The organism is Lysobacter xanthus, from assembly GCF_047159895.1.
The window spans coordinates 1-55,195 of record NZ_BAAGAB020000010.1; the positions used below are offsets into that span (position 1 = coordinate 1).

Genomic DNA, 55,195 nt, shown 5'->3' on the forward strand with positions numbered 1-55,195 from the left:
GTGCAGGCCCTGCTCGCGCGCAGCCGCCGCCATCCGGGCGTGCGCGTCGGGCTGTCGCCGCGCGCCGGGCTCGCCCTGCTGCGGGCGTCGCGCGCCCATGCGCTGCTGCTGGGGCGCGGCCATGTCGTGCCGGAGGACGTGCAGGCGCTGTTCTGCCACGTCGCCGCCCACCGTCTCGTCGTGGACGCCGACGCCGGCAGCGATGCCGCGGTGGCGCGCGCGATCCTGCATTCGGTGCCGGTCGACTGATGGCACCGCCGCGTCGCCTCCGTCAGCGTCTGCTCGCGCTGGCGCGGCCGCGCGAGCCCGAAACGCTGCCGGTGCGCTTCGACCGGCGACGCATCTACATCCTGCCGACGCGTTTCGGCCTGTTCTTCGGCGTGCTGCTGGGCACGATGTCGCTCGGCGCGCTCAACTACAACAACAATCCCGCGCTGCTGATGGCGTTCCTGCTGGCGGGCGCGGCGATCGCCAGCCTCGTCTCGTCGCAGCTGCAGCTGAGCGGGCTCTCGATCGTCGCCGTCGATGCCGAGCCCGTTCCCGCCGGCACCACGTTGCACGTTCGCGTCCACGCGCGCACGCAGGACCGCCGCCCGCGCCTCGGACTCGTGGTGGACTGCGACGACGCGGCGCCTGCGCAACTCGTCGTGCGCGACGGGAACGGCGAAGCCATCGTCGAGATTGCGACGCATCGCCGCGGTTGGCTCGACGTGCCGCGACTGCGGCTGTCGACGACCTGGCCGCTGGGCATCGCACGCGCCTGGTCGTATGCCTGGCCCGAATCGCCGCTGCTGGTGTACCCGGCGCCGGAGACGCAGGCGCCCCCGTTGCCGGTCGGCAGCGGCGACCCCGCGACGCGGCGCCTGCACGCCGCCGGCGACGACGTCCACCACCTGCGCAACTACCGCGCGGGCGATGCGCAGCGGGCGATCGCGTGGAAGCCCTCCGCACGCCGCGGCACGCTGCTGGTGCGTGAGTTCGAGCAGCCGCAGGGCGCGGACATCGACCTCGACTGGCGCGGGCTCGGGGTGCTCGCGCATGAAGCTCGCATCGCCCGGCTCGCGCGTTGGGTGGAGGACGCCGAACGCGACGGACGCCGATATCGACTCCGCCTGCCGGCGCAGCCCGCGCTCGGTCCGGACCGCGGCCCCGCGCATCGACATGCCTGCCTGCGCGCGCTTGCGCTGATGCCGCATGGCTGAGGCATTGCGCGAGCCGCTGGACCCGCCGAGCCGCCGCTGGACGCTGCTGGTCGCGGGCCTGTGCCTCGCGCCCCTGTTGCTGCAGCTGCCCGGCCCGACGTCGATCGCGATCCTGGTGACCGCGATCGTCATCGCGGCACTCACGTGGCGCAGCCCGTTGTCGAACACGGTGCGCGGGCTGCTCGCCATCGCGATCGTCGCCGCGGTGCTCGCACAGTTCGGCTTCCGGTTCGGGCGAGATACGGGCTGCGCGCTGCTCGGCGCGATGCTCGCGATCAAGCCGGCGGAGACGGTGACGCTGCGGGACGGCCGAAGCCTCGTCGGCTTCGGGCTGTTCGCGCCGTTCTCGACGTTCCTGCTCGACCAGGGCCCGTGGACGCTGGCGCTCGGCCTCACGGCCGCGGTGCTGGCGCTCGGCGCCCTGCAACGCCTCGCCGCGCTCGAAGGCGGCGTCTCGATCGCCGATGCCTGGGCCCCGATGCGGCAGGCACTGCGCCTGCTCGCCTTCGGGCTGCCCCTCGCGCTCGCGATCTTCTGGCTGTTCCCGCGCATTCCATCGCCGCTGTGGGGCGTGCCCGGCCGCGCCTCGACGCGTCCGGGGCTGTCCGACCGCATGTCGCCGGGCGATTGGGTGGACCTGCTCGCCGACGACAGCGTCGCCGCACGCGTGCGCTTCACCGGTACGACACCGCCGAAGACCGCGATGTACTGGCGCGGACCGGTGCTGTGGGATTTCGACGGCCGCACCTGGCGGCGCGGCAGTGACCTCGACCTCTGGTCCGCACCGCCTCCGAAACCTTCGTCGACGCAATGGAACTACACGCTGGAGATCGAGCCGACCGACCGCACCCAGCTGGTCGCGCTCGACGTGCCGGTCACCGTACCCGCCGGCGCACGGATGCTCGTCGATGCGACGCTGCGCGCGGACCGACCGCTCGCCTCGCTGACGCGCTGGAGTCTCACCTCGTCGACCGCCCTGCCGCCGGCGAGGCTGCCCGAAACGCTTCGACGTCGCGCGCTGGCGCTCCCGCCCGGCCGCGACCCGCGCACCGTCGCGCTCGGCCGCCAGCTGCGTTCGCGCATGCGCGACGACCGCGCGATCGTCCGCTACGCGCTCGACTGGATCCGTCGCGACTTCGCGTATTCCATCTCCGCGCCGCCCCTCGAGGGTGACCGGATGGACAGCTTTCTGTTCGGCACGCGCACCGGCTACTGCGAGCACTTTGCAGGGGCATTCACGGTGCTGATGCGCGCGGCGGGCATTCCGACGCGCGTCGTGACCGGCTATGCCGGCGGCACGTGGAACCGTCTGGGCGGTTACTGGATGCTGCGTCGGATGGACGCGCATGCCTGGACCGAAGTCTGGCTCGACGGTCGGGGCTGGGTGCGCGTCGACCCGACCGCCGCGGTCGCACCGGAGCGCATCTACGACACGCTCGAGGACCGGATCGACGACGGCGGCTTCATCGACACGCTGCAGGGGCCGCGCGGCCTCGCCCAGGTCGGCGACTGGATGCGCCAGAACTGGAACGACCTCGTCCTCGGCTTCAATTCCGATCGCCAGGAGCGGATGTTCCGACCCCTCGGGCTCGACCGCATGACGCCCTCGCAGCTCGCCGCCGCGTTCGGCGTCGCGGCCTCGCTCGCCCTCGCGCTGATGGTGTGGCTGAGCCTGCGCGCACCGCGCGAGCGCGACCCGGTGCTTCGGGCCTGGCAGGCGCTCGGCGCCCGTTATGCGCGGCGGGGTCTGGGTCCCGCGCTGCATGAACCGGCGACGACGTGGGCTGAACGGATCACGAAGGAACGCGCGGGGACGGGCGGCGAACTGCGCGAACTGGCCGCCCGCTTCACGCTCGCACGCTACGCTGCGGGTAACGCGGACGAGCCGTCCGCGCGGCGGCTGGCCCGGGACATCCGGCGCCATCGCCTCCCGTAACGTCACGCGCTGGACGCGCCGGTCCGGAGATCGCCGATGAACCTACGAAAGCCCCTCCTGCTCGGTGTCGTCGCCGTCGCGCTGACGGCCTGCGCCACCGCCCCCCAGCCCCTGCAGGGCCAGTTCACCGCGCTTACGCCCCGCCAGGCGGTCGAACGCGACGCCACCGGCAGCCTCGTGCGCTGGGGCGGCCGCATCGTCGACGTCGAGCCGATGCCGAACCGCACCTGCTTCCACATGATCTCGACCCGCCTCGACGTCTCCGGGCGCCCCTACTGGGCGAGCGACGACGTCGGTGGACGCTTCATCGCCTGCCGCACCGGCTTCTACGACCCGGCCGTGTTCGAGAAGAATCGCGAAGTGACCTTCACCGGCCGCATCGAGGGTTACGACTCGCGCCGCATCGGCCAGTACGACTACCGCCTGCCGCGGCTGGTCGCCGACGTGGTCTACCTGTGGCCCGTGCGCGAGCGCGTCGACGTGATCGAGCGCCCGTCGCCGTGGCCGTGGTGGGGCTGGTGGTGATCGGCTAGCCGAAGCAATGCGAAAACGCCCGGGAATCCCGGGCGTTTTTCGTTGCGGGACAGTGCGCCTCAGCGTGCACCGAATCCGCCGAGCGGCGCACCGGCGAGCAGGTGCAGGTGCACTTGGAAGACGGTCTGCCCGCCGTGCGCATTGCAGTTCATCACCACGCGGTAGCCGTCGTCGGCGAAGCCCTGCTCGCGTGCGTAGCGCGCGGCGGCGAGCATCAGCCCGCCGAGGAGCGCCGCATGCTCGGGCCGCGCGGCGTCGAGCGTCGCGATCGGCGTCTTCGGCACGAACAGCACGTGCACCGGCGCGGACGGCGCGATGTCGCGGAAGGCGAGGAGGTGCTCATCCTCGTAGACGATCTCGGCCGGGATTTCGCGGCGGATGATCTTCCCGAAGATGGTGGTGTCGACGGCATCGTTCATTCGGGGATCTCGCTGCGGGTGCCGAACGCGTGCGAGAGCGTGCCGCGGTCGACGTATTCGAGTTCGCCGCCCAGCGGCACGCCGTAGGCGAGGCGGCTCGGGGTGACGGTCTGCTGGCGGGCGAGCTGCGCGAGGTAGTGCGCGGTCGCTTCGCCTTCGACGGTGGGATTGGTGGCGATGATCAGCTCACGCACCTCGCCCTCCGCGAGCCGGGCGCTCAGGCGATCGAGGCCGAGCTCGCGCGGACCGATGCCGTCCAGCGGCGAAAGCCGGCCCTGCAGGATGTAGTACAGGCCGCGATAGCCGGTCGCCTGTTCGATCGCGAGGCGATCGGCCGGGGTCTCGACCACGCACAACAGGTCCGCATCGCGCGATGCGCTCCCGCAGACGTCGCAGACCTCGTTCTCGCTGAAGTCGCGGCACCGCGCGCAGTGGCCGATGCGGTCGACCGCCTCGGCCAGCACCTGCGCGAGGTGTTGCCCGCCGGCGCGCTCGCGCTCCAGCACGTGGTAGGCCATGCGCTGCGCCGACTTGGTGCCGACGCCCGGCAGGACGCGGAAGGCCTCGATCAGTTGTTCGAGCAGCGTGCTCATCGCGCGGTTCCCGTGGCGCCTGCCCGCGAGCTCGACACAGCGGCCATGCAGGCGACGTGCATGCCGGTCAGAACATCCCCGGCAGCTTCATGCCGGGCGGAAGCGGCATGCCGGCGGTCGCGGCGGACATGCGCTGCTGCGATTCCGCGTTGACCTTGTTCACCGCATCGTTGAACGCCGCGGCGATCAGGTCCTCGGCCATCTCGGGATCGCTGACCACGCTCGGGTCGATGCGCACCTTGCGGCACTCCATGCGCCCGGTGAGCGTCACGCTCACCATCCCGGCGCCCGCGTTGCCGGTGACTTCGATCTTCGCCAGGTCTTCCTGCGCCTTCTGCAGGTTCTCCTGCATCTTCTGCGCCTGCTGCATCAGGTTGCCGATGTTTCCACGCATGGTTCGTGCTCCAAGGACGAAAGAACGTGCGCGTCAGCTGTCGAGCGGACGCACGGATTCGGGGACGATGCGCCCTCCGGCGGCGACGAGGCGCTGCACGTCGGGATGCGATTCGAACGCGCTCGACGCCGCGGTCTGCCGCGCATCGCGCTGGCGCTCGACCTGCGCGCGCAGCGACTGCACCTCGCCACTCGCCACCTCGAACAGCACGCGCGGCGTGGTGCCGAAGCGCGGCGCCAGCGCTTCGACGAGCGTCTTCAGCACGGCCGGCGTGCGCAGCATCTCGTCGGACTCGTCGAGCGACAGGCGCAGGGTGTCGCCGGTGCAGCCGAGGTAACCCGCGACGGACGCGAGCTGCTTCGCCGCGCCGCCCAGCGAACCGTCGACCCAGGCATGCCAGTCGTCGGGGCCGTCGAACGCGGGTGACGACGCGGATGCGGGCGACGGCGCGTCGGCAGCGGCAGCGGCAGCCACCGGGGCAACGTCGGCGGGCGAGTTGGACGCGGCAACGTGCTCCGGCGCCGCCTGCGTCCACGGGGGCGCGGCTTGCGGCTGTGCCGCCACAGTCGCCACCGGCGGCGCGGGCGGACGCTGCGCGGGCGAGGGGTCCGAGGCCGCATCACGCGACAGGGCCGCACGCGCGGCCGCGGCGGCATCGCCACGCGGCGCCGCGGTGGCGCGTACCGGCGCGGCGGCGGACGGCGCGCTCGCACGTTCTCCGCCCGAGGGCCGGAACGCGAGCATCCGCAGCATCACCATCTCGAAGCCCGCGCGCGGACTCGGCGCCAGCGGCAGGTCGCGTCGGCCGTGCAGCGCCATCTGGTACCAGAGCTGCACCAGTTCGGGCGCGAGCGCGGCGGCGAGCGACGTCGGATCCAGGCCGTCCACCTCACCTGCGGCATCCGGCACCAGCTGGCGCAGTTGCACGCGATGCAGCCCGCCGGCCACGGCTTCCAGCACGTCGTCCCAGTCCGGCGAGAATTCGGCGAGCTGCTCGATCTCGGCCATCAGCGCCGCACCGTCCCCGGCGGACAGCGCGTCCAGCAGCGCGCCCACGCGGCTGTGGTCGACGGTGCCGAGCATCGCGGCCACGCCATCGTCCGAAAGCTGCGACCCGGTGTACGCGATCGCCTGGTCGAGCAGCGACAGGCCGTCGCGCAACGAGCCGTCGGCGGCGCGTGCCAGCTGGCGGATCGCGCCCTCCTCGACCGGGATCTGCTCGGCCTCGAGGATCTTCCGCATCTGGCCGCGGATCTGCTCCTCGTCGAGGCGCTTCAAGTTGAACTGCAGGCAGCGCGACAGCACGGTCACCGGCAGCTTCTGCGGATCGGTCGTCGCCAGCAGGAATTTCACGTGCCCCGGCGGTTCCTCGAGCGTCTTCAGCAGCGCATTGAAGGCCGGCTTCGACAGCATGTGCACTTCGTCGATCAGGTAGACCTTCACCCGGCCGCGGCTGGGCATGTACTGCGCGTTATCGATCACCTCGCGCACGTCGTCCACGCCGGTGTTGCTCGCCGCGTCGATCTCGAGCAGGTCGATGAAGCGGCCGGCGTCGATGTCGCGGCAGGAATTGCACTCGCCACAGGGGTCCGCCGACGTGCCGCGCTCGCAGTTCATCGACTTCGCGAAGATGCGCGCGATGGTGGTCTTGCCGACGCCGCGGGTGCCGGTGAACAGGAAGGCGTGGTGCACGCGTCCACTGTCCAGCGCGTTGGTCAACGCCCGCACCACGTGCTCCTGGCCGACCAGTTCGGCGAAGCGCTTCGGGCGCCATTTGCGGGCGAGGACGAGGTAGGACATGCGGATCCGGCGGGGGCCGCCGGCGTCTCCGGCGAGGTGCGGCGATTGTGCCAGAGGCCCGTCGCAGCCCGTGCGCGCCTTGTGGCTGCGGGCCGCCGCGGCGTAGAATCGGCGCCCCTGACGACGGCCGGATGCCGGAACCAGGCCAGGTGCGGAGAGGTGTCCGAGTGGTTGAAGGAGCACGCCTGGAAAGTGTGTAAGCGTCTAAACCGCGCTTCGGGGGTTCGAATCCCCCTCTCTCCGCCATATCACCGCCGCTTCCGCGGCGTGCTCCACGCAAGTCTCTATGGTGGCCCCGTCGGCCCCTCGCGACGCTAGGTCGAAAACCCCGCCAGGGCCGGAAGGCAGCAACGGTATCGACTGATGCGGGTGCCGAGGCCAGCCGGCGGGGTCATCGCCCTTTCGGGCGTCCGCTTCACGGGCGAAGCCCCGCCTCAGTCGGAATACAGCGCCGAGAAGGCGTCGAAGTCCGACACGTCGAGCATGCCGGCGATGAAGTGGTGCGGCACGCTCAGGCGTACGTCCACGCTGTCGTCGTCGTCCTGCTGCATGTCGAGGACCAGCTCGAAGAAGGCGCCATCGGGATCGGCCTTGCGGCATTCGACATAAGCGCCGAACGGGGCGCCGACGCGCAGCCACGGCGTGAGCAGCGTCGCGAGTTCGAGACGGCCCGGCTCGGTCAGGAACACGCGGATGCGGTGTCGACGCTTGGACATGAGGGCTCTCCGGTTCGGATGGCGGGCAGCCTAGGCCGCCGCGCGTGGTCGGAGCGCGACGGCTCAGCCGTTCCAGGGCTCGGCGCGGTGCGCGGTCGGCGGCGCGAGCCCGACCGCTTCGCCCGGATGCCCGATGCGATACCCACGCGCCGCGAGCGCTTCGCCGTCGGCGACGCTCGCATAGTGGTAGAGCACGCAGCGATCGAGCAGGTCACGCGGGTATTCGCGCTCCAGGTCGTCGATGCCGGTGTGCGACGGATTGCCGTGCAATCCGCAGTCGTGCAGCACGAGTTCGGCGGCGTCCGCATACCGCGCCAGCGTCTCCGGGATGGGCCGGGTATCGCCGGTCCAGACGAGGCTGCCGCGCAGGCGCAGGCCGAAGGCGGTGTCCGGCCAATGGTGGCGCGCGGGGAACACCTCGAGGCGAAGGCCGTCGTGCCAGAACGCATCGCCGACGGGCACCAGCCGAAACGCGTCCCAGAAATTCGCGCCGCCCTCGGCGAGCACGTTCGGATAACTCGCCACGCGCTGGTGCAGCACCGGCACGAGCGGCGCCGGCACGTAGACGACCACCTGTCCGCGCCGCGCTGGATCGAAATACGCATCGACGAACAGGCGCTCGAAACCCCCGACGTGGTCGAGGTGCGCATGCGTCACGAACAGCGCGCGCGGCGATTGCCCGTACTGCGCCTGGTAGGCAGTGAGTCCCTCGGCGCCGCAGTCGATGGTGAGCCACGGCGCGCCGTCGCGCTCGATCGTCGCCATCGCGGAGCCGAGTGCGACCGCGGACGCGCTGCCGACCCCGTGCAGCCGCAGCGTCCAGGCGCTCATGCCGCGCCCCACGCCGCGTCGTACGCCTCGTGCAGGCGCATGAAATCCTCCTCGACCTCGCCGATGTCGCGCACGCCGCGCCGCTTCAGAAGCGAGCGGTGCAGCCGCGCGAGGTTGCGGTGGCGCCAGCCACTGCCGATCGTGCGGAACAGCCCGCGATCGAGGTCGATCACCCAGCCACGGCCGTCGCGGTCGAACAGCAGGTTGTCCGCATTGAGGTCCGCGTGGTCGAGGCCGGCGCGATGCATGCGTGCGACCAGCCGGCCGGCGTCTTCCCAGGGCGCGGCACCCTCGATCGCGAGCGCGGCCAGCGTCTCGACGTTGCGCAGGCGCTCGACGAGGATCGCCGCCCGGTAGCGGAAGCCCCGCCGGACGTAGAACGCCGCGAGCGGTGTCGGCACCGGAACGCCGCGGCGCGCGGCTTCGCGGGTGAGCGCGAACTCGGCGACGCTGCGCACGCGGGATTCGCCCTGCCAGAGATAGTCGTTGCGGCTGACGCGGGCGACGAGGCCGCCCCGACGGTAGTGGCGCAGCACGCAGGCGCCGAACGGCGCATCGACGAACCAGGCCGCGCCGCGGCCCCCGGTTTCCACGGGCCGGGCCCGCTCGCCCCAGGCGATCGCGGAGAACCAGTCGGGCGTCGCTTGTCCGGTACGCTCGCGGTCGAACACAATCGCGCCGCGGCCCTCGGGGCCGTCGAACTCGATCCGTGCGTCGTCGGCATGCGCGGTCGCCATGACCGGAGTCTAGCAGCGCATGTCACGAGCCCTTCCGCTTCCCGCCGGCGCGCATGTCGGGCTGATGCGCCTGTCCGCGCTCGGCGACGTCACCCACGTGCTGCCGCTCGTGCACAGCCTTCAGGCCGGCATCCCCGGGGTGCGCATCAGCTGGATCATCGGACGCGGCGAGCACCGTCTGCTCGAGGGCCTGCCGGGCGTCGAGTTCATCGAATACGACAAGAAGAGCGGACTGGCCGGGATGCGCGAGCTGCGCCGCCGCTTCGGCCGCCCGCTCGATGCGCTGCTGCAGTTGCAGGTGGCGGCGCGCGCGAACCTCCTCTCGGCCTTCGTACCGGCGCATCGGCGCATCGGCTACGACCGCAGCCGGTCGAAGGACCTGCACGGCCTGTTCGTCCGCGAGCGCATCGCCGACCGCCCGGGGCAGCACGTGCTCGACGCGATCGGCAGCTTCTGCGAGCCGATCGGACTGCAACGCGCCCCCGTGCGGTGGGACCTGCCGGTGCCGCAGGACGCCTACGACTGGGCGGCCGCCCAGTGGGACGACGACGGTCGCCGCGTACTGGCGATCTCGCCCTGCTCGAGCCACGTGCTGCGGAACTGGCGCAGCGAGCGGTACGCCGCGCTCGCCGACCATGCGATCGCGCGCGGATGGCGCGTCGTGCTGTGCGGCGGGCGCAGCGCGCTGGAACGGGACACGGGCGACGCGATCCTCGCCGCGATGCAGGGGCCGGCCCTGGACCTGATCGGCCGCGATACCCTCAAGCAACTGCCCGCCCTGCTCGCGCGCGCCGACCTGCTGGTCACGCCGGACGCCGGGCCGATGCACATCGCGAACGCGATGGGCACGAAGGTCTTGGGACTGCACGCGGCCAGCAACCCGGTCCGCAGCGGTCCGTACAGCGACCTGCGCTACTGCGTGGACCGCTACGACGATGCCGCACGTCGCTACCGCGGCAGGCCCGCGGCGGAACTCAAGTGGGGAACGAAGATCGAGGCCGACGGCGTCATGGATCTCGTCACCGTCGACGACGCCACCGCCGCGTTCGAGCGCTTCGTCGCCGAGGCCGGTTGAGGCCGGTCAGACGCCCGGCTGGCGGTAATCCTGGTACGACTTCTCCTCGACATAGGACGAGCCCAGGGCGAGGTTGATGTCCTTCTTGATGCGCGCGCGCTCGTCGTTCTCGAAGTAGACGGCGCGGGCGAGCCGGATGAACTCGGCGTCGAATTCCTGCCGCTTCTCCTTGATGCGGATGTCGTCCTCGATCTCCCACAGCCGCTCGTTCACGGCCTTGAGGTCGGCACGCAGGCGGACGATGTCGTGCCCGGCGGCCGGATGCGCCATCCAGGTCTTCTCGAGGGCCCACAGTTCCTTGCGGACGTTGGCCAGCTTGGCCTCGTCCTTCATGCGCTCGGACTTGATCTGCAGGATCGCGATCTTGTCCAGCAGCTCGCCGAACGACACGGGCACCAGGATCTCGGACATGGGCAGCCTCGCAAACGGGGACGCGAAGTGTAACGCCGCCACCGCCCCGCCCTTGTCGCCCGCCCCGCCCGCGCCGTATGATGCGCGGCCCGCCGGTACGCCGTCGGGGCCACGGAGAGGTGGCAGAGTGGTTGAATGTACCTGACTCGAAATCAGGCGTACGTTTATAGCGTACCGAGGGTTCGAATCCCTCCCTCTCCGCCAGACAGATGAAGAAAGGCTCCCGAAAGGGGGCCTTTTTTCTTGTGGTGGTCGAGTCGGTCGGTGCCGCGCCTCGCCGGGTTCGACAAACGGCAGGACAGCCGTTCTGGACGGCCGAAGGCCGCGCGCGCCCAGCGCGGGTGTCGGCAATGGATCGCCCGGATCTATCCCGACCGCCGCACGTCCCTGGCGCCAGCGTAAAGCGGGCCGTCGTCGGCGAAGGCCGAACATGCAGTGGCCCGATGCCTCGGTCGATGCAGAGGCGAACGGCGACATCCGGCCCCGTCCGTCCCCGCCGGCGCTCCCATCCGTGCCCGCCCCGCATCACGCCGATCGGTCCAGCCGGCCCGGCGACGAGCGCACGCGGCCTCATATAAGTGTTTTCCCACCTTGCCCTCGGCCCCGACCCCGCCGATGATTCGACGGGCCAGTCGGCCGGCGTGCGAGCACATGATCGAATACGGACATCTCACCCACGCAGGACTGCGTCGCGAGCTCAACGAGGACACCTATTACGCCGATGGCGAGCTGGGCCTGTGGCTCGTCGCCGACGGCATGGGGGGCCACGAGTACGGCGAAGTGGCGAGCGCGCTGGCGCGGGACACGATCGTGCGGGAAGTGCGCGACGGCACCCCGCTCGCGCAGGCGATCCGCATCGCCGACGAGGAGATCATGGCGACCTCGCGTCGGCGCAACGACGCGCTGCCGATGGGCACGACCGTCGTGGCGGCGCGCATCCGCGGCGAGCGCTTCGAAGTCGCCTGGGTCGGCGACAGCCGCGTCTACCTCTGGCGCGAAGGCCAGCTGCTGCAGCTCTCGCAGGACCACAGCTACGTGCAGGAGCTGATCGCCAACGGCACGCTCACGCAGGAGCAGGCGCGCAGCCATCCGCACCGCAACGTCGTCACGCAGGCGCTCGGCGTCACCGACCCGCGCAGCCTCAACGTCGAGACGATGACGGGCGAACTGCGCACCGGCATGCAGCTGCTGCTGTGCAGCGACGGCCTGACCGAGGAAGTCGACGATCGCGCGATCGCGCGGATCCTTGCCCGGCTCGACTGCAGCGCGCAGGAATGCGCGGAGACGCTCGTCGCCGCGGCGCTCGACGGCGGCGGCTCGGACAACATCACCGTCGTGCTGGTGCGTCGGACCTAGGCCATTCGAGAAGCGCGCGCTGCCGGAACCGAAGGCCGCAATCCCGCAACCGCAGGGCGCGAACGGCGGCAGACTTCCCCAGTCGTCGCACGCCGCGAACCCCCCAACCAGCGCGCCGCGAGGTCCTGTCTTTTTGGCGCATCGCGACGGATCGGTCCGCGCCTGAGCGAGCGCACACGGCAGACCGCATTTCCGTGCCGACCGACTCGCGGCCGACAGCGCCTCAGGCCGGCGCGAGCGCCTCGTCGCCGCCGGCGTTCTCGGCAAAGCGATCCCACACCGCATTGCCCGCCTTGTTCCGCAGCAACGCAAGGCGCGCTTCGTGCGCCGCGAGTTCCTCGACGGTGGGCTGCACGCGCGGGCGTGGGCGGCTCAGGTCGATCTCGAACGGCAGCGCATCGCTGTTGGAATCGGCCGAGGCGTCGGCGAAGCCGAGGTCGGTCTGCCCCGACGTCAGGCCGATGTAGACCTCCGCGAGCAGCTGGGCGTCGAGCAGCGCGCCGTGCAGCTGGCGCGACGAGTTGTCGACGCCGAGGCGACGGCACAGCGCATCGAGCGAATTGCGCTGGCCCGGGTAGCGCTTGCGCGCGAGTCGCAGCGTGTCCTCGACGCGGCAGCGCGCGGACAGGCACCCGTAGTGCGCGCCGCACAGTCGCAGCTCGTTGTCGAGGAAGCCGACGTCGAAGTCCGCGTTGTGGATGACCAGTTCCGCACCCTCGATGAAGGCGAGGAACTCGTCCACCACTTCGGCGAAGCGCGGCTTGTCCGACAGGAAATCCAGCGTCAGGCCGGTGACTTCGGCCGCGCCCGGTTCGAAATCGCAGTCGGGATTGAGGTAGCGGTGGAAGGTGCGTCCCGTGGGACGGCGCTCGACGAATTCCACGCAGCCGATCTCGACGACACGGCAGCCGCGCTCCCAGCTCAGGCCGGTGGTTTCGGTATCGAGGATGACCTGGCGCATCGGGAAGTCCGGACGTCGAAGTGCACAGGTTAGCGAGCGCGCGTCGCACCGGCGTGTGCGCACGGTGCGAGCCGGTCACGCTTCGGCGTCATGCACCGAGCGTCGCGCCTTCGCGCGCGGCCACCGCGGCGGCGCGCGCGAGTCCGTCGACGCGCTCGTTGTCGGGATGGCCGTTGTGGCCCTTGACCCAGTGCCAGGCGACCGTGTGCCGATGCGTCGCGGCATGCAGGCGCTCCCACAGGTCGCGGTTCTTCACCGGATCGCCGCCGGCGGTCTTCCAGTTGCGGCGCACCCAGCCGGGCATCCATTCGGTGATGCCCTGGCGCACGTATTGGGAGTCGGTGAAGAGGTCGACCGTGCAGGGCTCGGTCAGCGTCTCGAGCGCCTGGATGGCCGCCATGAGCTCCATCCGGTTGTTGGTGGTGGCCGGATCCCCGCCCGCCAGCTCGCGTTCCCGGCCCTTGTAGCGCAGCAGCGCGCCCCAGCCGCCAGGTCCGGGATTGCCGAGGCAGGCGCCGTCGGTGTGGATCTCGACCGCCTTGGCCGTCTTAATCGGGATTTCACGCATGGCCCATTGTGCCCGGGACCGGGGGCCGACCGCTCGTCGGATCGCGTCGATACGCCGGCGGATGGGCTGGCGCCCAGTGGCATCAGGGGTTTAGCGGGCATTGTTCGAGGTCTTCGGCCGGTGAGGGACGTTCGTCACGGTCACCGAGGGTTGACGCGGCCGACCCCGGCCGGCAAGGTCCGCCCGGTCATCGGTCGCCCCACCCCAGCCGTTCAGCGTATTCAGGAGGCATCGCGCTGAGGTGGCACTCACCGAACGGAGGTAATTGCCATGCGACTGCAGTGCCTGCCTGCGCGCGTCGACAACTACATCTGGGTTCTCCGCAATGACCAGGGCCGAGCGCTGGTGGTCGACCCGGGCGAAGCCGCCCCGGTCCTGGAGGCCGCGAACGCCGAGACGTTCGAGCCCGCCGCGCTTCTGCTGACGCACCACCACGCCGACCACGTCGCAGGAAGCGCGTCGCTCCTCGAGCGCTGGCCCGGCACGCCCGTCTACGGGCCGGACGACGATCGCGTCGACCTGCCCCTCCACCGCGCCGCCGACGGCGATACCTACACCGTCGAGGGCTGGACCATCCGCGTGCTCCATGTGCCCGGGCACACGCGCACGCACATCGCTTTCGTCGTGGAGTCGGCCGGGGAATCCCCGGTGCTGTTCTGCGGCGACACCCTCTTCAGCCTGGGCTGCGGGCGCCTCTTCGAAGGCGACGCCGTCCAGATGGAGAACTCGTTGGGGAGGCTCGCAGCGCTCCCACCCGACACCCGGGTCTGCTGCGGGCACGAGTACACGCTGGCCAATGCCGCATTCGCGGCGGTGGTCGATCCCGACAACGCGGCGCTCCGGCGCCGCATGAAGGAGGCCAAGACCATGCGAGACGCTCGACAGCCCACGCTCCCGTCCACGATCGGAAGCGAACTCGACTGCAATCCGTTCCTGCGTTGCGACCAGCCCGCCGTCATCGACGCCGCGACGCGCCACCTCGGCCGTACGCCGCACGGACCGGCGGAAACCCTCGCCACGCTCCGTGCGTGGAAGGACGGGTTCGCGGCATGAATATTCTTATTAGTAAGACGAGCGCTGCGGCGCTCGCGGTGTCGCTCGGCCTCGCGATTTCGGGCCCCGCCCAAGCGGCCTCCGGCGCGAACGGCCGCGAGGTCTTCGAGCACTTCCGCGCCGGTCTCGCCGAGCCGAGCTGCCCGGCCGATGCGTCGCGCTGGGCCCGCCAGTATTCGAACGCGGCCGAGAAGCTCGCGAATCCGAACGACCAGACGCTGGTGCTGTTCGGACACGTCGTCGAGTCGCTGCGCGCGGCGAACCTGCCGACGGAGTACGCGTTGATCCCGTTCGTCGAGAGCGGCTACAAGCCGAGCGCGCGCAGCCCCGCCGGTCCGGCAGGGCTGTGGCAGATGATCGGCACCACCGCCCGCAACCACCGCGTCCCGATGAGCGCCGGTTACGACGGGCGCATGTCGCCGGTCGACTCCACCCGCGCCGCCGTCCGCTACCTCAAGACGCTGCACGGCATGTTCGGTGGCAACTGGCGCCTCGCCGTGATGGCCTACAACGCCGGCGAGTACCGCGTCTTCGGCGCGATGAAGCGCGCTGGACAGACCGCTCGCACCGCCAAGCCGGAATCCCTGCAGGGCCTGTCGGGCATCACCCAGGTGTACGACGACAAGCTGCATGCGATCTCGTGCGTGATCGCGCAGGCCGAGAAGCAGCCGCGCTTCCTCGCGGCGCTCGACCGCCCGCTGCGCACGCTGGGCCCGGTCGCCTCGTCGCAGGCGCTGGTGGCGATGGCGCCGTCGAAGCCCTCCGCGGCCCTCGCCGCCGTGTCCGCCCCGTCGGTGCTCGCCGCCGGTTCGGCGGCCGCTGCACTCGGCTCGTCGCCTGTCGCTTCGGGTTCCGCATCGACGGACACGGTCGCGCAGGTCGCCTCCGGAACGCTGCCGCCGGCGCCCGTCGCCGCTGTCGCCCAGGTCGCGGCGCCCGCCCCGTCGCCGCGTCGCCACGTGGTGGCGGTCGGCGAGAACCTGTGGCTCATCGCGCGCCGGTACAAGGTTTCCGTGGCCGACCTGCTGAACCTCAACGACCTCAAGGGCGGTCGCCTGCTCGCGCCCGGCATGGTTCTGGCGGTCGACGCGCTGGCCTCGAAGTAGCCTCCGGTCGCCCGGGCGGGCACACTACGGCGCCCGCCCGCCGCATGGCGGGCGCCAGTCACGGAGAGCACATGGGTTTCCTGCAGGGCAAGCGCGCACTGATCACGGGCATCGCGAGCCAGCGCTCGATCGCCACCGGCATCGCCGAGGCGATGCGCCGCGAGGGCGCCGAGCTCGCCTTCACGTACCAGAACGACAAGCTGAAGTCGCGCGTCGAAGCCGCGGCCGCCGAATGCGGCAGCGACATCGTGATCCCGCTCGACGTGTCCTCCGATGCGCAGATCGCCGAGTGCTTCGCGCAGCTCGGCCAGCGCTGGGACAGCCTCGACATCGTGGTCCACGCCATCGCCTACGCGCCGCGCGAAGCCATCGAAGGCGAGTTCCTCGACGGCCTGACCCGCGAGAACTTCGCGATGGCGCACGACATCTCGGCGTACTCGCTGGCCGCGCTGGCCAAGGCCGCGCGACCGATGATGGCCGGCCGCAACGGCTCGATCCTCACGCTGAGCTACCTCGGCGCCGAGCGCGCACTGCAGAACTACAACGTCATGGGCGTCGCGAAGGCGAGCCTCGAGGCGACGGTGCGCTACCTGGCGCTGAACCTCGGCCCGGAAGGCACGCGCGTCAACGCGATCTCGGCCGGCCCGATCAAGACGCTCGCCGCGGCAGGCATCGCCAATTTCCGCAAGATGCTGCATCACTTCGAGACGTACGCGCCGATGCGGCGCAGCGTGACGATCGAAGACGTCGGCAACGCCGCCGCCTTCATGTGCTCGGACCTCGCGCTCGGCATCACCGGTGAAGTCACGTACGTCGACTCGGGCTACAACATCCTGGGCATGACCGGCATCGGCGACGACGACTGAGTCCCCGGAAGGCAGTACGAAAAAGCCCGGCTCATGCCGGGCTTTTTCATGTCTGGGCAAAGGAAAAACGTTGTCTCCGGCTTGTGCGCACGTGGCTGGTCGTAGATGCGGCGGACCGTGACTTGATGGGAAGGCCCGCATCGATCGCCGCATCGTTCGCGCCGTACGGCAATACGAAAAAAGCCCGGCCGGAGCCGGGCTTTTCGTTCGTCCTGACGGCGACGCTCGGTCGCCACCATGCCTCAGAGATTCGTCTCGTTGACCTTGATCTTGTAGCTGCGGCGGAGCTCCCGCACGACGACGTCGAGATCGACCATCCCGCGCAGCTGCGCGACCTGGCGGCCCAGCGCGGCGGCGTCGCCGCCCACGTCGGCCACCGTGCCGGGCTGCAGCGCGTCGACCATGAACACGATGGCTCGGCCATCCGGCAGAACCTTCGCCCCGACGGGAACACCCTTACCCTTCGCGGCATACGTTGCGAAGAACGCGTCGGAAACGCCAGGCGCCATCACCTCCGCACCGCGCGGTACGCCCACGATGCGTTTTGGCGGTGCGAGCCCCTGCGCCGCGGCGACGGCCGCGAGCGACTGCCCGCCCTTCACCTGCGCGACCAGCGCATCCGCGCGCTGCTGGGCCGCCTTCATCTGGCGATCGGCATGGATCGCGGCCACGACGCGATCACGGACTTCGGCTAGCGCCAGCTGGCGCGCCGGCTTGTGCGCGGTGACGCGCAGCACGACGCTGTGGTTCTGGCCGACGTCGATCGGGTCGGAGACCATGCCCTGCGCGATCGCCGACTCCGAGAACGCGGTGCGCTGCACCAGCGGGTTGGCGAGCACGCCCGTGCCCTGGCCGCGCGCGATCGGGCCGGCCGTCTGCACCGGCACGCCGACCTGGCGCGCGGCGGGGCCGAGCGAGGACGGATTCTTGAGCACGGCGTCGACCAGCTTCGACGTGATCTCGTTGAACTGGCGCTCGCGACCGCTTTCGAGGACTTCCTTCTCGAGTGCCGGACGGACCTGCTCGAAGGCTTCCTGGCGGCCGGCCTGCACCTGGCGCAGCTGGATCACGTGCCAGCCGAACTCGGTCCGCACCGGGTCGCTCACCTGGCCCGGCTGCATCGAGAAGAGTGCCTTCTCGAACGGGGGCGCCAGCGCGCCCTTCGACACCAGGCCGAGATCGCCACCGGCGGCCTTGGAGCCGGTGTCGTCGCTGTTGGCGCGGGCGAGCGCCGCGAAGTCGGCGCCCGGCGCCTTGGCCTGTGCGGCGAGCGCCGCGGCCTTGGCCTGAGCGGCCTTCTCGACAGCCGGCGTGGCCCCGGCGGGCACGCTGATGAGGATGTGGGCGGCCTGCCGCTGCTCGGCGGCCACGAAACGGGTCTTCTCCTGCTCGTAGCGCTCGCGCAGCGCGGCCTCGTCCACGGCGGGCGCCGGGAGCGTCGCCGCGTCGATATCGACGTACTCGAGCGTGACGGTTTCCGGTGCGCGGTACTGGCCGCTGTGCGCGCGGTACCAGGTGTCCATCTCGGCGTTCGACACGGGCGCGGTGTCCGCGGCCGGCGCCGGGATTTCGACCGCCGACAGGTCGCGGCGCTCGCCGAGCAGGGCGATCAGGCGATCCGTTTGCCCGGCGGTGGTGAAAGCCGTGGAGCCGACCGTGGTGCGCAGCAGCGACTGCGCGAGCCCCTCGCGCACGAGCTGCTCGAACTGGGCTTCCGTGCGCGGCGGATTCAGCGTGCGCAGCGCCAGCCGGTACTGCTGCATGTCGAACTTGCCGTTGCTCTGGAACGCCGGGATCGCGGCGATCTCGCCGGCGACCATGGCATCGCTGACGCGGATGCCCTGGCGCGTCGCCCACAGGCCCTGCACGCGCTCGTCGATCAGGCCGTCGAGCACCTTGCGCTTGCTGTCGGCGCTCTCGAACTCGCGCGAGTCGAACTGCGCGCCCTTCTGCTGGCGCTGCGCCTGGCGCTCCTGCTCGAAACGCTCACGGAACTGCTGCTGCGTCACGTCCTGGTGCGTCCACAGCGTCGACACCGGCCAGAAGGACGGCGCGGACGGCCACCACGCGGGCGGCGCGCTGATCGAGGCGGCCGGCATGTCACGGCTCTGGCGGAAGTAGTCTTCCACGCCCACGAAGGCGAACGGCACGATCAGCAGGCCGAGCACCGCGGTGGCGATCCACCCGGAAGTCTTGTCGCGTAGGGTCTGCAGCATTGCGGAGGCGGCGTTGGGCGAAGCCCCACAGTGTAGCCGCTTGCCGGAGCCGCGGACGGCTGTAAAACCCGTGAACCGATGCCGGAAAAAGGAAAAGCGCCGTTTCCGGCGCTTTTCGAAGATGGCGGAGCGGACGGGACTCGAACCCGCGACCTCCGGCGTGACAGGCCAGCATTCTAACCGACTGAACTACCGCTCCATTTGCTGCGACAGCCGTGGCTGCCCGCGCGTTTCGCGGACGAGCCGCCCGGACGTGCGATCCGGAAAACGAAGGCGCCGCATGCGGCGCCTTCGGAACAACTGGCGGAGTGGACGGGACTCGAACCCGCGACCTCCGGCGTGACAGGCCAGCATTCTAACCGACTGAACTACCACTCCGCGCTTGAAACTTCCGCCTGCCGGGCTGCTTGGTGGGTGCTGAGGGTTTCGAACCCCCGACCCTCTCCGTGTAAAGGAGACGCTCTACCGCTGAGCTAAGCACCCGGTTTCGACCAGCCGCAAGCGGCACTGGCGGGCGAGCTGCTTAGTTTACAGCGTCCTTCAGGGCCTTGCCAGCCTTGAACGACGGATTCTTCGACGCGGCGATCTTGATCGTCTCGCCCGTCTTCGGGTTGCGACCATCGCGCGCGGCGCGCTCGCGCACCTCGAACGTGCCGAAGCCAACGAGCGTGACGTTCTCGCCCTTCTTCAGCGTCTTGGTGATCACGCTGACCATCGCGTCGACGGCATTGGCGGCTTCGGCGCGCGACAGCTCGGCGGCGTCGGCGATCGCCGCCACAAAATCGGCTTTATTCATTCTTCTACTCCGTGGGCGGCATGCAGCCGCGTGTGTACTGAGAACCGGACAGGCCTGCTGTCCGGCAGGGTCCCCTGATCGACCTTCCGCGAGTTCACGAGGTCGTTACGCGGACGGCGCCGTTATACCAGCGGCTTCGCGAAGGGCGCAAGCCGGAAAGCCAGCAATGACGCGGCTTTCCGGCGCCTCAGCACATCGGGCGACGTACGGTCAATGGGTGATCTCGACCGGTGTGCCGGAGACCGGCGCTTCGTGCACGGGCATCTCTTCCGGCGCCGGTGTCGGCGGCAGCGCCGGGGTCACCGGGCGCTCCAGTGCGACGTCGAGCACTTCCTCGATCCACTTCACCGGCACGATGCGCAGGCCCTTCGTCACAGACTTGGGCATGTCGACGAGATCCTTCTTGTTCTCGTCCGGGATGATCACGGTCTTGATCCCGCCGCGCAGCGCGGCGAGCAGCTTTTCGCGCAGCCCGCCGATCGCGAGCACGCGGCCGCGCAGGGTGATCTCGCCCGTCATGGCCACGTCGGCCTTGATCGGATTGCGCGTCAGCAGCGAGACGAGCGCAGTGACCATCGCGATGCCCGCGGACGGACCGTCCTTCGGCACCGCGCCTTCGGGCACGTGCACGTGGAGGTCGTGCTTGGTGAGGAAGTCGATGTCGATGCCCAGCCGCTCGGCACGGCCGCGTACGACCGACAGCGCAGCCGACGCGGACTCCTTCATGACGTCACCGAGCTGGCCGGTGAGCAGCATCGCGCCCTTGCCGGGCACGCTCGCCGCTTCGATCTGCATGAGGTCGCCGCCGACCTGCGTCCACGCCAGGCCGGTGACCAGGCCGATCTCGTTCTGCTCCTCCGCGCGACCGAAGTCGTACTGCTGCACGCCGAGGTACTTCTCGAGATTCTTCGTGTTGATGAGCACCGGGCCCTTGCGGACCTTCGGACCGGCGAGCGCGAGCTCCTTGACCACCTTGCGGCACATCTTGGCCACCTGGCGCTCGAGGTTTCGCACGCCGGACTCGCGCGTGTAGTAGCGGACGGTGTCGCGCAGCGCGTCCTCGGTGACCTTGATCTCGTCCTCGCGCAGGCCGTTGGCCTTCACCTGCTTCGGCAGCAGGTAACGCTCGGCGATGTTGAGCTTCTCTTCTTCCGTGTAACCCGGAATCCGGATGACTTCCATGCGGTCGAGCAACGGGCCGGGGATGTTCAGCGAATTCGATGTCGCGACGAACATCACTTCCGACAGGTCGAGGTCGACTTCGAGGTAATGGTCGTTGAAGGCGCTGTTCTGCTCGGGATCGAGCACCTCGAGCAGCGCGGCCGACGGATCGCCGCGGAAGTCCATCGCCATCTTGTCGATCTCGTCGAGGACGAACAGCGGGTTCTTGCTGCCGACCTTGTTGAGGTTCTGCACGATGCGGCCCGGCATCGAGCCGACGTACGTGCGGCGATGCCCACGGATCTCGGCCTCGTCGCGCACGCCGCCGAGCGACATGCGCACGAACTTGCGGTTGGTCGCCTTGGCGATCGACTGGCCGAGCGACGTCTTGCCCACGCCGGGCGGGCCGACGAGGCACAGGATCGGGCCGCGCATCTTCTGCACGCGCGTCTGCACCGCGAGGTATTCGAGGATGCGTTCCTTGACCTTCTCGAGGCCGAAGTGGTCGGCATCGAGCACGTCCTGCGCGACCTTCAGGTCCTTGCGGACCTTCGAGCGCTTCTTCCACGGCACGCCGAGCAGCCAGTCGAGGTAATTGCGCACGACGGCGCTCTCGGCCGACATCGGCGACATCTGCTTGAGCTTGTTGAGTTCGGCCTTGGCCTTCGCCTCGACTTCCTTCGGCATTCCCGCCTCGGCGATCTTGCGGGTCAGCTCGTCGATGTCGTTCGGCGCATCGTCGAGCTCGCCCAGTTCCTTCTGGATCGCCTTCATCTGCTCGTTGAGGTAGTACTCGCGCTGGCTCTTCTCCATCTGCGACTTCACGCGGCCGCGGATGCGCTTCTCCAGCTGCTGCACGTCGATCTCGCCGTCGACGAAGCCGACCAGCATCTCCAGGCGCGCGCCGACGCCGCTGGCTTCCAGCAGGCGCTGCTTCTCCGAGATGCGCACCGACAGGTGCGCGGCGATGGTGTCGGCCAGGCGGCCGGGCTCGTCGATGCCCGAGAGCGTCTGCATGAGCTCGGGCGGGAGCTTGCGGTTGGACTTCACGTACTGCTCGAACAGGCCCAGCAGCGTGCGGGTGACCGCCTCGATCTCGCGCTCGTCGCGGTCCTCGCCGGCGTCGATCACCTGCGCGCGGCCCACGAGCGCCCCGCCCTTCTCGGTCACCTTGTCGACCCGGGCGCGCGAGACGCCCTCGACCAGCACCTTGATGGTGCCGTCGGGCAGCTTCAGCAGCTGCAGGACGTGCGCGAGGGTGCCGACGGAGTAGAGGTCGCCGCCCGAGGGGTCGTCCACGTCAGCCGACTTCTGCGCCACCAGCAGGATTCGCTTGTCGGACTCCATGGCGTGGTCGAGGGCGCGGATGGACTTCTCGCGGCCGACGAACAGCGGAATGACCATATGCGGAAAAACCACGACGTCGCGGAGCGGCAGGACGGCGAGGTCCTGGGACTCGCGGGCGGTGGAGTCGGTCATCGAATTGCTCCCGGGATCATGGCGTCGACCAGAATGGGGCCGGCACCGAAAAAGATGCGTGGAGGTCCACGTCTGGGGGCTTAATGGGGCCCCGCGGCAGTGTTGCAAGCGTCATACCACCCGCGATGTGCACGCAAGTGATTGAATCGACGGGACGCATCGCAAGCGGCCGCGGGATTCCGGCGCGTCGGAATACGGACGCAAGTGTCGAGCCGCGCGATCCCAGCGCGTGCGACGCGCCCGCCCGGGCACGTGAAGACGGGCGCCGGCACGGTGTTGCGCACAAACGAAAACGGGCAGCCGAAGCTGCCCGTTCAGGTGAAGCCGTCCGGCTCATTCGCCGGATGCGGCCTTCGGCTGCGGCGCCGGCGGGTTCTGGTAGATCAGGTACGGCTCGGCCTTGTGCTCGATCACCGTCTCGTCCACCACCACCTTGCTCACGTTCTCCAGCGACGGCAGCTCGTACATCGTGTCCAGAAGCACGGACTCGACGATCGTGCGCAGGCCACGCGCACCGGTCTTGCGCTTGAGCGCCTTCTTGGCGATCGCCGAGAGGGCGTCCGGCCGGAACTCGAGCTCCGCGCCCTCCATCTCGAAGAGCTTCTTGAACTGCTTCGTGATGGCGTTCTTGGGCTCGGTGAGGATCTTCACCAGCGCCGGCTCGTCCAGCTCCTCGAGCGTCGCGATCACCGGGAGGCGGCCGACGAACTCCGGGATCAGGCCGAACTTGATCAGGTCCTCGGGCTCGACCTCGGCCAGCACCTTGCCGATGTCCGCCTTGCGCTCCTGGCTCTTCACCTTCGCGCCGAAGCCGATGCCGCCGGAATCCGTGCTGCGCTGCTGGATGATCTTGTCGAGGCCCGCGAAGGCGCCGCCGACGATGAACAGGATGTTGCGCGTGTCGACCTGCAGGAACTCCTGCTGCGGGTGCTTGCGGCCGCCCTGCGGCGGCACGCTGGCGACCGTGCCCTCGATGAGCTTGAGCAGCGCCTGCTGGACGCCCTCGCCCGAGACGTCGCGCGTGATCGACGGGTTGTCCGACTTGCGCGAGATCTTGTCGATCTCGTCGATGTACACGATGCCCTGCTGCGCCTTGTCGACGTCGTAGTCGCACTTCTGCAGCAGCTTCTGGATGATGTTCTCGACGTCCTCGCCGACGTAGCCGGCCTCGGTCAGCGTCGTCGCATCGGCCATGGTGAACGGCACGTTGAGCAGGCGCGCCAGCGTTTCGGCGAGCAGCGTCTTGCCGGAGCCCGTCGGGCCGACCAGCAGGATGTTCGACTTCGCCAGCTCGACGTCGTCGTTGCGCTGGCGGCTCTCGATGCGCTTGTAGTGGTTGTAGACGGCCACCGCGAGCGTGCGCTTGGCGCGCTGCTGGCCGATGACGTACTGATCGAGCACGTCGAGGATCTCGCGCGGCTTCGGCAGGTGGCTGCGCGTGGACTGCGCCTTCTCCTGGAGCTCCTCGCGGATGATGTCGTTGCACAGCTCGACGCATTCATCGCAGATGAACACGCTCGGGCCGGCGATGAGCTTGCGCACCTCGTGCTGGCTCTTTCCGCAGAACGAGCAGTAGAGGATCTTGCTGCTTTCGCCCGTGCGGCCCTGTCGGTCGTCGCTCATGTTCTGCCTGGCTTTACCTGATATCGCAGTGTGGGAGCACACCGCTGAATGGCGGCCCGAGGATAGCACGGCGTCCCGAGGCCCTGCGGGGCCCGGGACGCCGTCGTTTCCGGGGTTTGTGAAGGCGGTCCGCGGACTCTGCGGACGGCGCCTCAGGAGGCCTGGATCGAGTCGTCGGGGCGACGCTCGAGCACCTGGTCGACCAGGCCGTATTCCTTCGAAGCCTGCGCGCTCTTGAAGTTGTCGCGCTCGGTATCGCGGGCGATCGTCTCGATCGGCTGGCCGGTGTGCTTGGCCAGGATCTCGTTGAGGCGCTGGCGCAGCGTCAGGATCTCGCGGGCATGGATGTCGATGTCCGACGCCTGGCCCTGGAAGCCGCCGAGCGGCTGGTGGATCATCACGCGCGCATTCGGCAGGGCGTAACGCTTGCCCGCCGTGCCCGACGCGAGCAGCAGCGCGCCCATCGAGGCCGCCTGGCCGACGCAGATCGTGCTCACGTCCGGCTTGATGTACTGCATGGTGTCGTAGATCGCCATGCCGGCCGTGACCACGCCGCCGGGCGAGTTGATGTACAGGTTGATGTCCTTCTCGGGGTTCTCGGCCTCGAGGAAGAGCATCTGGGCGACGATGACATTCGCCATGTGGTCGTCGATCGGACCGACCAGGAAGATCACCCGCTCCTTGAGGAGGCGCGAGTAGATGTCGTACGCGCGCTCGCCGCGGCTGGTCTGCTCGACCACCATCGGCACGAGGTTGAGGGCGTGGGGGCGATTGTCCATGGGTGCGTCGATCTCTTTTTTATCTGTGCGGTCCGGCCAACAGTGGGGCCGGCCGGACCGCGGCACAAGCCCTTACTGGCGGATCGCCTCGGCGAAGGTCAGCGGCTGTTCGGTGTGTTCGGCGCGCTCGGCGATCCAGTCGATCACCTGCTCCTCCATCACGCGGTTCTGCAGGCCCTGCATCAGGTTGGCATCGTTGCGGTACAGCTCGATGACCTGCTGCGGCTCCTCGTACGTCGACGCGATCAGGCGCATGGTCTCGTTCACGCGGCGCGGGTCGAGGCGGAGCTCGTTGCGACGCGCGATCTCGCCGACCAGCAGGCCCACCAGCACGCGCTTGCGCGCCGGCTCCATGAACTGCTCCATCATGCCGTCCGGCAGGTCGCCCTGGTGGCCCTGCTGGCGCGCGTTCTCGAGCGCCTGCGCGCCGATCGCGCGAGCCTCGTTCTCGACCAGGCGCGGCGGCAGCTCGACGTGCTCGTACGTGGCGATCAGCTGCTCGCCGACCTCGCGACGCAGGCGGTTCATCAGCGCGCCCTTGAGCTCGCGCTCGAGGTTGGAGCGGATTTCCTGACGGAACTGCTCCGGATCACCGCTCTTCACGCCGAAGCTGCGGATGAAGTCGGCGTCGACCTCCGGCATCACCGACTCGGCGACCCGGGTGACGTTGAGGTTCACCTGCACGGTGCGGCCGGCGAATTCCTCGACGCGCCAGTCGGCCGGGAAGTCGGCGTCGAACTGGCGGCTTTCGCCGGCCTTGGTGCCCGTCAGCTGCTGCTCGATCGTCTCGAGCATCATGCCCGAGCCCAGCACGTCGGCGCCGCGCTCGATGCCCTCGGCCGGGACGCGCTGCTCGCCCGCCTGCGACCAGGTCTCGAATTCGACGAGATCACCCGTCATCGAGGCGCGCTCGACCGTGTTCCAGGTGCGGCGCTGCAGGCGCAGGTTCTCGATCATCGTGTCGATGTCGGCGTCGGTCACTTCGGCCGTGTGGCGAACGACCTTCAGCGTGGCGACGTCGATGTTGCCGAAGTCCGGGACGACTTCGAAGTCGGCGACGAAGGCGATCTGGCCGTCATCGCCCTGCGACGGCTCGATGCGCGGCGAGCCGGCGATCTGCAGCGCGTTGTCGCGCACGGCGCTGCGGAAGCTGTCGCCGAGCATCTGGTCGAGGATCTCGCTGCGCACCTGCGGGCCGTAGCGCTGCTCGATGACCTTCGCAGGCACCTTACCCGGGCGGAAGCCCTTGATCTTGGCGCCGCGCGCGATCTCACGCAGGCGCGACGACACGGCCGTCTCCAGCTGGTCGGCCGGGAGGCTCAGGGTCATGCGGCGCTCGAGGTTGCCGACGGATTCGACCGAAACTTGCATATCCACTCCTGCGACCGCGCGGCCTGTGGCGCGGCTCGTAACTAGCTGACGGGTCGGGACAGCGCGGCCTCGGCCGTCCCGTTAAGTAACGCGATAGTTTGGCGGATCGGGCGGGCGGGCGCCAGCCGAGTGGTCATCCCCCGGACGGGCGGCCGCCGCCGCACGGCGCTGCGCGAACCGTGATCGACGGCCGCAATGCCTCCAGGGCCGGTGGACCGTACACGTCGCTCTATCGGCGCGGGCGGACCGCCGCTGGAGCAGAGGCATGCGCCTGCCGCGTCGAACGCGGGGCATCGTCGGGGGCTGGATGCCGGATTGGGGCCGTGCCGGCGGCATATGGGCCCACGCCGCGGGCCTCCTCACACGCGGGGACCCGCGCTCGGGCGTGGCATCGGATCCATTCCCCGGTGCGGCGTGGTGCGAAAGGCGGGACTCGAACCCGCACGCCTTGCGGCGCTGGAACCTAAATCCAGTGCGTCTACCAGTTCCGCCACTTTCGCGATCAAACCGCCGGATCGACCAAAAAAAAGCACCCGGGGTCGCCGGGTGCTTCGATTTGGTGGGCCGTCAAGGATTCGAACCTTGGACCTATTGATTAAGAGTCAACTGCTCTACCAACTGAGCTAACGGCCCGTACTGCGAATTTTAACACCGTTCGCGATCTGCGCAACCGCGACGTTGAAACTGGGGTGGCTGAGGGGACTCGAACCCCCGACATCTGGAATCACAATCCAGGACTCTAACCAACTGAGCTACAGCCACCGTAGAACGCATGGGCGGCTGTCCAAGATGCGACAGCACGCCGGTGTCTCACTATCGTAGCGCGCGACGGCGCGTTTATACGCGTCGACGCTGGAACATCATCGCTGCGCGGCGCGCCCGGCAGGAATCGAACCTGCAACCACCGGCTTAGAAGGCCGGTGCTCTATCCGGTTGAGCTACGGGCGCGTATCCCGAGCATGCTCCAGAGCAGGTCCGGCGCAAACCGGAATGGTCGGGGCAGAGGGATTCGAACCCCCGACCCTCTGGTCCCAAACCAGATGCGCTACCAGACTGCGCTATGCCCCGGCCGGGCCTTCCGTCGCGCACCAGCGCCGCGAAAGGCTGAACATTCTCGGCGGGCACCCCGCCGGTGTCAATGCGCGCGCCGGCCGGGGCGCGGGCTATCCTCACGCTTTCCACTGCGATCCAAGGATCCGGCCATGCGAAGCGGCAACCCCGCGCTCAAGGCGTCCACCTTCCTCGACCTCGGCTCCGGCGCCGTCGTGCGCTCCGACGGCGGGGCGATGAGCCTGAACGGCACGGTGAACCGGACGGCCCTGCTGCTGGTGCTCACGCTCGGCGCGGCGCTTTGGCCCTGGTCGCAGTTGTTCGCCGCACCGGATGCCTTCAATCCGATGCCCTACGTGCTCGGCGGCGGCCTCGGCGGGTTCGTCGTGGCGCTCGTCACGATGTTCCGCAAGCAGTGGTCGCGGGTGACCGCGCCGCTGTACGCGCTGCTCGAGGGCGTGTTCCTCGGCGCGATCTCGGGCGTGTTCGAGCAGCGCTACCCGGGCATCGTGATCCAGGCCGTCGGCCTGACGTTCGGCACGCTGGCCGCGTTGCTGGTCGCGTACCGCAGCGGGCTGATCCGCGCCACCGAGAACTTCAAGCTCGGCGTCGTGGCGGCGACCGGCGGCATCGCCCTGCTCTACCTGATCAACCTGGGCATGCGGCTGTTCGGCTTCTCGGGCTTCGGCTTCATCCACGACAGCGGCACCGTCGGCATCCTGTTCTCCGTCTTCGTCGTGACGATCGCAGCACTGAACCTGGTGCTCGACTTCGACTTCATCGAGCAGGGCGTCGAGCAGGGCGCGCCGAAGTACATGGAGTGGTACGCGGCCTTCGGCCTGCTCGTGACGCTGATCTGGCTCTACCTGGAGATGCTGCGCCTGCTGTCGAAGCTGCAGTCCCGGCGCTGACCGGCCGGAAACGAAAAAGGCCGCCCGAGGGCGGCCTTTTTCATGCGCGGGGCAGGCGTCAGACGCGCCGGATGATCGCGTCGGCGAACGTCGTGGTGGTGCCCGTTCCGCCGAGGTCCGGCGTCAGCGAATCCTTCGCTTCGAGCGTGGCGACGATCGCGCGGCGAAGGCGCTCGGCGTCCTCGCACTTGCCGAGGTGGTCGAGCATCTGCGCGGCGCCCAGCAGCAGCGCGCACGGATTGGCCTTGCCCTGCCCCGCGATGTCCGGCGCCGTGCCGTGCACGGCCTCGAAGATCGCCGCTTCGGTGCCGATGTTCGCGCCGGGCGCGAGGCCCAGGCCGCCCACGAGGCCGGCGCAGAGGTCGGATATGATGTCGCCGAAGAGGTTCGTGGTCACGATGACGTCGAACTGCTCCGGCTTCATGACCAGCTGCATGCAGCAGTTGTCCACGATCATCTCGTTGCATTCGATGTCGGCATAGTCCTGCGCGACGAGGCGCGCGGTCTTGAGGAACAGACCCGACGTCGACTTCAGGATGTTGGCCTTGTGCACGACCGTCACCTTCTTGCGGCCGGTGCGGCGGGCCAGCTCGAAGGCGTAGCGGACGATGCGCTCGGAACCGCGGCGGGTGACCTTCTGCTGCAGCACCGCGGTCTCGCCGTCCTCCGACACCGACTGGCCCTCGCCGATGTAGGCGCCCTCGGTGTTCTCGCGGACGGTGATGAGGTTCACGCCGCTACCGAAGCGCGACTTGGTGTTCGGGAACGAGATCGCCGGACGCACGTTCGCGTACAGGTCGAAGCGCTTGCGCAGCTCGACGTTGATCGACGAGAAGCCCTCGCCGACCGGCGTGGTCAGCGGACTCTTGAGCGCGATGCGGTTGCGGCGGATGGAATCCATCGTCGCCGCGGGCAGAAGCTCGCCCTGCTTCTCGAAGGCGACGAGGCCGGCGTCGGCGAACTCGTAGGCCAGGCCCAGTTTCATCGCGTCGAGGACGCGCAGCGTGGCGTCCATGATTTCCGGGCCGATGCCGTCGCCGCGGATGACCGTGATGGTTTGCGTCATTGGAATTTCCGGCAGATGGGCGCCGCCGGGGTAACCGTACGGCGCCGAATGAACAGCCGCGCATTATGCCGGAAGGGCGGCGGGCCCGCCCTTGGACGAACGTCGAAGAACGCGGAAACGGCCGCTCAGGCGTGGTCGTGCGGCGCGGGTACGGCCTCGCCCTGCTCCAGCCGGTCGAGGAAGTCGACGGCGCGGCGCAGGTGCGGAATCACGATCGAACCGCCGACGACCAAGCCGACCGAGAAGGTCTCGAACATCTCCTCGCGGCTGACCCCGGCCTCCTTGCACTGGGCGACGTGGTAGCTGATGCAGTCGTCGCAGCGCAGGACCATCGACGCGACCAGACCGAGCAGCTCCTTGGTCTTCACGTCCAGCGCGCCGGCCTGGTAGGTCTGCGTGTCGAGCGCGAAGAAGCGGCGCACGACCTGGTTGGGCTCGGCGAGGATCCGCTCGTTCATCCGCTTGCGGAAGGCGGTGAATTCGGCGACGCGGTCGTTCGGGGTCTGGCTCATCGGGGTCTCGGTGGAAGTGGCCGGCGGCAGGCGCCACGGCCTTGGGAAGCGTCAGTGCGTGGACGGGCCGGCGAGCAACGGCTCGAGGCCGCCCTTGCGATGCAGGGCGATCATGTCGTCGTAGCCGCCGACGTGGGTCTCGTTGATGAAGATCTGCGGCACGCTGGTGCGGCCGGTCATCTCGATCATCCGGCGGCGCTGTTCGGGGTCGGTGTCGACCCGCACTTCCGACCAGGTCTGGCCCTTGCTCTGCAGGAAATTCTTGGCGGCGACGCAGTACGGGCAGACGGCGGTGCTGTAGATGACGATGTTCGCGGGGCTGCTCACGGGGCTCTCCGGGCGGGGGTCGGAGGACTATGGCGACCGTTCGTCGTCATTTCCAGCCTTGGGCCGGAACACAGCGGCGCGGGGGAACGAAGCGGCCGGTCGCCGGTCCAAACGGGACTTAACCGATGATTCACGCCCCGCGCGCCGGGCGGCCGCATGCTGGCCTGCCGCCTGACGTCGCCACGCACCGGGAAACGCCCTTGCTCCGCATCGCCCTGCTCGCCGCCGCCCTGACCACCGCGCTCGTCCTGCCGCTCGCCTCCGCGCAGGAGCCGCGGCTGCCCGACATCGGCTCGTCGGCGGGTGAGCTGATCACGCCGGCGCAGGAGCAGGCCTACGGGGCGATGACGCTCGCCCAGCTGCGGCACTACGAGTTCGTGCTGGAAGACCCGCTGATCGACGGCTGGCTCGACACGCTGGGACAGCGGCTCGCCGGCGCGACCGACGACGGCAAGCGCAACTTCACCTTCTTCATGCTGCGCGACCGCCAGATCAACGCGTTCGCGACGCTGGGCGGCTATGTCGGGATGAACTCCGGCCTCGTGCTGGCCGCCGACCGCGAGGACGAGGTCGCCGGCGTGCTGGCGCACGAGATCTCGCACGTCACGCAGCAGCACGTGCTGCGCAACGTCGAGCGCGCCAAGCAGGACCAGCTCCCGACCATGCTCGCGATGCTCGGCGCGATCGTGATCGCGCAGCAGGCGCACGGCAATTCGGCCGACGATGCGGCACAGGCGGCGATGGTGACGGCGATGGGCCTCGCGCAGCAGCGGCAGATCAACTACACCCGTGCGAGCGAATCCGAGGCCGACCGCATCGGCATCCAGGTGCTCGCGCGCAGCCATTTCGACCCGCGCGGCATGGCGGATTTCTTCGCGAAGCTGCAGTCGCGCATGCGCACCAACGAGGCGAACGCCTTCGGCGAGACCACCGACTACCTGCGAAGCCATCCGCTCACGCTCACGCGCATCACCGAGGCGCGCGAGCGTGCCGAGCGCGTCGGCGGGCAGCACACGTGGAGCGGCGGCTTCGGCAGCGACTCGCCGCTGCTGCCCGGCGGACTGCGCATCGACACCGGCCCGGGCGCCGGTCCGACCGGGCTGTTCGCCTACGCCCGCGAGCGCCTGCGCGTGCTGAGCGCGCTGACCCCCGCGGCGGCGATCCAGGAATACGAATCGATGCGCCATGCGCGGGCGCTGACCGACGGCGAGCAGTACGGCCTCGCGGTGGCGCAGCTCAAGGCCGGGCAGGCGCGCGTGGCGAAACCCGCGCTGGCCGCGCTCGTCGCGCGTCGGCCGGCCGACGTCTGGCCGCAACTCGCGCTCGCCGAGGCCGAGGCCTCGACGGGCGACGGCGCCGCCGCGGATGCCCGCTTCGAGGCGCTGATCACGGCCGCACCGACCAGCCGCGCCGTCGCGCTCACCTATGCGCAGGTGCTCGGCGAGCGCAGCGGCGCGGCGGCGGCCCGCCGTTCGGTCGAAATCCTGCGTCCACTGATGTCGCGCCTGTCGGACGATCCCGTCTTCCAGCGCACGTTCGCGCGGGCGAGCGAGCGTGCGGGCGACCCGGTACGCGCGGGCGAGGCCCATGCGGAGGCCGCCTACCTGAGCGGACGGCCGGAACTGGCGCTCGTGCAGCTCAACACGCTGCGCAAACGCGACGACCTCGACTACTACGCCCGCGCGCGGATCGACGCGCGCATCGCGCAGATCACCCCGACGGTGCTCGAACTGCGGCGGCAGGGCATCCGCGACGAAGACCTCAAGCGCTGACCGCCGCCCGACGGTTGTCATGCGGCTGTAACCGGACGGTAGTGTAGTGGCGGCATCCGAGGAGCCCGGTGGCCGCGTGCACAAGCGCATCCTGATCGTCGAAGACGAACCCGCGATCCGCGACATGGTCGCGTTCGCCCTGCGCAAGGGCGAGTTCGAGCCCGTGCATGCCGGCGATGCACGCCAGGCGCAGGAGGCGATCGCCGACCGCGTGCCCGACCTGATTCTGCTCGACTGGATGCTGCCCGGCACGAGCGGCCTGGAACTCGCGCGCCGCTGGCGCCGCGAATCGCTGACGCGCGACGTGCCGATCATCATGCTCACCGCCCGCGGCGAGGAGAACGACCGCGTGGGCGGCCTGGAAGCCGGCGTCGACGACTACGTGGTGAAGCCGTTCTCGGCACGCGAGCTGCTGGCGCGCATCCGCGCCGTGCTGCGCCGCACGCGCGAGGACGAGGCCGACGGCAGCATCGCCATCGGCGACCTGCGCATCGACGGCGCCGCGCATCGCGTTCTGGCCCAGACCCCGACGGGCGAGCAGCCGATCCAGATCGGTCCGACCGAATACCGCCTGCTCCACTTCTTCATGACGCATCCGGACCGCGTCTACTCGCGGTCGCAGCTGCTCGACCACGTCTGGGGCGGCAGCGTGTACGTCGAGGAACGCACGATCGACGTGCATATCCGCCGCCTGCGCAAGACGCTCGAGCCGTTCGCACTGGACGGCATGGTGCAGACGGTGCGCGGCACCGGCTATCGGTTCTCCGCGTCCTCGCCGCTCTGACCGACCGCGCCACGGCCGCGTCCACGGCCGGCGTTTAGACTGCCGACCATGACCCCCAGCGCCCGCTCCGCCTGGTTGCGCACGCTCGGCCTGCAGGCGCTGCTGGTCGCGGCCGGCCTGTCGTGCGGCGCGCTCGCAGGCCGCCCGGCCTGGGGCCTGGCGCTCGGCGCGCTCGCGGCGGTCGCGTGGCAGAGCCTGCGCATGGCGGGGCTGGTCGCGCGGCTGACGTCGGGCCGGCACGCGCGACCGGACGCCTCCGCCGACATCCACGGCGAGATCGAGCGCATTCTGCACCGGCGGCAGACCAGCGCCCGGCTGCGCAAGCGCCGGCTCGTGGACATGGTGCGGGCGTATCGCGCCGCGGCCACGGTACTGCCCGACGCGGTGGTCGTGGTCGAGCGCGACACCCAGCGCATCGTCTGGTTCAACGAGGCGGGCACGACCCTGCTGGGCCTGCGCTATCCGCCCGACATCGGCGCGTCGATCGTCGCGCGCCTGCCCGACATCCCGCTCGCGTCGTGGCTGGCACGCGGGCGCCGCGCCGAGCCGCTCGACGTGCCCTCGCCGCTCGACGGCTCGACCACCCTGAGCCTGCGGCTGCTGCCCTATTCCGAGGAGCTGTGGCTGCTCGTCGCTCGCGACGTGAGCCGCCTGCTGCAGCTGGAGCAGATGCGCCGCGACTTCGTCGCGAACGTCTCGCACGAGTTGCGCACGCCCCTGACGGTGCTGCACGGCTACCTCGACATGCTCGATCCCGCCGAGCAGCCCGAATGGGCACCGATGCTGGCCGAAATGCAGCGCCAGTCGGTGCGCATGACGCAGCTGGTCGAGGACCTGCTCACGCTCTCGCGGCTCGAATCGCGCGCGGGGCTGCAGGGCGAGGAGGTCGTGCCGATGGCGGGCATGCTGGCCGCCTTGCGTCGCGAAGCGCAGGCGCTGAGCCAGGGGCGGCACGAGATCGAGGTCGACGACCGCGCTCACGTCGACCTCGTGGGGTCGCCGAAGGAACTGCACAGCGCGTTTTCCAACCTCGTCGCGAATGCAGTGCGCTACACGGCCGCGGGCGGGCGAATCCGCATCCGCCTCGACCGCGAAGTCGACCCCGACGGCGGCGACGGCCTCGTGCTCGCCGTCACCGACACCGGTTACGGTATCCCCGCCGCGCACCTCCCGCGGATCACCGAGCGTTTCTACCGCGTCTCCACTAGCCGATCGCGCGAAAGCGGCGGCACTGGCCTGGGCCTCGCGATCGCGAAGCACGTTCTTCAGCTGCACCAGGCACGACTCGACATCCACAGCGAGGTCGGCGTGGGCAGCACGTTCTCCTGTCATTTCGGCGCCGCGCGCGTGCGCGACCGGCAACCCCTGGAGCAGACCGCATGACCTCCGACCACGACGGCGCCGAAGACCTGCTGCGCGACCCGTCGCTCTACTTCAACCGCGAGCTCTCGCAGCTCGACTTCAACTTCCGCGTGCTGGCGCAGGCGCAGGACCCGGCGATGCCGCTGCTGGAGCGGCTGCGTTACCTGTGCATCAGCTGCACCAACCTCGACGAGTTCTTCGAGATCCGTGCCGGCACGCTCCAGCATGCGCAGGAACTGGGCCTCGCCGCGGGCCCCGACGGCCTCGTGCCTTCGGCGACGCTCGCCCGCATCCACGAGCGCGCGGCCGCGCTCGTGGAGTCGCAGTACGCCTGCTGGAACGACGTGCTGCGCCCGGCGCTGGCCGAGGCTGGCGTGCGCGTGCTGCACCGCGATGCGTGGACCGAGGCGCAGGCGGGCTGGCTGCGGACCTACTTCCTCGACGAGATCCTGCCGGTGCTGTCGCCGCTGGGCCTCGACCCGGCGCATCCGTTTCCGAAGATCCTCAACAAGTCGCTCAACATCGTCGTCGTGCTGGACGGGCGCGATGCCTTCGGCCGCGCCGGCCACCTTGCGATCGTTCGCGCACCGCGTTCGCTTCCGCGACTGATCCAGGTGCCCGAGGACGTCTCCGGCGGGCCGACCGACTTCGTCTTCCTGTCGGCCGTGCTGTCGGCATTCGTCGACGAGCTGTTCCCGGGCATGACGGTGAAGGGGGCCTACCAGTTCCGCGTCACGCGCAATTCGGAGCTGCTGGTCGACGAGGAGGAAGTCGAGAACCTCGCGCTCGCGCTGCGCGACGAACTGCTCGGCCGCGGCTACATGCGCGCGGTGAGGCTCGAGATCGCCGAGCAGTGCCCGCAGGACATCGTCGACCTGCTGCTGGAGAACTTCGAGCTCGACGAGAACGCGGTCTACCGCATCAACGGTCCAGTGAACCTCAACCGGGCGATCCAGGTCTACGACCGCGTCAAGCGGCCCGACCTCAAGTTCCCCCCGTTCACGCCGCGGATCCTGCACGGCGTGGAATCGATGTTCGAGACCGTCGCCTCGCACGACGTGGTGCTGCACCACCCGTTCGACGCGTTCACGCCCGTGCTGGAGCTGTTGCGGCAGGCGTCGGAAGACCCGCACGTGCTGGCGATCAAGCAGACGCTCTACCGCGCCGGCAGGGACTCGCCGATCGTCGAGCACCTGATCCAGGCCGCGCGCAACGGCAAGGACGTCACCGTCGTCGTCGAGTTGCGCGCGCGCTTCGACGAGGAGGCCAACCTCGGCCTCGCCGACCGCCTGCAGGCGGCGGGCGTGCAGGTGGTCTACGGCGTGGTCGGCTACAAGACGCACGCGAAGATGATGCTGATCGTGCGCCGCGAGGGCTCCAAACTCACCCGCTACGTGCACCTGGGCACCGGCAACTATCACTCGGGCACGGCGCGGGCGTACACCGACATCGGCCTGATGACCGCCGACCCGGACATCGGCCACGACGTGCACCTCATCTTCCAGCAGATTTCGGGCCTCGCGCCGTCGCTGGAGCTGCGCCGCATGCTGCAGGCACCGTTCACGCTGCACAGCGGGATGCTCATGCGCATCGAACGCGAGGCGCAGAACGCGCGCGCGGGCAAGCCGGCGCGGATCATCGCGAAAATGAACGCGCTCAACGAGCCGCAGGTGATCCGCGCGCTCTACCGCGCCTCGCAGGCCGGCGTGCGCATCGACCTCATCGTGCGTGGCGCGTGCTCGTTGCGACCGGGCGTGGACGGCGTGTCGGAAAACATCCGCGTGCGCTCGGTGGTCGGCCGTTTCCTGGAACACTCGCGCGTCTACTGGTTCGAGAACGGCGGCGAGCCTGAGCTGCTGTGCGGCAGCGCCGACTGGCTCGAGCGCAACCTGTTGCGCCGCGTCGAAACGGGCTTCACCATCCTCGACCCGCGCGTCGCCCGCCGCATCTACGCGGAGGCGCTCGAAAACTACCTCGACGACAACTGCGCCGCCTGGACCCTCGGGGCCGACGGCCACTACACGCGGCTGCATCCCGCCGAGGGCGAACCGCCGCATTCGGCGCAGGCGAAGCTGCTGGGAAAGATCTGCGGCGCATGAACGGACTCCTGCACACCGCGCGCCTGCCGCTCGCGGACGGCGACCTGCTCGCCGCGGTCGACCTCGGCTCGAACAGCTTCCACATGGTGGTGGCGAGCTACGTGCTCGGGCAGCTGCGCGTGGTCGACCGCATCAAGGAGACCGTTCGGCTCGCCGAAGGCCTCGACGCGAAGGGCGGGCTCGACGCGAAGGTGCGCGAGCGCGCGCTGGAGTGCCTCGCGCGCTTCGGGCAACGCCTGCGCGACGTGCCGCCGCAGCGGGTGCGTGCGATCGCCACCAACACCGTGCGCCGCCTGGCGATGCCGCAGGCGTTCCTCACGCCCGCGGAAAGCGCGCTGGGGCATCCGATCGAGGTCGTCTCCGGCCGTGAGGAAGCGCGCCTCGTCTACCTGGGCGTCGCCCACGAGCAACCGCCGAAGGTGGGCCACCTGCGTCTCGTGATCGACATCGGCGGCGGCTCGACCGAGTTCATCATCGGCAGCGGCTTCGAGGCGATCGAGCGCGAGAGCGTGCAGGTGGGTGCGATCGCGACCACGCGGCGCTTCTTCGGCGACGGCAAGCTGAGCCGCAAGGCCTGGAAAGCCGGCGTGTCCGCGGTCAGGGCGGAGTTGCAGCAGTTCGCGCTGACGTACCGCGCCCTCGGCTGGGACGAGGCGCTGGGCTCGTCGGGCACCGCCAAGGCGATCGGCGAGGTCTGCGCCACGATGAAGCTCACCAAGGGTGCGATCACCGCGGAGGCCCTGCCGCAGGTCCGCGACCGCCTGCTCCAGGCGGATCGCCTCGAGGACATCGACCTGCCCGGTCTCTCGGAGGAGCGACGGCCGATCATCGCGGGCGGGCTGCTGGTGCTGGAGGCCGCCTTCGATGCGCTCGGCCTGCAACGCCTGGCGGTCAGCAAGGCCGCGATGCGCGAGGGCATCCTGCACGACATGGTCGGCCGCGGCGGCCTGGACGATCCGCGCGAGGCCTCGGTCACCGCGCTCGTCGAGCGCTACGGCATCGACCGCGCGCAGGCGCAGCGCGTCGAGCAGACCGCGCTTCGGCTGTTCGAGCAGGTCGCTGGCGACTGGTCGCTCGACGACGATGATCGGCTGATGCTTGCTCGCGCGGCGCGGCTGCACGAGCTCGGGCTCGCCATCGCACACAGCAAGTACCACCTGCACGGGGCCTACGTGATCGAGAACTCGGACATCGCGGGTTTCTCGCAGCAGCAGCAGCAGTTCCTCGCCGCGCTGGTGCGCACGCACCGCCGCCGGGTGTACAAGTCCGATTTCGACGCCCTGCCCGATCGCCTGCTCGCCTCGGCGCGACGGCTCGCCGCGCTGCTGCGGGTCGCCGTGGTGCTGCATCGCGGCCACGACGGCGAGCCGATCCCCGAACTGGGGGCGCGTGCCGAGCCCGACCGACTGGTGCTGGGGGTCTCGGCCCGCTGGTTCGACGCACGTCCACTGCTGAAGGCGGACGTGCGGGCGGAGCAGGCGTACGTCGACGGGCTCGGCATCGAACTGGCGATCGAGCCGCGCTGAGCCCTCCGCGTCGCGACGCGGGGGGCGCAGGCCTCAAGCGGTGTCGGGAAGCGGCGGCGGGGTCGCGCCACCCACGCGATACCAGTCGAGGTGCCGCGTCATCACCATGAGTGCGGCGAGGATCGCGAACAGCAGTCCCGCGCCGAGCACCAAGGCGTTGTCCTCCGATACCAGCAGCCCGTACAGGGCGGCATAGAGCAGCGCCAGCATCGCGGCGAACGCCGTGCCGCGCAGTGCGCTGCGCAGAACGGCGCTGAGGTAGAAGCCGATCAGGCCGATGCAGGCCGCGCTGGCGACCAGGTAAGCAATGCCGAAGTCGATGTGCTCGCTGAGGCTCACCAGCAACAGGAAGAACAGCACGAGCGCGAGTCCGACCAGGCCGTACTGCACCGGGTGCACCGGCAGGCGTCGCACCACTTCGAACATGAAGAAGCCGACGAACGTCAGTACAACGAAGAGGATGCCGTACTTCGTCGCGCGGTCGGCCCGCGTGTAGGCGTCGACGGGATCGCCCAGCACGACGCCGAGCACGTCCACCGCACCGGTATCGCCACTGGTGGTCTCGACCGTCGGATTCGCGCCGAAGGGACGCAGCATGCGGCCGGCGAGGTACTGGTGCTGCGCGTCGGTGGCGACGGAGGCGACCTGCCATTCCGCGCGGAACCCCTTTCCGTCCACGCGGCTGCGGCCGGGCGACAGGCCCTGGAAGCTCGGATGCGGCCATGAGGAGTCGATCGTGACGGTGTTGCGCTTTCCGAGCGGCGCGAGCGCGAGCGACGCCGTGCCCGCGAGCTGCAGGTCGAGCCGCGCCTCGAACGTGAAGCGCGTCGCGTCCGCCGGCATCGCGAGGCGACCGTGCACGCCGCTGGCGTCGCCACGGCCGGCGCCCTCCCGGACCTCGACGTCGCGCCCGTCGACACGCAGGCGCGGAAGGCCGCGGATGCCCCGCACGTCGGAGATCCGATAGCCCAGCACCGGATCGCCGACGACGCGCTCGCTACCGGCCGTGGCCTCGGGGAAGCGCACGTCGAAGCGCGCCACCAGCCTGCCGTTCCATTCGTACACCGGCACCTCGTACAGCCCGCGGCGGCGGGTGAACGGCCGCAACGGGCCCGCCGCCTCGAGCTGCGTGGGGAAGAAGGTCCATTCGGCGTCCTGGCGACGGCGCACGGTGCGGAGCACGCCGTCCGCGCCGGTTTCGCGCACCTCGACCTGCTCGCTGTACGGCACGGTGAGCACGGGTCCGGCCACCGCCTGCGCGCCCGCGTGCATGCGCATCACGTCGGCGACCGCCTGCGCGCGGTACGCGCGGCGCTCGGACACGAGGCCGTTCACCATCGCGAGCGGGATCAGGATGACCAGCGTCATCGCGCCCACGAACATCAATTTGAGCCACAGCCGCATCGTCCTGCCTCCCGGGAGTGAGGGGGACAGCCTCGCGGAGGTGGATGGTCGGGCGATGGCGCGCCGGTGAAGCGGGTATGAAGTCAGCCCGGCAGTCGCAGGCGCGCCTCGGCGCCGCCGCCATCGCGATTGGCGAGCGACGCTTCCCCGCCGTGCAGGTCGGCGACCTCCGCGACGAAGCACAGCCCGAGGCCGCTGCTGCGGCTCTCGCCGCCCGGGCGCGGCAGCGAATAGAAGCGTTCGAAGACGCGTCCGGTCGCGTAGTCGGGAATGCCCGTGCCGCGATCGGCGACGGCGAGGACGATGCCCTCCCCGTCACGGCGCGCCTGCAGGTCGATGACGCTTCCGGCAGGGGAGAAGTCCGACGCGTTCTCGACGAGGTTCGACAGTGCCTGCCGCAGCAGGAACGGGTCGCCGTGCACCAAGGGCAACCCCCCAGCGACGTCGATGCGCAGCTGCTGGCCGCGGGCCTGCAGCAGGCGTTCGCAGTCGGCCGCCGCGTTCCGGACGAGGGTTTCGGGCTCGACGGCCTCCGGCTCCTCGATGCGCTGCCGGTGCTCCACCGCCGCGAGCGCGAGCAGTTTGTCGATCATCTGTGCGAGGCGGTCGCTCTGCAGGCGCACCGATTCGGCGAAGCGCGCGCGGTCGGCGTCCGGCAGCGGCGCTTCCAGCAGTTCCGCGCTGGCGCGGATCGCGGCGAGCGGGCTCTTCATCTCGTGCGTCAGCGCGTGCACGTAGCGCTCGACGTACTGCTTGCCCTCCAGCTGCGCGCGCATCGATTCGAGCGCCCGCCCCAGTTCGGCGAACTCGCCGGCGGTACGCGGCAGCGCGGCGCGCTCGCCCGCGGTGACCGACTGCGCGTACTGCCGCAGCAGGCCGAGCTGGCGCGAGAGCCACCAGGCGGCGGCGATGCCGGTCAGCAGCGCGACGCCCAGCAGCACCGCCCCCCAGCGGGTGATCGTCGCCTGGCTGCGCTCGATGAAGGGCTGCAGCGCGCGGTTCGGCTTGGCGACGGTGAGAACGCCGATGAGGCGACCGCCGGCATCGCGCACCGGCGCCGCCACGTGCATCACGGTCGAGCCTGGATCGTTCGGATCCGCGGCGGTCGAGCGCGCGCCGTAGCGACCCTGCAGCGTTCGACGCACGTCGTTCCAGCGCGAGTAGTCGCGACCGACGTCGCGGCCCGTGCTGTCGAACACCACGATGCCGCGCGCGTCGGTGACATAGATCCGGTAGGTCGTGCTGCGCTTGCGGAAGCCCCAGATGGCGGCGCCCGGATCGCGCCCGCCCAGCGCGCGAACGTGCGTGGCGAAACGGCCGTCGGCGATACGGCCGGACGCGAGGTCGTCGGCGGCCAGTTCCGCGAGCACGTTCGAGGTATCGACCAGCGTGTCTTCCATCGCCTGCCGCACGCCCGGCTTCACCTGCGCGACGAAGACCTTCGTCACCAGCAGGCCGGCCAGCGCGACGATCGCGAAGTAGCCCAGGAAGATGCGCAGGCCGATGCGCATGTCAGTCGCGCTGGAGGCAGTAGCCGAGGCCGCGCTGCGTGCGGATCGGGTCGGCGTCCGGATCGACCTCGCGCAGCTTGGCGCGCAGCGTCTTGATGTGGGTGTCGACGGTGCGGTCGGTGCTGTCGCTGTCGGTGCCCCAGATGCGGTCCATCAGCTGCGCGCGGGTCAGGATCGCGCCGGGGCGCTGCAGCAGCGCCGCGAGCAGGCCGTACTCGTAGCGGGTGAGGTCGAGCGTGCGGCCGCGCCACGTGATGCGATGGCCCTCGGCGTCGTGCTCGAACCCGGCGGCGGGGGCGGCGCCCCGGCTGCGCCGGAGCACGGCACGCACGCGGGCGACGAGCTCGCGCGGCGAGAACGGCTTCGCGACGTAGTCGTCCGCGCCGATCTCGAAGCCGAGCACGCGGTCGGCCTCGGCATCGCGTGCGGTCAGGAAGATCACCGGCAGGTCGCGGCCGCGCCGCAGCTCGCGGCAGAGCGCGAAGCCGCCGATATCCGGCAGGCCGACGTCGAGGATCGCGAGGTCGTGCGTGGCCTGGGCCGCGACGCGCAGGGCGTCGCCCCCCGTCAGCGCATGGTCGACCTCGAAGCCGTCGGCGCGCAGCGCGAACTCGACCGTCCGCGCGATCGCCGCCTCGTCCTCCACCAGCAGGATCCGCCCCATGCCGCCCTCCGTCATGGCCGCCAGTGTGCCACCGCGTACCCTATGCGCATGAACTACCGACACGCCTTCCACGCCGGCAACCACGCGGACGTCCTCAAGCACGCCGCGCTGCTCGAGCTCTGCGACGCACTTTGCGCGAAGCCCGCGCCCCTGTTCGCACTCGACACGCATGCGGGCCGCGGCCTGTACTTCCTCAACGATCCGCAGGCGCGCCGTACGCAGGAAGCCGAGGGCGGCATCGGCCGTCTGGCCTCCGCGGAGGCGCCGGCGCTGCGCCGCTACCTGCAGGCGATCGCCGCCTGCCGCAAGGCGCATGGCCTGAACTCCTACCCCGGCTCGCCGTGGCTGCTCGCCCACGCGCTGCGCCCGCAGGACCGGATCGCCTGCTGCGAACTGCAGGCCGAGGAAGCCGTCGAGCTCGAATCGAGGCTGGGCGCCGACCCTCGCGTGGCGATCCACACGCGCGATGGCTATTCCGGGATGCGCGCGCTGCTGCCGCCGAAGCACGGCAGCGAGCGGATCGCCCGCGGCCTCGTGCTGATCGACCCGCCCTACGAATCGCAGCTCGCCGAATACGACGACGCCTTCAGTGCCATCCGCGAGGCGCTCACCCGCTTCCCGCAGGCCACCTACGCACTCTGGTATCCGATCAAGTTGCGGCGGTCGCTGCAGCAGATGTACCGCCGCGCCGCGCAGCTGCCGGCGCGCTCGGTGATGGTCGCGGAGCTGCTGGTGCGGCGGGACGATTCACCGCTGCGCATGAACGGCAGCGGCCTGCTGGTGCTCAACGCGCCCTACCAGTTCGACGCGCGCCTGCGCGCACTGCTCCCGCCGCTGGCCGGCGCGCTGGGCGAGGACGCCGGCGCGGGCTGGAAGCTCGACTGGCTGAAGGCCGCGCCCTAGGCGATCAGCGCTTCCGGGCCCGCGTCGTCGAGATCGGGCTCGAAGAAGCTCCAGCGCACCTCGGGGAACGTCGATTTCATGTCGCGCTCGACCGTGTTGATCGCCTCGATCATCGTGGTCGCATCGCCAGTGTCGCGCATCTTGGCCTGCACCGACACCATCACGTCGTTGCCGAGCTGCACGGTGATGAGGTGCATGATCCGCGCGACTTCCGGCCGCGCGGTGAGGAATGCGCGCAGTTCGCGCTCGCGCAGCGGGTCCATGCTCTGGCCGATCAGCATCGCCTTGATCTCGATCGCGACGAAGACCGCGACCACGATCAGCAGCACGCCGATGCCGATGGAGCCGATCGCATCCCAGACGGGATTGCCGGTGACGACCGCGAGCACCACGGCCGCCAGCGCGAACACGAGGCCCACGAGCGCGGCGAAGTCCTCGCCGAAGATGACGAGCAGCTCGCCCTGCCGGCTTTCGCGGAACCACTGGGCCAGCGAACGGCCGCCGCGGGCCTTGTTCACTTCCTGCATGCAGGCGCGCATCGAGATGCCCTCGGCGATGATGCCGAACGTCAGCACGCCGACCGCCCACCACCAGTCCTTCAGCGGCTCGGTCGCGTGGATCTTGTGGATGCCCTCGTAGAGCGAAAACATGCCGCCCACTGTGAACAGCATCACGGCGACCAGGAACGACCAGAAGTAGATCGCCTTGCCGTAGCCCAGCGGGTAATCGGGCGACGGCGGCCGCTTCGACTGCTTCACGCCGATGAGCAGCATCACCTGGTTGCCGCAGTCGGCGAGCGAGTGCACGGTCTCGGCCAGCATCGCGCTCGATCCGGTGAAGAACGCCGCCACGCCCTTGGCGATCGCGATCGCGAGGTTGGCGCCGAGCGCGAAGAAGATCGCGCGGGTGGAATCGCCGCCGCCGGCCATGGGCAGTCCTGTCGGTTCGAATGGGGCCGCGAGTCTACCAATGGTCGACGGGCCGCCGGACCGGCCCGCCGGACCCGACATCGGCGCATCGAACGATGCGCGGTGAACACCGCGGAATAACGCGCGTTCTGGAACGATCACCGCATGGTTGCGCGAGATCGTCTTCCCCCCTGGCACGAACGTCACCGGCTCGACAACGGCCGCGACATCCTGATCCGTCCGATACGGCCGGAGGACGCGGCCCCGCTGCGCGCCGGATTCGACCTCCTCGGGCCCGAGCCGCTGCGCCAGCAGCTGGGCGGCGCGGGCGAGCTCTCGACCACCGAGGCCGAGCGGCTGTCGCGGCCGAATCCCCGCACCGAGTTCACCCTGGTCGCGACGGACCTCGAAGGGCCCGGCGAGGCGGTGATCGCGGCGATGGCGCATGCCCATACCGATCCGGCGGCGCACGAGGGCATGTTCACGCTGCTCGTGAGCCGCTTCATCGCCGGGCTCGGCATGCGGCGTTACCTGCTGACGCGGATGGCGAAATGGGCGCGCAGCCGCGGCCTCGGCGTCCTGCGCGGCGACCTGCCCGACGACGCCGACCTGCTCCGGCTCGCCGAGTCGCTCGGCTTCCGCCGGATCGAAGGCGGGAGCGACCCGGCCCTGATCCGCGTCGCGCTGGAGCTGCCCCGCGCGTGACCCGGCGCAGGGCCTGCGACGCGCCCCGCTAGAATGGCGCGCTTCATGCCGACCCCCATCCTCCCCACTCCGCCGCTGCCCCGCGCCGGCCAGCAGCGCGCCTGGTGGCGTGCGCCGGCCTCCGCGTCCGCACTGGCCTTCCACGTCGCCGCTGCCGCGACGGCCCACGACGCCCCGCTGCTCGCGATCACCCGCGACAACCAGTCGGCGCACCAGCTCGAGGTCGACCTGCGCACGCTGCTCGGCACGCGCGCGGCCGTCGACGGCGACCTGCCGGTGCTCGCGTTTCCCGACTGGGAGACGCTGCCCTACGACGCCTTCAGCCCGCATCCGGACATCGTCAGCCAGCGCCTCGCTACGCTGCACCGCCTGCCGCAGCTGGCGCGCGGAGTCCTCGTGCTGCCGGTGCAGACGCTCATGCAGCGCCTCGCACCGCCGAGGCACGTGGTGGGCGGCAGCTTCGACGTGCGCGTCGGTCAGCGCCTCGACCTCGATGCCGAGAAGCGTCGCCTCGAAGGCGCCGGCTACCGTCACGTCCCGCAGGTGCTCGACCCCGGCGACTTCGCGGTGCGCGGCGGCCTGCTCGACGTCTATCCGATGGGCGCCGACCAGCCGTTCCGGGTCGAGCTCCTCGACGACGAGATCGACACGATCCGCGTCTTCGATCCCGAGTCCCAGCGCTCGCTCGAGAAGATGGAGCGCATCCACCTGCTCCCGGGCCGCGAACTGCCGCTCGACGACGCGGCGCTGAAGGGCGCGCTGGAGCGGCTTCGCGAGCGCTTCGACGTCGACACGCGCCGCAGCTCGCTGTACCAGGACCTCAAGTCCGGCCTCGCGCCGAGCGGCGTCGAGTATTACCTGCCCCTGTTCTTCGACGAGACCGCGACGCTGTTCGACTACATGGTCGATGGCGTGCTGCCGATCGTCACCGAAGGCAGCTTCGAGGCCGCCGAGCAGTTCTGGTCGCAGACGGGCGAACGCTACGAGCAGCGCCGGCACGACGTCGAACGGCCCGTGCTGCCGCCGTCCGAGCTCTACCTCGCGCCCGATGCCTTGCGCGGCCTCTTCAACGAGACCTCGCGTGTCGAGGTCTGCGGCGCCGGCCACCCGCAGCTCGACCGCGCGACTCCGCTCGGCGACCAGCCGGCGATGCCGCTGCCGCTGGCGCCGCGCGATCCCGCCGCGAGCGATTCGCTGAAGTCGTTCCTGTCGGCCTATCCGGGCGACGTGCTGATCGCCGCCGATTCCGCGGGCCGCCGCGAGGCGCTGCTCGAACTGCTCGACGCGGTCGGCCTCAAGCCCGTGATCCTCCCGGACTGGGCCGCGTTCTACGACCGCGGTCGGGGGGCGACCGCCTCGTCCGACGGCACGCTGTTCGCGATCGCGGTGGCGCCGCTCGACGACGGCTTCTCGATCTCGACGCCGACGTTCACCGTCCTCACCGAGCGCCAGCTGTTTCCCGAGCGCGCGTCGCAGCCGCGTCGCCGCAAGCGCGTGGGCCGCGAGCCCGAGGCGATCATCCGCGACCTCGGCGAACTCAACGAAGGCTCGCCGATCGTCCACGAGGACCATGGCGTCGGCCGCTACCGCGGGCTGGTCACGCTCGACGTCGGCGGCATGCCCGGCGAGTTCCTCGACATCGAGTACGCGAAGGGCGACCGGCTCTACGTCCCCGTGTCGCAGCTGCACCTGATCAATCGCTATTCGGGCGCCTCCGAGGAAACCGCGCCGCTGCATTCGCTCGGTGGCGAACAGTGGCAGAAGGCGAAGAAGAAGGCCGCCGAGAAGGTCCGCGACGTCGCCGCCGAACTGCTGGAGATCCAGGCCAAGCGCCAGGCGCGCGCCGGCCTCGCGATCGACGTCGACCGCACGATGTACGAGCCCTTCGCCGCCGCGTTCCCGTTCGAGGAAACGCCCGACCAGGCGGCCGCCATCAGCGCCGTCGTGCGCGACCTGCAGTCGAGCCAGCCGATGGACCGCGTGGTCTGCGGCGACGTCGGCTTCGGCAAGACCGAGGTCGCGGTGCGCGCGGCGTTCACCGCCGCCGCGGGCGGCAAGCAGGTCGCGCTGCTGGTGCCGACGACGCTGCTCGCCGAACAGCATCACCGGAACTTCCGCGACCGGTTCGCCGACTGGCCGATCCGCGTCGAGGTGCTGAGCCGCTTCAAGTCGAAGAAGGAGATCGCGGCCGAGCTCGAGAAGGTGGCCGAAGGCAAGATCGACGTGATCGTCGGCACGCACCGCCTTCTGCAGCCCGACGTGAAGTTCAAGGACCTCGGCCTCGTCATCGTCGACGAGGAGCAGCGCTTCGGCGTGCGGCAGAAGGAAGCGCTGAAGGCGCTACGTGCGAACGTGCACCTGCTCACGCTGACCGCCACGCCCATCCCGCGCACGCTCAACATGGCGATGGCCGGCCTGCGCGACCTGTCGATCATCGCGACGCCTCCCGCGCATCGCCTGGCGGTGCAGACGTTCGTGGTGCCGTGGGACGACGCTCAGCTGCGCGAGGCGTTCCAGCGCGAGCTCTCGCGTGGCGGCCAGGTGTATTTCCTGCACAACGACGTGGAATCGATCGGCCGCATGCAGCGCCAGCTGCAGGAGCTGGTGCCCGATGCGCGCATCGGGGTGGGCCACGGCCAGATGCCGGAGCGCGAACTCGAGCGCGTGATGCTCGACTTCCACAAGCAGCGCTTCAACGTGCTGCTGTCGACGACGATCATCGAGTCGGGCATCGACATCCCGAACGCGAACACCATCATCATCAACCGCGCCGACAAGTTCGGCCTCGCGCAGCTGCACCAGCTGCGCGGCCGCGTCGGCCGTTCCCACCATCGCGCCTACGCCTACCTCGTCATCCCCGACCGCAAGTCGATCACCTCCGATGCGAAGAAGCGGCTCGACGCGATCGAGGCGATGGACGAGCTCGGCGCGGGCTTCACGCTCGCCACGCACGACCTCGAAATCCGCGGCGCGGGCGAGCTGCTCGGCGAGGAGCAGAGCGGGCAGATGGCGGAAGTCGGCTTTAGCCTCTACACGGAACTGCTGGAGCGCGCGGTGCGGTCGATCCGCCAGGGCAAGCTGCCGGACGTCGACGTCGTCGAGGCCCGCGGCGCGGACGTCGAGCTGCACATCCCGGCGCTGATCCCGGACGACTACCTGCCCGACGTGCACACGCGCCTGACGCTCTACAAACGCATCAGCAGCGCACGCAATGCCGAGGAACTGCGCGAGCTGCAGGTCGAGATGATCGACCGCTTCGGGCTGCTACCCGAGCCCGCGAAGCACCTGTTTGCCGTCGCGGAGCTCAAGCTCGACGCCACCGCGCTCGGCATCCGCAAGCTGGAGCTCGCCGAGAAGACCGGGCGCGTGCAGTTCGTGGAAAAGCCGAACGTCGACCCGATGGCGATCATCCGCCTCATCCAGGGCCAGCCGAAGCTCTACAGGATGGACGGGCCGGACAAGCTCAAGCTCACCCTCGACCTGCCGGAGGCAGGCCAGCGCATCGCCGCCGCCCGGGGCCTGCTGATCACGCTCGCCGCGAGGTGACATGACCTGCGTCACATGCGCGCCGTCGCGGGGCGCGCTGTGATGGCGCGTCCACGGGGAGACACCGATGCGCGCTTGGATCCTGCGATGCCTGTTGCCACTCGCGCTGCTGGCCGGTTGCGCCTCCGCGCCGCCGGACGCCGTGCCGATGCGCTTCGTGCTGGTGCGGCATGCCGAGAAGGCGACCGACGATCCGCGCGACCCCAACCTCACGGACGCGGGGCGCGCGCGGGCCGAGACCCTCGCACGGCGATTGCAGTCCGCGCGGCTGGTCGCGGTGTACGCGAGCGATACGCGCCGCGCGCAGCAGACCGCGGCGCCCAGCGCGCGCGCGCACGACCTGCCGATCACCACGTACGACGCTGCGCAGCCCGCGCCCGCCTTCGCCGCCGCGCTGCGTCGCAGCCACGCGTCGGGCACCGTGCTGGTGGTCGGACACAGCAACACCATCCCGGCGATCGCGTCGGCGCTGTGCGGCTGCGCGATCGGTCCGACCGCGGACACCGAGTTCGGGCGCCGCATCACGATCGACGTGCTGCCGGACGGTCGCGCCACGGTCGACGATCGGCGCGAGCCGTGAAGCCACGACCACGGCGCGCGGGCTAGGCTCGACGCCTGCATCCCACGGAGTGCGCCCATGAAGTCCGCCATCCTCGCCGCCCTTCCGATCGTCCTGCTCGCCGGTTGCGCCACGGCGGGTGCCGGCGGCCGCATGCTCGCGCCCGGTGCGCCCGCCACGCTCGCGCAGGGCGAGACGGTGACGCTGCCGGATGCGTCGACGCTCGCCTACCTCGGCGTGCGCAGCGATTCCCGCTGTCCGCCGAAGGTGCAGTGCATCCAGGCCGGGAGTGCGACGGTCGCCTTCCGGCACGGCAGCCACGAGTTCACGATCACCACCGGGAATTCGCCCACCGCCGATCTCGGCGCCTGGCGCCTGACCCTGGCAGGGCTCGATTTCGAGTCCCCGCCGCATGCGACGGTGCGCCTCGACCCGGCACGTTGACGGCCTTCGGAGGCTGCGGCTGACGCGTCGCGTCGCCTTCTGACGGTCCGCGTCCGTCCGCCGTCACGGCGAGCCCCACCCGAGGCCGCCGGATTTGTCAAGCGCTTTGGGCTGGACTATGGTCGATCCCGGGTCGCGGGTTTGTCCGCGGCACGCAGGGGAACGACATGAAGAGCATCCGCATTCCGATGGGCCTCGGCCTGCTCGTGGTGGCCGGCCTTGCGCAGGCCCAGTCCGCCGAATGCCCCGCCCTGCCCGCCGACAGCGGGCTGTCGTGGGAGACGAAGACGGCCGCAGGTACCCAATTCTGTCGCGCGCTCCGCGCCGACGGCAGCGAGGCATTCGGCCTGTACATCGCGGCGCAGTCGGCGTTCAAGCCCGGTCGCGGCAACCGTGCCGAGGAAGCCACGCTCAACGGGCGGCCGACCTACTGGTATCGCAGCGAACTCGCGGGCCAGCCCGACGTGCAGGCGCGCGAAACCGTGATCGCACTACCGGACGGACGCGTCGCCTACCTGTGGATCCAGGCACGTTCGAACGACGACCTCGCCCGCGCGATGTCGCAGACGAGCGGCCTGCGCTTCGGCAACGGCGCCCAGCTGTCGAGCAAGTGATGCACCGCCGGGCGCTCGATGCCCGGCATGCTCAGAACCGGCCCGCCTGGTAGTCGGCGAACGCCTGCTGCAACTCCTCGCGGGTGTTCATCACGAACGGCCCGTGCCGCGCGACCGGCTCGCGAAGCGGTCGGCCCGCAACCAGCAGCACGCGCGCCGCGGTGGCGGCCTCGAACGTGACCGCTTCGCCCTCGAGCACCGCGAGCTGCTTCGTGCGCACCGGCTGGCCGCCGATGCGGACATCGCCCTCGTAGGCATAGACGAAGCCGGCGTGGCCTTCGGGCAGCGCATGCGTCCAGCTCGCGCCGGCGTCGAGCGCGATGTCGAGATAGACCGGCGCCGTTGCCGGCTGCGCGATCGGCCCGACCGCGCCCTCCACCTCGCCCGCGATCACCTTCACCGTCACCCCCGATGCGGGCTGCGCGACGGGAATGCGCTCGGGTGCGAATTCCTGGTACTTCGGTTCGCACAGCTTGTCGCGCGCGGGCAGGTTCACCCACAGCTGGAAGCCGCGCATGCGTCCTTCCTGCTGTTCCGGCATTTCCGAATGCACGAGCCCTCGGCCGGCGGTCATCCATTGCACGCTGCCCGGCACGAGGACGCCCTCGTTGCCGTGGTTGTCGCGATGGCGCATGCGCCCGTCGAGCATGTACGTGACGGTCTCGAAGCCGCGATGCGGATGGTCCGGGAAGCCGGCGAGGTAGTCCTGCGGCCGGTCGGTGCCGAACTCGTCCAGCATCAGGAACGGATCGAGTGCGTCGAGTTGCGGCGTGCCGATGACACGGGTGAGGCGCACGCCCGCGCCGTCGGACGCCGGCATGCCGGTGACGAGGCGGGTGACGCGGGCTGGACGGGACATGGCGACTCCGATGCGGCGGCTGAGCCCAGAGCATGGCGACGCCATGCGTCTCGCACAGGTCGCACCACCCGCACGTTTCGTTCCATCCGTGCGCCGAGCAGCGGCGCTAGCGGCGTGCGGTCAGCCGCCAGCAGCGGTGGATGCGCGCGTCGCGCTCGAAATCGGGCGGGATCGTCGAAGCGCTGATGTCCTCGACGCGTGCGAACTCGGCGACGGCCGCCTCGTCCATGCGGAAGCGGCGGTAGTTGTTGGAGAAGTACAGCACCCCACCTGGCGCGAGCCGCGCCACGGCGGCGCGCAACAGCCGCACGTGCGAGGCCTGCACGTCGAAGTCGCCCGCGCGCTTCGAGTTCGAAAACGTGGGCGGGTCGCAGAACACGAGGTCGTACTGGCCGGCGTCGCCCTCCAGCCAGGCCATCGCATCGGCCTGCACCAGCCGGTGCTTCGCACCGCCAAGGCCGTTCTCCTGAAGGTTGTCGGCGCACCACTGCAGGTAGGTGCCGGACAGGTCGACCGTCGTCGTCGCGCGCGCGCCGCCCAGCGCCGCCTGCACCGTCGCCGCGCCCGTGTAGGCGAACAGGTTGAGGAATCGCGCGTCGCGTGCCTCGTCGAACAGCCGCAGGCGCAGCGGCCGATGGTCGAGGAACACGCCGGTGTCGAGGTAGTCGAACAGGTTCACGCGCAGCCGCGCATTGCCCTCGCGCACCACGAGGAATTCGCCGCGACGGTCGAAGTGGCCGTATTTGCTGCCGCCCTTGCCCCGCTCGCGGGTTTTGAGCGCGACGTTGTCCTTCGACACGCCGAAGACCTCGCGCGCGGCGGCGAGCAGCTCGTTGCGGCGGCGACGCGTATCGGCTTCCGGGATCTCGGCCGGCGCGGCGTACTCCTGCACGTGAAGGAACAGGCGGGGCTCGCGCTCCTCGGTCGTGTAGACATCGATCGCCGCGGCGTATTCGGGCAGGTCCGCGTCGTAGGCGCGGTAGCACGTCACGCCTTCGCGCTCGCGCCAGGCCTTGAGCTTGCGCAGGTTCTTGCGCAGGCGGTTGGCGACCATCTCGGCGCCGGGCGACAGCGCGACCGGCGGTGCCGCCTGCGCGGCGTCGCCCGCGACCACGCGTCCGACGGGCGCGACGGGGTCGGCCGTCAGCAGCACCGTCTCGATCGCGCCGTTGAACATCGCGTACGTCTTCTTCGCTCGCAGGCCGGTGGCCCGCGCGAGCGATTCGTCGCCGCAGAGCAGGCTCGCGCGCCAGGTCGGCACGGCGGCGCGCAGGGCGTCGCCAAGCGCACGGTAAAGCGCCGGATCCGCGGCAAGGCGTGCGTCGTAGGGCGGATTGCAGGCGACCAGGCCACGGCCCACCGTGATTTCCGGCGGCAGCGTCGCGCCGACGTCGCGCACGTCCGCGGCCTTCCACTCGATCACGTCCACGAGCCCCGCGCTGATGCCGTTGTCGCGCGCGGCGCGGATCGCCTCGGGGTCGACATCGCGACCGAAGAACACGGGGCGGAGCGCGGCGAGGCCTTCGGCTTCGCGACGGATCGCCTCGACGTGCAGGTCGGTCCACGCCGCGGTGTCGAAGCCGGCCCAGCGCGTCGGTGCGTCGTCGCCGTGGCGCAGCAGCCCCGGCGCCACGTCGCCCGCCATCAGTGCGCCCTCGATCAGCAGCGTGCCGCTGCCGCACATCGGGTCGATCAGCGCCCCGCCCTCGCGATAGACGTCCATCCAGCGCCCGCGCATCAGCACGGCCGCAGCGAGGTTTTCCTTGAGCGGCGCGTCCACCTGCTTCCGCCGCCAGCCGCGCCGGTGCATCGGGCGGCCGGAAAGATCGATCGACAGGATCGCGCGACCCTTGCGCACCACGAGGTTGATGCGCACGTCCGGAGACTCGAGGTCGACGTCGGGGCGCTCGCCCGTGGCCGCGCGCAACGTATCGACGACGGCGTCCTTCACCCGCTGCGCCGCGTACTGCGCGTGGGTGAGCGCCGTGCCGGAGACGTGCGCGTCGATGGCGATCGTCGAACGCGGCGGCACGTGCGCCGTCCAGTCGATCTTCATCGCGCCGGCGTAGAGCGCATGCTCGTCGGGGCAGTCGAAGTCGGCGAGCGGCCAGAGGATGCGACTGGCGAGGCGCGACCACATCACCGCGCGCTGCGCGTCGGCGAGCGTGCCCTGGACGTTGGCGCCGGCGACCGTCGCGGTGGCGTGCTCGCAGCCGAGCGCGAGCAGTTCGTCGACGAGGAGGTATTCGAGGCCTTTGCCGCAGCTGGCGAAGAAACGCATGTCAGAGCTTCCCGAGGAGGGCGGCGAAGGCGCGGGCGCTCGCGTCCGCGTGGGCGGCGAGGCGGTGCGAATCGTCGACGAGCAGGAGATCGGCGCGCCGCTCGCGCGCCCAATGCACCACGTCGTCGACCGGGATGAGTTCGTCGTTCCAGCCGTGCACGATCGACGTCGGCACCTTCGCGGCCACGAGCGGATACGCCGTGTCGAGCCGCACGGGCGGCGCCATCAGGAACAGCGCGGCGATGTCCGCCTCGAGCGACGCGCGGCCGCTGATCCAGGCGCCGAGGCTCGACCCGGCCAGCACCACCGGCCCGCGGGCCGCGCCCTCGCGGATCCGGTCCTGCAGGCGAGCGAGGCGAGCGGCGACGTCGCCCGTCGGCCCCACGTCGCGGCGCGCGTCGAGGTCGGTGTAGTCCGGCCGCTCGTGGCTGAAGCCGAGCGCTTCGGAGACTTCGGCGAGCGCCGTCACCTTGGCGGCGTCCGGGCCGCTCTCGAAGCCGTGGGAAAGGATGCAGTGTCCGCGCATGGGGCCGGGGAGCGGGAAAGGACGGGCATTGTCGCCGGTCGGCGCGGAGGGCGCGTCAGTCCACCGCGCGGACGGCGTCGCCGAGCCGGATCCAGCCGCCCTCGACCACCCGGGCGCAGAGCCCGCCGTGGCCGCGCATGGCGTTGTAGGCGCCTTCGCCCAGCGCCGTCTCCATCTTCGAGCAGGGGTCGCACGGCCCGGTGCCTTCGAGCAGCACCTCGCCGATGCGGAAGCGGCGACCTTTCAGCGCGATCAGCGGAATGCGGGCGACCACCACGTTGCGGCGGAGCATCTCCGGCGCCACGCCGGGGAGGCCGGCCAGCGCCGCGATCACCGGAAGGTGCTCGGCCTGGATCAGGGTCACGCCGCGCTTGCCGCTGCCGCCGGCGTAGCGGTCGCCGACGAGCCCGGTCTCCGCGATCGCCTCGACCGCCTCGCGCGGCTCCACGGGTGCGTCCCGTGCCGGGCGTACGCCCAGCCAATCGACGCGGCCGTCCCGCGGGAAGCGCGACATGAGCGCGCCGAGCATCGAGCGGTCGGGGAAACGGGCCATGCGTCGAGGATAGGGCTGCCTGGATGAAGGCGCAGCGCCGCGACGCGCTAGCATCGACCCATGCTGCCCGACCTGCCGCCCCTGCCCGTCCGCGTCGATCCCCTGCCCTACGAAGCGCGCCTCGAGCCGCGGCCGCTGTCGCAGGTCGACCTGATCGTCATCCACTGCACCGAGGTGCCGGACCTGGCGATGGCCCGCACCTACGGCGAGAAGGTGCTGTATCCCGACAGCGGCACGGGCAACAGCGGGCACTTCTACATCGATCGCGACGGTGCCCTGCACCAGTACGTCGCGCCCGAGCGCACGGCGCACCACACGCGCGGCTACAACCCGCGCTCGATCGGCATTGAGCTGGTGAATACCGGCCGCTACCCGCGCTGGTACGACCGCGACCACCAGGCGATGGACGAGCCCTACACGCCCGCGCAGATCGACACGCTCGTCGCGCTTTTGAGGTCGCTCGCGGCTGCGCACCCGGCGCTGCGCTTCGTCGCCGGCCACGAGGACCTCGACACCGCGACGGTGGAGGCCACCGACGATCCGAGCGTGCACGTGCGCCGCAAGCGCGACCCCGGCCCGCTCTTCCCGTGGGACTACGTGCTGGCGAACGTCCCGCTGCAGCGACTGGCCGTCCCGCCCCCGTGAGCCGGGCCGACCGGGGCCGGCCGCTATAATCCGCGGCCTTCCCGCTGGGACTTCCCGCGCATGTCCTCCCCGGTTTCAGAGCTGATCGAGCTGCTCGCGCTCGAGCGGCTGGAAGACAACTTCTTCCGCGGCCAGAGCCGCGACATCGGCACCAAGTACGTCTTCGGCGGGCAGGTGCTCGGCCAGGCGCTGTCGGCCGCGCAGTGCACGATGGATTCGGCGAAGGACGCGCGCTCGGCGCATTCGCTGCACGCCTACTTCCTGCGCGCCGGCGACATCGAGGCGCCGATCCTCTATTCGGTCGACCGCACGCGCGACGGCGGCAGCTTCTCGGTGCGCCGCGTCACCGCCATCCAGCACGGCCAGCCGATCCTGTTCCTCGCCGCATCGTTCCAGCACGAGGAAGACGGCAGCGAGCACCAGCTGTCGATGCCGGAGGTGCCGATGCCCGAAGACATCGAGCCCGCGCACGCCGTGCCGCCCGAAGTCTTCGCGAAGCTGCCGGACAAGGTGCAGCGCTGGCTGTCGCGCCAGGGGCCGTTCGAGTTCCGCCACGTCTACCCGCGCGACGAGCTCAAGCCGCCGAAGCGTCCGCCCTACCAGCAGGTCTGGTTCCGACTGAGCGAGAAGGTCGGCGACGAACCCGAACTGCACCGTTCGCTGCTGACTTACGCGTCCGACTTCCACCTGCTCGGCACCGCCACGTTCCCGCACGGCATCAGCTACTACCAGCCGAACGTGCAGATGGCGTCGCTCGACCATGCGCTGTGGTTCCATCGCCCGTTCCGCGCGGACGACTGGCTGCTGTACTCGATCGACAGCCCGAGCGCGCAGGGTGCGCGCGGCCTCGCGCGCGGCATGATCTACGACCGCGAGGGCCGCCTGGTGGCCAGCACGGCGCAGGAAGGCATGATCCGCGTGCTCGGCGACGCGCCGCCCCGCAAGCCGATGGTGGGCTGACATGCGCCAGGTCTTTTCCAGCGCCCGCCTCGAGAACGTCGAGCGCGTCGCGGCACTCATGCGCGACGCGGGCATCGAAGTGCGCATCACCGACGGCCGCTCGTACAAGGGCGGTCGCCGCTCGACGGTGAGCTATCGCGACAGCGGCGAGTCCACGCGCCCCGCGCTGTGGGTCGTCCGCTCCGAAGACAGCGGACGGGCACGCGAGATCCTGCGCGAGGCGGGCCTGCTCGATTCCACGCGTCCGGGCGACGCGAAGTTGCGCTTCCGCTCGGAGTTCGGCGACGAGACCACCCGCACGCCCGCGCAGAAGCGCGCGACGCGCGTGAAGGCCGCGCTGCTCGCCGGCATGGTGATCGTCATCGTGATGATGTTCGCGCGCTCCGGCCGCACGCCACCCGTGCCGCAGGTGGCCACCGGTCCGCTGGACGGCCGCAGCACGGCCACGCTCATCCCCGTCGCCCAGGCCGTGTTCCAGAAGGAACTCGCCGACATCGACACGCCTGTGGCCTGCCTCTCGGTCGACCGCCGCGACGCGACGCGCGAGGTGCGCGATGTCCTGCGACCGCGCCCCGGCCTCACGCTCGTGCCGGCCTCGCACTGCGAGCGCATCGCCGACGAGGACCGTGGCAGCGTGCATCCGCAGTCGAAGCAGAAGGCGACCTTCGCCGAGATCGAGCGTTTCCGCCCCACCGCGCCCGACGTCGCCACGGTCGAATAC

The 55,195-nt window shown here is 70.3% G+C and carries 51 protein-coding genes, 10 tRNA genes and 1 other RNA gene (1 of these 62 cut by a window edge); 27 read left to right on the forward strand and 35 right to left on the reverse strand.

Annotated elements, in window-relative coordinates:
• The 4 genes from ACY35P_RS04760 to ACY35P_RS04775 all read left to right on the forward strand — a co-directional run.
• A partial coding sequence (locus ACY35P_RS04760; RefSeq protein ID WP_462114692.1) for an AAA family ATPase occupies positions 1-249 on the forward strand: 249 nt, incomplete at its 5' end.
• Positions 249-1,202: a DUF58 domain-containing protein gene (locus tag ACY35P_RS04765; RefSeq protein WP_462114693.1), complete on the forward strand. Its 954-nt coding sequence runs from the start codon at positions 249-251 to the stop codon at positions 1,200-1,202. The genes ACY35P_RS04760 and ACY35P_RS04765, both read left to right, overlap by 1 nt.
• Complete coding sequence (locus ACY35P_RS04770) at positions 1,195-3,138, forward strand: transglutaminase TgpA family protein (protein WP_462114694.1); 1,944 nt, start codon at positions 1,195-1,197, stop codon at positions 3,136-3,138. Before ACY35P_RS04765 ends, ACY35P_RS04770 begins: the two co-directional genes overlap by 8 nt.
• 36 nt (positions 3,139-3,174) lie before the next feature.
• A complete protein-coding gene (locus tag ACY35P_RS04775; RefSeq protein WP_462114695.1) occupies positions 3,175-3,663 on the forward strand; it encodes a Slp family lipoprotein in 489 nt (162 codons plus the stop codon).
• 68 nt (positions 3,664-3,731) lie between these two features.
• Here the strand turns inward: ACY35P_RS04775 and ACY35P_RS04780 are convergent, their stop codons facing one another.
• The 4 genes from ACY35P_RS04780 to dnaX all read right to left on the reverse strand — a co-directional run bounded on the left by ACY35P_RS04780 (position 3,732) and on the right by dnaX (position 6,878).
• A complete protein-coding gene (locus tag ACY35P_RS04780) occupies positions 3,732-4,091 on the reverse strand; it encodes a histidine triad nucleotide-binding protein (RefSeq protein WP_462114696.1) in 360 nt (119 codons plus the stop codon).
• Positions 4,088-4,684 (reverse strand): recombination mediator RecR, encoded by a 597-nt coding sequence (gene recR / locus ACY35P_RS04785; RefSeq protein WP_462114697.1) that lies wholly within the window; start codon positions 4,682-4,684, stop codon positions 4,088-4,090. The genes ACY35P_RS04780 and recR overlap by 4 nt, the downstream gene beginning before the upstream one ends.
• A 67-nt stretch (positions 4,685-4,751) precedes the next feature.
• Positions 4,752-5,078: a YbaB/EbfC family nucleoid-associated protein gene (locus tag ACY35P_RS04790; protein ID WP_462114698.1), complete on the reverse strand. Its 327-nt coding sequence runs from the start codon at positions 5,076-5,078 to the stop codon at positions 4,752-4,754.
• Positions 5,079-5,111: 33 nt separating this feature from the next.
• Positions 5,112-6,878: a DNA polymerase III subunit gamma/tau gene (gene dnaX / locus ACY35P_RS04795; RefSeq protein ID WP_462114699.1), complete on the reverse strand. Its 1,767-nt coding sequence runs from the start codon at positions 6,876-6,878 to the stop codon at positions 5,112-5,114.
• A 153-nt stretch (positions 6,879-7,031) separates the two neighbouring features.
• Between dnaX and ACY35P_RS04800 the strand changes: the two genes are divergently transcribed.
• Together ACY35P_RS04800 and ffs are read left to right on the forward strand one after the other, a co-directional pair.
• Positions 7,032-7,124, forward strand: a tRNA-Ser gene (locus ACY35P_RS04800).
• Positions 7,125-7,173: 49 nt separating this feature from the next.
• An RNA gene (gene ffs / locus ACY35P_RS04805) (signal recognition particle sRNA small type) lies at positions 7,174-7,270 on the forward strand.
• A 42-nt stretch (positions 7,271-7,312) separates the two neighbouring features.
• Here ffs and ACY35P_RS04810 read toward each other — a convergent pair.
• The 3 genes from ACY35P_RS04810 to ACY35P_RS04820 form a co-directional block, all read right to left on the reverse strand.
• Complete coding sequence (locus tag ACY35P_RS04810; RefSeq protein ID WP_462114700.1) at positions 7,313-7,594, reverse strand: hypothetical protein; 282 nt, start codon at positions 7,592-7,594, stop codon at positions 7,313-7,315.
• Positions 7,595-7,657: 63 nt separating this feature from the next.
• Positions 7,658-8,425, reverse strand: a complete 768-nt coding sequence (locus ACY35P_RS04815) for an MBL fold metallo-hydrolase (protein ID WP_462114701.1) — start codon at positions 8,423-8,425, stop codon at positions 7,658-7,660.
• The gene (locus ACY35P_RS04820; protein WP_462114702.1) at positions 8,422-9,162 is read right to left on the reverse strand and encodes a 3-deoxy-D-manno-octulosonic acid kinase; all 741 of its coding nucleotides are present in this window, start codon (positions 9,160-9,162) and stop codon (positions 8,422-8,424) included. Before ACY35P_RS04820 ends, ACY35P_RS04815 begins: the two co-directional genes overlap by 4 nt.
• Before the next feature lie 19 nt (positions 9,163-9,181).
• Here ACY35P_RS04820 and ACY35P_RS04825 point away from each other — a divergent pair, with 19 nt between their 5' ends.
• The gene (locus tag ACY35P_RS04825; protein ID WP_462114703.1) at positions 9,182-10,237 is read left to right on the forward strand and encodes a glycosyltransferase family 9 protein; all 1,056 of its coding nucleotides are present in this window, start codon (positions 9,182-9,184) and stop codon (positions 10,235-10,237) included.
• A gap of 6 nt (positions 10,238-10,243) precedes the next feature.
• Here the strand turns inward: ACY35P_RS04825 and ACY35P_RS04830 are convergent, their stop codons facing one another.
• A complete protein-coding gene (locus ACY35P_RS04830; RefSeq protein ID WP_462114704.1) occupies positions 10,244-10,648 on the reverse strand; it encodes a DUF6165 family protein in 405 nt (134 codons plus the stop codon).
• A 113-nt stretch (positions 10,649-10,761) separates the two neighbouring features.
• On the opposite strand from ACY35P_RS04830, the gene ACY35P_RS04835 reads away from it, so the two are divergent.
• Both ACY35P_RS04835 and ACY35P_RS04840 read left to right on the forward strand, forming a co-directional pair.
• Positions 10,762-10,852: transfer RNA gene (locus ACY35P_RS04835), tRNA-Ser, on the forward strand.
• A 447-nt stretch (positions 10,853-11,299) separates the two neighbouring features.
• Positions 11,300-12,004, forward strand: a complete 705-nt coding sequence (locus tag ACY35P_RS04840; protein ID WP_462114705.1) for a PP2C family protein-serine/threonine phosphatase — start codon at positions 11,300-11,302, stop codon at positions 12,002-12,004.
• 223 nt (positions 12,005-12,227) lie between these two features.
• Here the strand turns inward: ACY35P_RS04840 and dnaQ are convergent, their stop codons facing one another.
• On the reverse strand, positions 12,228-12,965 hold the full coding sequence (gene dnaQ, locus ACY35P_RS04845) for a DNA polymerase III subunit epsilon (RefSeq protein ID WP_462114706.1): 738 nt from the start codon (positions 12,963-12,965) through the stop codon (positions 12,228-12,230).
• Positions 12,966-13,053: 88 nt separating this feature from the next.
• A complete protein-coding gene (rnhA, locus tag ACY35P_RS04850; RefSeq protein WP_462114707.1) occupies positions 13,054-13,533 on the reverse strand; it encodes a ribonuclease HI in 480 nt (159 codons plus the stop codon).
• Between the two features lie 270 nt (positions 13,534-13,803).
• On the opposite strand from rnhA, the gene gloB reads away from it, so the two are divergent.
• From gloB to ACY35P_RS04865, 3 genes are all read left to right on the forward strand, one after another.
• On the forward strand, positions 13,804-14,586 hold the full coding sequence (gloB, locus tag ACY35P_RS04855) for a hydroxyacylglutathione hydrolase (protein ID WP_462114708.1): 783 nt from the start codon (positions 13,804-13,806) through the stop codon (positions 14,584-14,586).
• Positions 14,583-15,692, forward strand: coding sequence for a lytic transglycosylase domain-containing protein (locus tag ACY35P_RS04860; protein WP_462114709.1), 1,110 nt, complete (start codon positions 14,583-14,585; stop codon positions 15,690-15,692). The genes gloB and ACY35P_RS04860 overlap by 4 nt, the downstream gene beginning before the upstream one ends.
• Before the next feature lie 71 nt (positions 15,693-15,763).
• A complete protein-coding gene (locus ACY35P_RS04865) occupies positions 15,764-16,558 on the forward strand; it encodes an enoyl-ACP reductase FabI (RefSeq protein ID WP_462114710.1) in 795 nt (264 codons plus the stop codon).
• Between the two features lie 242 nt (positions 16,559-16,800).
• Here the strand turns inward: ACY35P_RS04865 and ACY35P_RS04870 are convergent, their stop codons facing one another.
• The 14 genes from ACY35P_RS04870 to ACY35P_RS04935 form a co-directional block, all read right to left on the reverse strand.
• On the reverse strand, positions 16,801-18,774 hold the full coding sequence (locus ACY35P_RS04870) for a SurA N-terminal domain-containing protein (protein ID WP_462114711.1): 1,974 nt from the start codon (positions 18,772-18,774) through the stop codon (positions 16,801-16,803).
• 122 nt (positions 18,775-18,896) lie between these two features.
• Positions 18,897-18,973 (reverse strand) — tRNA-Asp (locus ACY35P_RS04875).
• A 102-nt stretch (positions 18,974-19,075) separates the two neighbouring features.
• Positions 19,076-19,152, reverse strand: a tRNA-Asp gene (locus ACY35P_RS04880).
• A gap of 30 nt (positions 19,153-19,182) precedes the next feature.
• Positions 19,183-19,257, reverse strand: a tRNA-Val gene (locus tag ACY35P_RS04885).
• 40 nt (positions 19,258-19,297) lie between these two features.
• Positions 19,298-19,570 carry an HU family DNA-binding protein gene (locus ACY35P_RS04890; protein WP_462114712.1) on the reverse strand — a complete coding sequence of 91 codons (273 nt, stop codon included), beginning with the start codon at positions 19,568-19,570 and terminating at the stop codon, positions 19,298-19,300.
• 210 nt (positions 19,571-19,780) lie between these two features.
• On the reverse strand, positions 19,781-22,210 hold the full coding sequence (gene lon, locus ACY35P_RS04895) for an endopeptidase La (RefSeq protein ID WP_462114713.1): 2,430 nt from the start codon (positions 22,208-22,210) through the stop codon (positions 19,781-19,783).
• Between the two features lie 333 nt (positions 22,211-22,543).
• Entirely contained in the window at positions 22,544-23,833 is a 1,290-nt protein-coding gene (clpX, locus tag ACY35P_RS04900; RefSeq protein WP_462114714.1) for an ATP-dependent Clp protease ATP-binding subunit ClpX, read from the reverse strand.
• A 152-nt stretch (positions 23,834-23,985) separates the two neighbouring features.
• Positions 23,986-24,612 (reverse strand): ATP-dependent Clp endopeptidase proteolytic subunit ClpP, encoded by a 627-nt coding sequence (gene clpP / locus ACY35P_RS04905; RefSeq protein ID WP_462114715.1) that lies wholly within the window; start codon positions 24,610-24,612, stop codon positions 23,986-23,988.
• A 72-nt stretch (positions 24,613-24,684) separates the two neighbouring features.
• Positions 24,685-25,983 (reverse strand): trigger factor, encoded by a 1,299-nt coding sequence (gene tig / locus ACY35P_RS04910; RefSeq protein WP_462114716.1) that lies wholly within the window; start codon positions 25,981-25,983, stop codon positions 24,685-24,687.
• 415 nt (positions 25,984-26,398) lie between these two features.
• A tRNA-Leu gene (locus ACY35P_RS04915) sits at positions 26,399-26,483 on the reverse strand.
• Positions 26,484-26,540: 57 nt separating this feature from the next.
• A tRNA-Lys gene (locus ACY35P_RS04920) sits at positions 26,541-26,616 on the reverse strand.
• Positions 26,617-26,668: 52 nt separating this feature from the next.
• A tRNA-His gene (locus ACY35P_RS04925) sits at positions 26,669-26,745 on the reverse strand.
• Positions 26,746-26,857: 112 nt separating this feature from the next.
• A tRNA-Arg gene (locus ACY35P_RS04930) sits at positions 26,858-26,931 on the reverse strand.
• Between the two features lie 43 nt (positions 26,932-26,974).
• Positions 26,975-27,051 (reverse strand) — tRNA-Pro (locus ACY35P_RS04935).
• A gap of 134 nt (positions 27,052-27,185) precedes the next feature.
• Here ACY35P_RS04935 and ACY35P_RS04940 point away from each other — a divergent pair.
• The gene (locus tag ACY35P_RS04940) at positions 27,186-27,944 is read left to right on the forward strand and encodes a Bax inhibitor-1/YccA family protein (RefSeq protein WP_462114717.1); all 759 of its coding nucleotides are present in this window, start codon (positions 27,186-27,188) and stop codon (positions 27,942-27,944) included.
• Between the two features lie 58 nt (positions 27,945-28,002).
• Here the strand turns inward: ACY35P_RS04940 and ACY35P_RS04945 are convergent, their stop codons facing one another.
• The 3 genes from ACY35P_RS04945 to grxC all read right to left on the reverse strand — a co-directional run bounded on the left by ACY35P_RS04945 (position 28,003) and on the right by grxC (position 29,849).
• Positions 28,003-29,010: an isocitrate dehydrogenase gene (locus tag ACY35P_RS04945; protein WP_462114718.1), complete on the reverse strand. Its 1,008-nt coding sequence runs from the start codon at positions 29,008-29,010 to the stop codon at positions 28,003-28,005.
• 125 nt (positions 29,011-29,135) lie between these two features.
• Positions 29,136-29,522, reverse strand: a complete 387-nt coding sequence (locus ACY35P_RS04950; RefSeq protein ID WP_462114719.1) for a carboxymuconolactone decarboxylase family protein — start codon at positions 29,520-29,522, stop codon at positions 29,136-29,138.
• Positions 29,523-29,573: 51 nt separating this feature from the next.
• Complete coding sequence (gene grxC, locus ACY35P_RS04955) at positions 29,574-29,849, reverse strand: glutaredoxin 3 (RefSeq protein WP_462114720.1); 276 nt, start codon at positions 29,847-29,849, stop codon at positions 29,574-29,576.
• A 200-nt stretch (positions 29,850-30,049) separates the two neighbouring features.
• On the opposite strand from grxC, the gene ACY35P_RS04960 reads away from it, so the two are divergent.
• From ACY35P_RS04960 to ppx, 5 genes are all read left to right on the forward strand, one after another.
• The gene (locus ACY35P_RS04960; protein WP_462114721.1) at positions 30,050-31,621 is read left to right on the forward strand and encodes a M48 family metalloprotease; all 1,572 of its coding nucleotides are present in this window, start codon (positions 30,050-30,052) and stop codon (positions 31,619-31,621) included.
• A gap of 76 nt (positions 31,622-31,697) precedes the next feature.
• The gene (phoB, locus tag ACY35P_RS04965; RefSeq protein ID WP_462114722.1) at positions 31,698-32,405 is read left to right on the forward strand and encodes a phosphate regulon transcriptional regulator PhoB; all 708 of its coding nucleotides are present in this window, start codon (positions 31,698-31,700) and stop codon (positions 32,403-32,405) included.
• A 48-nt stretch (positions 32,406-32,453) separates the two neighbouring features.
• Positions 32,454-33,788 (forward strand): phosphate regulon sensor histidine kinase PhoR, encoded by a 1,335-nt coding sequence (gene phoR, locus ACY35P_RS04970; protein ID WP_462114723.1) that lies wholly within the window; start codon positions 32,454-32,456, stop codon positions 33,786-33,788.
• A complete protein-coding gene (ppk1, locus tag ACY35P_RS04975; RefSeq protein ID WP_462114724.1) occupies positions 33,785-35,866 on the forward strand; it encodes a polyphosphate kinase 1 in 2,082 nt (693 codons plus the stop codon). The genes phoR and ppk1 overlap by 4 nt, the downstream gene beginning before the upstream one ends.
• Positions 35,863-37,392: an exopolyphosphatase gene (gene ppx, locus ACY35P_RS04980; protein WP_462114725.1), complete on the forward strand. Its 1,530-nt coding sequence runs from the start codon at positions 35,863-35,865 to the stop codon at positions 37,390-37,392. Before ppk1 ends, ppx begins: the two co-directional genes overlap by 4 nt.
• A gap of 33 nt (positions 37,393-37,425) precedes the next feature.
• Here ppx and creD read toward each other — a convergent pair whose 3' ends face one another.
• The 3 genes from creD to creB all read right to left on the reverse strand — a co-directional run bounded on the left by creD (position 37,426) and on the right by creB (position 40,971).
• Positions 37,426-38,796 carry a cell envelope integrity protein CreD gene (creD, locus tag ACY35P_RS04985; RefSeq protein WP_462114726.1) on the reverse strand — a complete coding sequence of 457 codons (1,371 nt, stop codon included), beginning with the start codon at positions 38,794-38,796 and terminating at the stop codon, positions 37,426-37,428.
• A gap of 83 nt (positions 38,797-38,879) precedes the next feature.
• Positions 38,880-40,307 carry a two-component system sensor histidine kinase CreC gene (gene creC / locus ACY35P_RS04990; protein WP_462114727.1) on the reverse strand — a complete coding sequence of 476 codons (1,428 nt, stop codon included), beginning with the start codon at positions 40,305-40,307 and terminating at the stop codon, positions 38,880-38,882.
• Between the two features lies 1 nt (position 40,308).
• Entirely contained in the window at positions 40,309-40,971 is a 663-nt protein-coding gene (creB, locus tag ACY35P_RS04995; protein ID WP_462114728.1) for a two-component system response regulator CreB, read from the reverse strand.
• A gap of 48 nt (positions 40,972-41,019) precedes the next feature.
• Between creB and ACY35P_RS05000 the strand changes: the two genes are divergently transcribed.
• Positions 41,020-41,874: a 23S rRNA (adenine(2030)-N(6))-methyltransferase RlmJ gene (locus ACY35P_RS05000; RefSeq protein WP_462114729.1), complete on the forward strand. Its 855-nt coding sequence runs from the start codon at positions 41,020-41,022 to the stop codon at positions 41,872-41,874.
• Here ACY35P_RS05000 and ACY35P_RS05005 read toward each other — a convergent pair.
• Complete coding sequence (locus tag ACY35P_RS05005) at positions 41,871-42,803, reverse strand: cation diffusion facilitator family transporter (RefSeq protein WP_462114730.1); 933 nt, start codon at positions 42,801-42,803, stop codon at positions 41,871-41,873. The two genes, ACY35P_RS05000 and ACY35P_RS05005, sit on opposite strands and share 4 nt — an antisense overlap.
• Positions 42,804-42,947: 144 nt before the next feature.
• Between ACY35P_RS05005 and ACY35P_RS05010 the strand changes: the two genes are divergently transcribed.
• From ACY35P_RS05010 to ACY35P_RS05030, 5 genes are all read left to right on the forward strand, one after another.
• Complete coding sequence (locus ACY35P_RS05010; protein WP_462114731.1) at positions 42,948-43,487, forward strand: GNAT family N-acetyltransferase; 540 nt, start codon at positions 42,948-42,950, stop codon at positions 43,485-43,487.
• Between the two features lie 45 nt (positions 43,488-43,532).
• Positions 43,533-47,033: a transcription-repair coupling factor gene (gene mfd, locus ACY35P_RS05015; RefSeq protein ID WP_462114732.1), complete on the forward strand. Its 3,501-nt coding sequence runs from the start codon at positions 43,533-43,535 to the stop codon at positions 47,031-47,033.
• A 67-nt stretch (positions 47,034-47,100) separates the two neighbouring features.
• Entirely contained in the window at positions 47,101-47,613 is a 513-nt protein-coding gene (locus ACY35P_RS05020; protein WP_462114733.1) for a phosphoglycerate mutase family protein, read from the forward strand.
• A 57-nt stretch (positions 47,614-47,670) separates the two neighbouring features.
• Positions 47,671-48,036 (forward strand): hypothetical protein, encoded by a 366-nt coding sequence (locus ACY35P_RS05025; protein WP_462114734.1) that lies wholly within the window; start codon positions 47,671-47,673, stop codon positions 48,034-48,036.
• Positions 48,037-48,203: 167 nt separating this feature from the next.
• Positions 48,204-48,650: a hypothetical protein gene (locus tag ACY35P_RS05030; protein ID WP_462114735.1), complete on the forward strand. Its 447-nt coding sequence runs from the start codon at positions 48,204-48,206 to the stop codon at positions 48,648-48,650.
• Positions 48,651-48,681: 31 nt separating this feature from the next.
• Here the strand turns inward: ACY35P_RS05030 and ACY35P_RS05035 are convergent, their stop codons facing one another.
• The 4 genes from ACY35P_RS05035 to ACY35P_RS05050 all read right to left on the reverse strand — a co-directional run bounded on the left by ACY35P_RS05035 (position 48,682) and on the right by ACY35P_RS05050 (position 52,869).
• Positions 48,682-49,521 (reverse strand): pirin family protein, encoded by an 840-nt coding sequence (locus tag ACY35P_RS05035; RefSeq protein WP_462114747.1) that lies wholly within the window; start codon positions 49,519-49,521, stop codon positions 48,682-48,684.
• Positions 49,522-49,615: 94 nt separating this feature from the next.
• Positions 49,616-51,790, reverse strand: a complete 2,175-nt coding sequence (gene rlmKL, locus ACY35P_RS05040; RefSeq protein WP_462114736.1) for a bifunctional 23S rRNA (guanine(2069)-N(7))-methyltransferase RlmK/23S rRNA (guanine(2445)-N(2))-methyltransferase RlmL — start codon at positions 51,788-51,790, stop codon at positions 49,616-49,618.
• Position 51,791: 1 nt separating this feature from the next.
• The gene (locus ACY35P_RS05045) at positions 51,792-52,316 is read right to left on the reverse strand and encodes an alpha/beta hydrolase (protein WP_462114737.1); all 525 of its coding nucleotides are present in this window, start codon (positions 52,314-52,316) and stop codon (positions 51,792-51,794) included.
• Positions 52,317-52,371: 55 nt separating this feature from the next.
• The gene (locus tag ACY35P_RS05050) at positions 52,372-52,869 is read right to left on the reverse strand and encodes an MOSC domain-containing protein (protein ID WP_462114738.1); all 498 of its coding nucleotides are present in this window, start codon (positions 52,867-52,869) and stop codon (positions 52,372-52,374) included.
• A 60-nt stretch (positions 52,870-52,929) separates the two neighbouring features.
• On the opposite strand from ACY35P_RS05050, the gene ACY35P_RS05055 reads away from it, so the two are divergent.
• The 3 genes in view from ACY35P_RS05055 to ACY35P_RS05065 are tightly spaced (at most 60 nt apart) and all read left to right on the forward strand, a layout consistent with a single transcriptional unit that may run on beyond the window.
• Positions 52,930-53,514 (forward strand): N-acetylmuramoyl-L-alanine amidase, encoded by a 585-nt coding sequence (locus tag ACY35P_RS05055; RefSeq protein WP_462114739.1) that lies wholly within the window; start codon positions 52,930-52,932, stop codon positions 53,512-53,514.
• A gap of 60 nt (positions 53,515-53,574) precedes the next feature.
• Complete coding sequence (locus ACY35P_RS05060) at positions 53,575-54,474, forward strand: acyl-CoA thioesterase (protein ID WP_462114740.1); 900 nt, start codon at positions 53,575-53,577, stop codon at positions 54,472-54,474.
• 1 nt (position 54,475) lies between these two features.
• Positions 54,476-55,195, forward strand: partial view of a putative signal transducing protein gene (locus ACY35P_RS05065; RefSeq protein ID WP_462114741.1) — the 5' portion only. It continues 105 nt past the right edge of the window; the window shows 720 of its 825 coding nt (coding positions 1-720); its start codon is at positions 54,476-54,478; its stop codon lies beyond the right edge, outside the window.

Bases quoted from the DNA above. Each gene is read 5' to 3' on its own strand.
- ACY35P_RS05030 (WP_462114735.1), top strand. From the start codon at position 48,204: ATGAAGAGCATCCGCATTCCGATGGGCCTCGGCCTGCTCGTGGTGGCC.
- ACY35P_RS04945 (WP_462114718.1), bottom strand. From the start codon at position 29,010: ATGACGCAAACCATCACGGTCATCCGCGGCGACGGCATCGGCCCGGAA.
- ACY35P_RS04780 (WP_462114696.1), bottom strand. From the start codon at position 4,091: ATGAACGATGCCGTCGACACCACCATCTTCGGGAAGATCATCCGCCGC.
- ACY35P_RS04860 (WP_462114709.1), top strand. From the start codon at position 14,583: ATGAATATTCTTATTAGTAAGACGAGCGCTGCGGCGCTCGCGGTGTCG.
- ACY35P_RS05045 (WP_462114737.1), bottom strand. From the start codon at position 52,316: ATGCGCGGACACTGCATCCTTTCCCACGGCTTCGAGAGCGGCCCGGAC.
- dnaQ (WP_462114706.1), bottom strand. From the start codon at position 12,965: ATGCGCCAGGTCATCCTCGATACCGAAACCACCGGCCTGAGCTGGGAG.
- ACY35P_RS04820 (WP_462114702.1), bottom strand. From the start codon at position 9,162: ATGGCGACCGCGCATGCCGACGACGCACGGATCGAGTTCGACGGCCCC.
- ACY35P_RS05005 (WP_462114730.1), bottom strand. From the start codon at position 42,803: ATGGCCGGCGGCGGCGATTCCACCCGCGCGATCTTCTTCGCGCTCGGC.
- ACY35P_RS04815 (WP_462114701.1), bottom strand. From the start codon at position 8,425: ATGAGCGCCTGGACGCTGCGGCTGCACGGGGTCGGCAGCGCGTCCGCG.
- mfd (WP_462114732.1), top strand. From the start codon at position 43,533: ATGCCGACCCCCATCCTCCCCACTCCGCCGCTGCCCCGCGCCGGCCAG.
- ACY35P_RS04870 (WP_462114711.1), bottom strand. From the start codon at position 18,774: ATGCTGCAGACCCTACGCGACAAGACTTCCGGGTGGATCGCCACCGCG.
- ACY35P_RS04890 (WP_462114712.1), bottom strand. From the start codon at position 19,570: ATGAATAAAGCCGATTTTGTGGCGGCGATCGCCGACGCCGCCGAGCTG.
- ACY35P_RS05055 (WP_462114739.1), top strand. From the start codon at position 52,930: ATGCTGCCCGACCTGCCGCCCCTGCCCGTCCGCGTCGATCCCCTGCCC.
- creC (WP_462114727.1), bottom strand. From the start codon at position 40,307: ATGCGCATCGGCCTGCGCATCTTCCTGGGCTACTTCGCGATCGTCGCG.
- ppk1 (WP_462114724.1), top strand. From the start codon at position 33,785: ATGACCTCCGACCACGACGGCGCCGAAGACCTGCTGCGCGACCCGTCG.
- tig (WP_462114716.1), bottom strand. From the start codon at position 25,983: ATGCAAGTTTCGGTCGAATCCGTCGGCAACCTCGAGCGCCGCATGACC.
- rnhA (WP_462114707.1), bottom strand. From the start codon at position 13,533: ATGCGTGAAATCCCGATTAAGACGGCCAAGGCGGTCGAGATCCACACC.
- gloB (WP_462114708.1), top strand. From the start codon at position 13,804: ATGCGACTGCAGTGCCTGCCTGCGCGCGTCGACAACTACATCTGGGTT.
- ppx (WP_462114725.1), top strand. From the start codon at position 35,863: ATGAACGGACTCCTGCACACCGCGCGCCTGCCGCTCGCGGACGGCGAC.
- dnaX (WP_462114699.1), bottom strand. From the start codon at position 6,878: ATGTCCTACCTCGTCCTCGCCCGCAAATGGCGCCCGAAGCGCTTCGCC.
- lon (WP_462114713.1), bottom strand. From the start codon at position 22,210: ATGACCGACTCCACCGCCCGCGAGTCCCAGGACCTCGCCGTCCTGCCG.
- ACY35P_RS04810 (WP_462114700.1), bottom strand. From the start codon at position 7,594: ATGTCCAAGCGTCGACACCGCATCCGCGTGTTCCTGACCGAGCCGGGC.
- ACY35P_RS05025 (WP_462114734.1), top strand. From the start codon at position 47,671: ATGAAGTCCGCCATCCTCGCCGCCCTTCCGATCGTCCTGCTCGCCGGT.
- clpP (WP_462114715.1), bottom strand. From the start codon at position 24,612: ATGGACAATCGCCCCCACGCCCTCAACCTCGTGCCGATGGTGGTCGAG.
- ACY35P_RS05050 (WP_462114738.1), bottom strand. From the start codon at position 52,869: ATGGCCCGTTTCCCCGACCGCTCGATGCTCGGCGCGCTCATGTCGCGC.
- recR (WP_462114697.1), bottom strand. From the start codon at position 4,684: ATGAGCACGCTGCTCGAACAACTGATCGAGGCCTTCCGCGTCCTGCCG.
- creD (WP_462114726.1), bottom strand. From the start codon at position 38,796: ATGCGGCTGTGGCTCAAATTGATGTTCGTGGGCGCGATGACGCTGGTC.
- ACY35P_RS04830 (WP_462114704.1), bottom strand. From the start codon at position 10,648: ATGTCCGAGATCCTGGTGCCCGTGTCGTTCGGCGAGCTGCTGGACAAG.
- ACY35P_RS05010 (WP_462114731.1), top strand. From the start codon at position 42,948: ATGGTTGCGCGAGATCGTCTTCCCCCCTGGCACGAACGTCACCGGCTC.
- rlmKL (WP_462114736.1), bottom strand. From the start codon at position 51,790: ATGCGTTTCTTCGCCAGCTGCGGCAAAGGCCTCGAATACCTCCTCGTC.
- ACY35P_RS04865 (WP_462114710.1), top strand. From the start codon at position 15,764: ATGGGTTTCCTGCAGGGCAAGCGCGCACTGATCACGGGCATCGCGAGC.
- ACY35P_RS05020 (WP_462114733.1), top strand. From the start codon at position 47,101: ATGCGCGCTTGGATCCTGCGATGCCTGTTGCCACTCGCGCTGCTGGCC.
- ACY35P_RS05000 (WP_462114729.1), top strand. From the start codon at position 41,020: ATGAACTACCGACACGCCTTCCACGCCGGCAACCACGCGGACGTCCTC.
- ACY35P_RS04775 (WP_462114695.1), top strand. From the start codon at position 3,175: ATGAACCTACGAAAGCCCCTCCTGCTCGGTGTCGTCGCCGTCGCGCTG.
- ACY35P_RS04950 (WP_462114719.1), bottom strand. From the start codon at position 29,522: ATGAGCCAGACCCCGAACGACCGCGTCGCCGAATTCACCGCCTTCCGC.
- creB (WP_462114728.1), bottom strand. From the start codon at position 40,971: ATGGGGCGGATCCTGCTGGTGGAGGACGAGGCGGCGATCGCGCGGACG.
- ACY35P_RS04790 (WP_462114698.1), bottom strand. From the start codon at position 5,078: ATGCGTGGAAACATCGGCAACCTGATGCAGCAGGCGCAGAAGATGCAG.
- ACY35P_RS04765 (WP_462114693.1), top strand. From the start codon at position 249: ATGGCACCGCCGCGTCGCCTCCGTCAGCGTCTGCTCGCGCTGGCGCGG.
- ACY35P_RS04825 (WP_462114703.1), top strand. From the start codon at position 9,182: ATGTCACGAGCCCTTCCGCTTCCCGCCGGCGCGCATGTCGGGCTGATG.
- ACY35P_RS04770 (WP_462114694.1), top strand. From the start codon at position 1,195: ATGGCTGAGGCATTGCGCGAGCCGCTGGACCCGCCGAGCCGCCGCTGG.
- ACY35P_RS04840 (WP_462114705.1), top strand. From the start codon at position 11,300: ATGATCGAATACGGACATCTCACCCACGCAGGACTGCGTCGCGAGCTC.
- phoR (WP_462114723.1), top strand. From the start codon at position 32,454: ATGACCCCCAGCGCCCGCTCCGCCTGGTTGCGCACGCTCGGCCTGCAG.
- clpX (WP_462114714.1), bottom strand. From the start codon at position 23,833: ATGAGCGACGACCGACAGGGCCGCACGGGCGAAAGCAGCAAGATCCTC.
- ACY35P_RS04940 (WP_462114717.1), top strand. From the start codon at position 27,186: ATGCGAAGCGGCAACCCCGCGCTCAAGGCGTCCACCTTCCTCGACCTC.
- ACY35P_RS05060 (WP_462114740.1), top strand. From the start codon at position 53,575: ATGTCCTCCCCGGTTTCAGAGCTGATCGAGCTGCTCGCGCTCGAGCGG.